The sequence below is a fragment of the Lactobacillus sp. OTU4228 genome (assembly GCF_001006945.1).
GTDB lineage: Bacteria > Bacillota > Bacilli > Lactobacillales > Lactobacillaceae > Lactobacillus > Lactobacillus amylovorus.
Genome location: NZ_CDLD01000033.1, coordinates 1 through 57,671 on the forward strand (window position 1 = coordinate 1; position 57,671 = coordinate 57,671).

Sequence of the window (57,671 nt, forward strand, 5' to 3'; positions counted from 1 at the left end):
AAGTTTAAAATTATCCAACATTAAATCAGCTTCTTTAAGCCAATTACCTGTCTTATTACTTCTTAATTGAAGCTCCAATCTTTCCCAATTTTTTATATATTCTGGTATCTGTTTTCTCGCCCTTTTTTGTTCAACATATTTATCATAATATCTAATCAAAGCTTGGCTTCTTCTCTTACCAGCATAAATAGTTTCAACGCTACCACCACGACCATAATAGTTTGTAGTGAAATTGGTTTTAGTTACATTCTTTTTAGTGATTACATGCTTCATACCGGGATATTTGCAATTAATGAAATCAAAAGCCACATCAATTCTAGTCGTATGCCTATCTTTCATCATCAAAACAACTCGCTGAATAGACTTCTTTTCATTTCCATTATTCAGGTGATTTGAAGTGTCTAATCGCCATGAATTTTGAAATTCATTTTTCATTAAAACAGCAACTGTTTCATAAACATCTCCGCCAATATTTCTGGTTAATCGAAACCATGGAGCAGAAGCTCTTAAATCTGGTTCCAATTCCCAACGTAACTCACCCATTATTTTTTCTAATGTTTGATTACTTTCTTCGATTACACCAGTAATCGTAATTCGATCAAGTTTTACATCAACTTGTCCAATTTCTGTTTGCATGAAAAAACGCTCCTTTGATTTATTAGCAATACATCAAATAAGCGTTAAATCCTTGAAATTATTTTAGGTAATACGTAAAATAATACATGAATAACGTTATTTGAATTTTAATTTTGCTCCTTGTATCTCCAGTACAAGGTTTTTTTATTGCTAAAAATCATTGTAGCATAATTTAAAATCAATTTAGTTACTATAAAAAATCGCAAAAATGTAAATAGGCGGAGAAAGCCAAACAGTAAACCTGTTGGTTTCTCCGCCTTTTATTAGCGTCTTACTATAAAGTTACGTGTCAATTCCTTAAATCCTCCAAGAGGCTCAAAATGACCCTCTAAGTCGGTTTACCATTGACACTTCATACAGCATCTATTTTAAAAAATATTGTTAACCAATTTTAGCAAAAACCTTGATATGCAAATATGCTACTGTCTCTTTCTTCAAAAAATCAAATTCCCAATGAGCTGCAAAAGCAGCTCAAAGGTCAAATGATTTTTTTAATTAAAGAGACAGTATTTGGGCTACAATTTTTAGGCAGTTTTTTCCAAAAGGTCTCCTTAGGAGACCCCTAGTGTGCTATTAGATAGCACACACCTATTTTCTATTCAACAAAAGCAAAAATTCATCTATCTCTTTTTGAACTTTTTCAGCATCATTTTTTAATACTTTTTTAGCCGTTTCTGCATACTCAACATTGAAACCAGAATTCGCTTCAATTAACTTATTAGTTTTGGACTTACGATTCTTTGAAAATCTCTTCAAAATTTCCGGATGTTCAATAGCAATTACAACATTAACAAGTTCATCGATTTTCTCGATTTTTTCATATTCTGGAAGTTTAAAATTATCCAACATTAAATCAGCTTCTTTAAGCCAATTACCTGTCTTATTACTTCTTAATTGAAGCTCCAATCTTTCCCAATTTTTTATATATTCTGGTATCTGTTTTCTCGCCCTTTTTAACATCTTCTAGTGGTGAAAATAGAATACCCTTCGCGGTCATATAGTGACCAGCAAGAGGATAATTACCTTTACCCATCACTTGGTCGGCACGCATTGTTCCACCACCAGTAGACATCGCATCATCGGACATCCCTAACATAATAGGCAAATGCATATTAACTTCAGGGATTGCTATAGCACCAATCGCACCTGAGGTCTTCTTTATCTGCGACCTTGTGGCCTGGCCTATGCCAATTGACTTCACCTTCTTAAAGTCGTACATCCCCTTTTTCTTTTGGTTTTGTTCAACTTTCTTTCTAGTTAAGCTAGTCAAAGTTGACTGTTGGTTATGACTGATCATCTGATTACCAATCTGTTTATTGAAAATCAGGACCAAACCAACAATCAATAAAATGACGGCAAAAATTCTGATTAGAATTGTGCTAACAGAACTTTTTTGTTTATTTTTAGCCATAATTACTTGCCTTTGATATCATCATCATTCATCTTAAGAACGGCCATGAAGGCATCTTGAGGCACTTCTACCTTACCTACAGCCTTCATTCTCTTTTTACCACGCTTCTGCTTTTCAAGCAATTTAGCACGACGGTCAGGGTCACCGGTGTGAATCTTCCAAGTAACATCCTTACGGTATGGCTTGATCGTAGCACGAGAAATAATCTTGGCGCCGATCGCACCTTGAATATCAACTTCGAAGTTTTGACGTGGAATTAACTTCTTAAGCATTGAAGTCATTTGACGAGCACGATCTTGTGCTTCACTTCTGTGAGCGATAAAGCTAAGAGCATCGATTGGTTCCTTGTTAAGCAAGATATCGATCTTAACCAAGTCGGTTGCACGATAGCCAGTAATCTCGTAGTCAAGTGAAGCATAACCCTTAGTTGATGACTTCAAATCATCGAAGAAGTCAAAGATGATTTCAGCCAACGGCATATTGTAGATAACGTTAACGCGGTACTTATCAAGATAGTCCATCGTAACAAATTCGCCACGTTTTCTTTGACAAAGTTCCATTACAGGGCCAACAAAGTCATTTGGCACCATAATTTCTGCCTTAACATAAGGCTCTTGCACTTCCTTGTATTCACCAGCATCTGGCAAATCTGATGGGTTATCAATTACCTTAGTTGAGCCATCATTCATAATTGCATGATAGTCAACGGATGGTGCAGTCATAATTAAATCAAGATCAAATTCTTGTTCTAGTCGTTCTTGCACAACATCCATATGCAAAAGTCCTAAGAAACCACAACGGAACCCGAAGCCTAAAGCAGTAGAAGTTTCAGGTTCAAATTCTAAAGCTGCATCGTTTAATTGCAACTTTTGCAAAGCTTCCTTTAAGTCTTCATAATCACGGTTATCAACTGGATACATACCAGAGTAAACCATTGGTGGAATTTGACGGTAACCTGGAAGTGGTTCGGCAGTAGGATTATCTGCTTGGGTGATAGTATCACCAACACGAGTTTCACGTACGGACTTAATGTTGGCAGTAATATAACCTACATCCCCAGCAATCAAGATATCCTTCTTAATTGGATGTGGACTTGAAACACCTACTTCTGTAACTTCATATTCCTTACCAGTATTCATAATTTGAACTCGGTCACCAGGCTTAACTGTACCGTCTTCGATTTTGACTGACATTACGACACCACGATAGTCATCATATTTTGAGTCAAAAATCAAAGCCTTGAGTGGCGCAGTAATATCACCAGATGGAGCTGGAATGTCTTTTACTACTTTTTCCAGCATGTCCTTGATGCCTTGACCGGTTTTACCAGAAACTTCCGCAGCTTCAGAAGCATCAAGACCAAGCATCTCTTCAATTTCTTCCTTAGTCTTAGGAATATCAGCAGATGGCAAGTCGATCTTATTAATTACAGGTAAAATTGCCAAATCATCATCGATCGCTAAGTAAGTGTTAGCCAAAGTCTGAGCTTGCACACCTTGTGAAGCATCAACTACCATCAATGCACCTTCACAGGCAGCCAAAGAACGTGATACTTCATAAGAAAAGTCCACGTGCCCTGGTGTGTCGATCAAGTGGAAGATGTAGTCTTCGCCATCTTCGGCATGATACTTAACTTCAACTGAGTTCATTTTAATAGTAATACCACGTTGACGTTCAAGTGGCATATCATCTAACATCTGATTCTTAAGTTGACGTTGACTTACAGTATCAGTCAATTCAAGAATTCTGTCGGCAATAGTAGACTTACCATGGTCAATATGCGCTACGATTGCAAAGTTTCGAATATGTTTTTGATAGTCTTTTAATTTGTTTAAATCCATAAATAAATGCACCCTTTTATTTCTGTCTTATTAATTATAGCAAAGGTTACGGCGCATACAAAAGAAATAGCGAGCTGCATTTTACAGCTCGCTATTTTTTTATTCTCCGTTCAATTTATCTTTAAGCCTTTCGAAAAAGCCTTTTTCTTTTGGAGTAATATGTCCACCACCATCTTGAACAAAGTTAGTCAAATCTTGTTTTTGCTTTTCATTAATATGCTTTGGAATAACGATATCAACAGTAATAATTTGATCACCGTTGCCATCACCACGAAGATAAGGCACACCTTTACCTCGCAAGGTAAATTTCTTATTAGGTTGCGTACCTGCTGGAATGGTCAACTTTTCATCACCATGAACAGTCTTAACGTCAATTTCATCACCTAATGTAGCTTGCGCAAATGAAATTGGCACGTGAGTATAAATGTTTTGACCACGACGCTCAAAAATCTTGGATGGCTTTACTCGGTAAATGATGTACAAGTCACCATATGGTCCACCATTAATACCGGCATCACCTTGGCCTTGGTAACGCAATTGTTGACCATTATCAATACCTGCTGGAATATCAACCTCAATAGTATTCTTACGTTCAACAATACCTCTACCGTGACAAGTCTTACATGGGTGTTCAATGACCACACCACGACCATTACATTTATCACAAGTAGTTTGTTGACGAACCATACCAAAGACTGAACGTTGGGTAACTGTCATATAACCTGTACCATGACATTTATCACAGGTAATTGGGTGCGTACCTTTTTCGCAACCATTACCACCACAAGTCTCACAAGTTTCATCACGAGTATAGCTAACTTGAGACTTTTTACCATTAATGGCATCCATAAAGTCAATCGTTAAAGTATAGTCTAGGTCCTCACCACGTTGAGGTGCTGTAGGATCGACTCTTTGTTGACGGCCTTGACCAAAGATATCGCCAAAAATGTCGCCAAAATCGCCAAAGCCTGAAGCATCAAAACCTGCACCACCAAAGCCTTGACCGGCTCCGCCACCGAAGCCACCTTGGCCATTTACACCGGCAGAACCAAATTGATCATATTGTGCACGCTTTTGCTTATCATGCAAAACTTCATAAGCTTCGTTAACTTGCTTATACTTTTCTTCAGCTCCGGGTTCATGGTTCAAATCTGGGTGGTATTTCTTTGCTAGTTTACGATATGCCTTATTAATTTCCTGGTCACTGGCGTCACGATCTACGCCAAGCACTTTATAATAATCTTCTTGTGCCATCTATTTGAACTCCTTATTATTCTCAAAAGAAAAGAACTACTCAATGGGTAGTTCTCTTCTCCTTTTGTTTAATTATAAACCCATTACTTGTTTGGATCTACTTTGTGGAATTCACCATCTTGGGCACCACCGTTATTACCGTTGTTTGGGTTGCCACCTTGTGGGCCTTGAGGACCTGCTTGTGGGCCAGCTTGACCTGCTGCACCTTGAGCTCCACCATTTTGTTGGTAAAGTTTAACAGCTAAGTCTTGAGCAGCCTTGGATAAAGCATCTTTCTTTTCTTTCATTTCGTCCAAGTTGTTGTCCTTTTGAGCCTTCTTCAAGTCATTAAGGGCATCTTCAACTGGCTTACGATCTGCATCAGAAAGCTTATCCTTAGTTTCCTTCAAAGTCTTTTCAGTAGTAAAGACTAATTGATCAACTTCGTTACGTAAGTCTGCTTCTTCCTTACGCTTCTTGTCTTCTTCGGCGTGTTCTTCGGCGTCTTTTTGCATACGCTTGATTTCTTCGTCTGACAAACCAGATGAACTCTTGATAGTAATCTTTTGTTCCTTACCAGTACCCATATCCTTAGCAGATACGTTTACGATACCGTTCTTGTCGATATCGAAGGTAACTTGAATTTGAGGAACACCACGTGGTGCAGGTGGAATATCAGTTAATTCGAAGCGGCCAAGAGTCTTGTCGTCTGCGGCCATTGGACGTTCACCTTGTAATACATGAACATCTACTGCTGGTTGGTTATCTGCAGCAGTTGAGAAGATTTGGCTCTTTGAAGTAGGAATAGTAGTGTTTCTGTCGATTAACTTAGTGAAGACACCACCCATGGTTTCAATACCAAGTGACAATGGAGTAACATCAAGCAATACGATGTCCTTAACGTCACCTGAAATAACACCACCTTGGATAGCTGCACCTAAGGCAACAGCTTCGTCAGGGTTAATTGAGTGGTCAGGTTCCTTGCCAGCCCATTCCTTAACTGCCTTTTGAACAGCTGGAATACGAGTTGAACCACCGTTTAAGATAACCTTGTCGATGTCGTTAACAGTAAGACCTGCATCCTTTAATGCATTGTCAAATGGGATCTTAGTCTTTTCAACTAAGTCGCTAGTCAATTCATCGAACTTAGCACGAGTTAAGTCAGCTTCAAGGTGAAGTGGACCAGATTCGCCGGCAGAAATGAATGGAAGTGAGATGTGAGTGCTTGATACACCTGATAAGTCTTTCTTAGCCTTTTCTGCGGCGTCCTTTAATCTTTGCATTGCCATCTTGTCCTTGGACAAGTCAACGCCATTTTCATCCTTAAAGTTCTTGATGAGCCAATCCATAATACGGTGGTCAAAGTCATCACCACCAAGGTGAGTATCACCGTTAGTTGACAATACTTGGAAGACACCGTCACCTAATTGAAGAACGGAAACATCGAAAGTACCACCACCAAGGTCGTAAACCAAAACTTTTTCATCTTGGTCTTTATTCAAACCAAAGGCTAAAGCTGAAGCAGTTGGTTCGTTGATGATTCTTTGAACGTTCAAGCCAGCGATTTTACCAGCATCCTTAGTAGCTTGACGTTGTGCGTCATTGAAGTAAGCAGGAACAGTAATAACTGCATCCTTAACTTCTTCACCTAAGTAGTCTTCTGAGAACTTCTTGATGTATTGCAAAATGAATGCTGAAATTTCTTGTGGAGTGTAGCTCTTGTCGCCAACCTTAACCTTGTAATCAGCTTCACCCATGTGACGCTTGATTGAAACAATGGTGTTAGGGTTAGTAATAGCTTGACGCTTAGCAACTTCACCTACTTGAATTTCACCGTCTTTGAAAGCAACTACAGACGGAGTAGTACGATTGCCTTCTGGGTTAGTAATGATCTTTGGTTCTTTACCTTCAAGAACTGCAACTGCTGAGTTAGTAGTTCCGAGGTCAATACCAATAACTTTTGACATGTATAAACTTCCTCTCTTATTGAGCAACTACAACCATAGCTGGTCTTAGTGTCCGATCTTTATATTGATATCCTTTTTGTAAAACCTGAACAACGTGATCTTTTTGATCATCATTCTCAGCTGCTACTGTTTGAACAGCTTGATGCAATGTCGGATCAAATTTAACGCCTTCAGCCTCAATCTCAACAATACCGTGATCTTTCATGGCCTTTGCAAGTGAATCAAGGGTCATTTGAACACCTTTCTTCAATTGCTTAGACACATCATCATCGGCCTTAACGCTTAAAGCTCTTTCCAAGTTGTCCATTGCAGGCAAAACGTCTTTAGCTAAGCTTTGAGATTCATACTTGATAAGTTGTGCTCTTTCTTTTGAATAACGAGCTTGCATATTTTGAATTTCGGCTTCGCTACGCAAGTACTTATCTTCAAGATCTTTATTCTTTTCTTTTAAGTCAGCGATTTCTTTAGCTAACTTTTGATCTTCTTTATCTTTTTTAGGCTCTTCGTCTTTAGCCTTTTCTTTTTTCACAGCCTTTTTTGGCTCAGAAGCCTTTTCTTTTTTATCTAAATCTTTTTCACTTGGAAACTCTTCTCTACTCACGGCTAACCTCCTCTATTGAAATTTACCGTAATAATCAAGCAACTTCTTGGCCAACTCATTTCTAAAGTATTCAAGAAGGCCGATCATTTGTGAATACGGCATATTTGTTGGCCCAAGTAAAGCAATTGTTCCTTTACCATGGGTGCCGACGCTATATTCAGCAGTCAGCAAACTATAATTCTTTAATAAGTCGTTAGGCATTTCTGAACCTAACTTTACTTTTACTGGATATTTCTCAGTCTTTGGATCAGCCTCACCATCTAGCAAGTTAGAAAATAGATTATCATGATCAATCATTTCATAAAGCGATCTGATATCATTGACATTATGCTCAGATGTGTTGTTCAACAAATTAATTTGTCCATCAACATACATCTGCTCGCTTGCAGCATCTTTTAAAACATCTTCGACCAAATCTAGAAGCTCACTAACATGATCGCTACCGATTTCGTTTTTAGCAAGCTCACTTAAGAATGAAATATTAACTTCATTTAAGCTCTTGCCTACTAATTGATCGTTGATCATGCGTACTGCTTTTTCAATTTCTTCCCCATGAATATTGTGTGGTAAAGCATAAACCTGATTTTGAACGTTACCATCACTCGTAACCAGAATGGCCATCACTTGTCTAGCTGACAAAGGCACAATTCTGAAACCGGTGATCTTAACATCCCCACTCTCAGGTCCTTCGGCAAAAGCAGTATAATCAGTTAAATCTGATAAGATACGAGCTGCTTCTTGCACAATCTCATTTACTTGATGGAAAGGCCGATCTAATTGACTTCCGATTGTATTATAAACGGACTCTGGCAACTGCAGTGGTTCAACCAAATTATCCAAATAGTATCGATAACCTTCGCTTGAAGGAATTCTACCACTAGAAGAGTGAGTCTTTTCAATCAAGTCCTGATCTTCAAGCACTGCCATTTCATTACGAATGGTTGCACTTGATACCTTAATTGGTAATTGTTTCATCACTGTCTTTGAACCTACAGGCTCATGTGTCTGCGTGAAGTCCGTGATTATTGTTTTTAAAATAAGTTCTTGACGCTCGGTCAACATAAATATCGCCCTCACTTTTAGCACTCACATCTCTCAGGTGCTAACAGATTCTATTATACTAAAATTTAGCAATAATTCAACCCGAGTGCTAATTTATTTTGAATTTTTTTAATTTTATTCTTTGCGTTGCTACATGCTCAATAAAGTATTGATCGTGCTCAACTAAAACCATAGCTGGTTGAACATTTTTCAGTAGCTTAATCAACTGATCTTGATTAAAGACATCCAAATAATTCGCAGGCTCATCCCACAAGTATAAATCAGCTGGTTCTACTAAAGATTTAGCCAAAGCTACTCGTTTTTGCTGACCCATGCTCATTTCTTCGATCTTTGTAGTAAAACTTTCTCGTGAAAAGCCCATTTTCTTCAAATTATTGAGCAGCTCTTCATATGAAATCTTTTGTTTTTCCGCAAACTCTTTTAATGTACCGGTATATTCAGTAAAGTCTTGAGGTAAATATGATATTTTCAAGCCATTGGTTAACGCAAACTGGCCTTGATATGACACATCATTTGCTTTACCTAATAACAATTTCAAAAAGGTCGATTTACCAGTACCGTTTTTGCCTTCTAGAGAAATGACGCCCTTATTTTCAACAATCATGTTTAGATCTTCAAAAAGCTGTTTATCTTGAACCCTCAAAGACAAGTGCTGGGTTTCAAGTAAAGTTTGATGATAGTTTGGCTGGAAGTTAATAGTTAAATCAGGTACATCTTCGATGTTGGTCATCAAACCTTTTTTAGCTTCAATATCTTTATTAATTCTATTAGATAAATTTGTCGACCTCTTCATAATTTTAGCGGCTTTATGACTATAGAATCCTTTGTTGATATAAGCGTGAATTTCATTATCGTGTGCTTTAGCATTCTTTTGATTTTCAGACTTATTAGAATACTTCTTTAACCGTAATTGACTTTCATTAAGTCGTCTAACTTCACCTTTTAGCTTCTCATTTTTATCGCGATTAAATTGATCCCTTTTCTCTTTTGTATCTTCATAGCTAGCATAATTTCCTTGATACAAATGAATTTCAGTATTTTCAATTGCCAAAATATGATCAGTAATTTGATTCAAAAAATCACGGTCGTGGCTAACAACAATGTAGCCTTTATCATGTTTTTTCAAATACTTTGCTACTTGCAAACGACTAGCCTCATCCAAATGATTGGTAGGTTCATCAATTAACGGAAATGCATCCCTATTAGTAAAAGACAGCGCAAGCAAAACCTTAGTTTGTTCACCACCACTCAAAGTATTGAATGGCTGCCAGAGTAAATCCGGATCAGCACCTAATAAATTCATTTCTCGCTCAAGCTCCCACTGTTCAAAAGAAGCTTTGTCTTGCAACTCATATAAAGTAATATTGTCAGGATTATTAATTTTAATTGGAAAGTAAGAAAAAGCTAGTTTACTTTCAATTTTACAGGTTCCCTGTAGTTTTCCTCTTAGTAAATTTAGAAATGTAGTCTTACCTCTACCATTTCTCCCTACTAAGCCTAATTTCCAACTACTATCCAAGTTCAAATTTAAGTCATTAAAAATATTGTCACTGGCATCTTCGTATCTAAAAGAAAGGTTTGAAATCTTAATATTGCTCATGAAATCACCTCACGCAAAAGAGAGTCTACACTTTTGCCAAGCATAGACTCTCCCTATTTTTGCGTACAAAAAAGAGGCATCCCGTCTACGTCAATCTTGCCAAAAGTGCATAATCTCACTATCTACCTAAAAGTACATTGTTCAACTATGCTTCATTTTGCAAGATTAAAGACGCAACGGCGATCCCTCTTTCTAAATTTGAATTTCAATTGATACAAAAAGAGTATCATGAATAATATTACATTTCAACTATTATTCCGCAAAATATTCCTTGATTTCTTTTTGATCCTTCTCAAGTTGCTTTTTCAACTCATCCAAACCAGCGAATTTTATTTCTCCACGTGTGTACTTATACCACTTTATTTTTATCGGTTCACCATAAATATCTTGATCAAAATCAAAAATATTAGATTCAATATAAATACGCTTTTCTTGACCAATGGTAACGTTATAACCAACGCTAGTCATTGATTCATACCATTTACCATTAACTTCAGTTTTAGTGGCATAAACGCCAATTTTAGGGATCACCTTGTGATCGGCCCAGATTAAATTAGCAGTTGGAAAGCCAAGCTTATGTCCATTACGTTTGCCATGTCCTATGATTCCACTCATCACATAATGATGACCCATCAGTTCATATGCAAGTTCCATATCGCCATCTTTAATGGCTTGGCGAATTTCAGTAGAACCAATCTTTTTACCAGCAAAAATCTGCTTAGGCATCACTACAATATCAAAGCGCCCCTTAGCATAATCTGGTAAACGATCCATATTGGCAATTTCCTTTGGACCATATGTATAGTCAAAGCCTGCTACAATAGTGTCCGCATTCAATTTAACGATTACATTATCGACAAAATCTTGTGCCCCGATTTGACTAAATTCTTTGGTAAATGGCATCACAGCCAGATAATCAACCCCTAATTCAGACATCTTGTCTGCCTTTTCTTCGAGCGTTTCAAGATATTTAAAATTCTTTTTGTCCTCATAAACTTCTTTAGGATGTCGGTCAAAAGTCATCACTACTAAAGGCAGATTCTTTTGATCAGCAATTTCTTTTGCTCGCTTGATTAATTTTTGATGTCCCAAATGAACCCCATCAAAAAAGCCGAGAGCAAGCACTACTTTTGAAGATAGAATATTTTCTTTAACTGGATAAGTTAAATGAACGATTTTCACAACTAATTCCTTCGTTTCAATTATTCATTTTGAAGCAACATTAGACTTGGGCAATAGAGTCTCCCCTTATTCTCATAAATTGCCTTAACTTTTTTATTGTACCTTAAAGCTACCTTTTTGGCATCTGTTTCTAACTTAATCCAAGCACCATTTTGTACTTTCTTCCATTGATCATCTGATAAATCAATAGTTTCATAATTGGTGAAAAAGGCATCAATTGGTTGAATCAACTCATCAGCTTTCTCCGGATTTGCCTCAATCTCACTTAATTTTACTGCTTGTGAGATATCAAAGCCAGAACTAGCAGTTCTTCTTAATTCGGTCATAACGGCTGGCTTACCTAGTTTTTCTCCTAAATCATTAACTAATGATCTAACGTAGGTTCCTTTACTGCATTCAATTTCGAAGCCAAAACTTTCTTGACCTTTTTCTTCGTCAAAAACAGGTTTATCTATTAAAAGATAGTCATAGATATCAACTGTTCGCTTAGGACGCTCAACAGCAATACCTTCACGGGCATATTCATATAAGTGCTTACCATTTACTTTAACCGCTGAATAAATCGGTGGAACCTGCTCAATTTCGCCCTTAAAAGAATCCATTCCAGCCTGAATCTCTTCAGTAGTAAAAGGATGATCAAGCTTTTCTTCCTTTAAAACCGTACCCGTTGCATCATATGAATCAGTAGCGTAACCCAACAAGCCTTGGCCTTCATACTTCTTAGGACGTGTGTGCATCAATTCGATTAATTTGGTAGCTTGACCAATTGCAATAGGCAAAACTCCCGTTACTTCAGGATCCAATGTACCAGCATGACCAATTTTTCTAATATGCAACGCACGACGCAAATGGTAAACAACATCTGCGCTTGTCATATCCTTGTCTTTATCAATCACTAAAATTCCATTTAACATATTTATATCCTATCTAGCTAACAAAAAAAGCGCCTTAACGGCGCCTTTTTACTTACTTGCCCGTTCAGCATCTTGCTTTTTAACTTCTGCAATTAAACGGTCAATTTTACTACCATATTTTACTGAATTATCACGTTTGAAAATAAGTTCAGGAACTTTATATACAGTCAAAGTTTGACCAAGCAAATGACGCATCATGCCCTTTGCCTTTTCTAAGCCTTCTTCGACTTCCTTTTCTTTTTCAGCATCTTCAGTTAATAAACTGTAGTAAACAGTTGCATATGAAAGATCATTCGTACATTCAACCGCAGTGATTGTAACTTCGCTTAAACGAGGATCACGAATTTTCTTTTGTAAAATTTTGGTTAATTCGCGAAGGATTTCTCCTTCAACACGACCAATTCTATGCTTCATGCTTGCCTCCTAAAATAATTACTTAGGTTCAACTTGTTGCATTTCGTATACTTCGAATTCGTCGCCAACCTTGATATCGTTGTAGTCCTTAATAGTCAAACCACAATCGTTACCTTGCTTAACTTCCTTAACATCGTCCTTGAATCTCTTAAGTGATGCAATTTCGCCATCGTATTTAACAATACCGTCACGAATAACTCTAATCTTAGAATCGTTCTTAACTACACCCTTATCAACGAAGGAACCAGCAATTGTACCAACCTTAGAAACCTTCCAAGTTTCACGAACTGTTAAGTTACCGATAACCTTTTCTTCGTAAGTTGGTTCAAGCATACCCTTCATGGCAGCAGTAACATCATCAATAGCCTTGTAGATGACACTGTACAAGCGAATATCAACAGAGTCAGTTTCTGCTTGACTCTTAGCAGTTGCAGTTGGACGAACGTTGAAACCAATAATAAATGCATTAGATGCACCAGCTAAAGTAACATCTGATTCATTAATTGCACCAACGCCTGAGTGAATAATGTTGACACGTACGCCTTCAACTTCGATCTTTTCAAGTGATTGTTGCAAAGCTTCTACTGAGCCTTGAACATCAGCCTTCAAGACAATGTCAACCTCTTTCATGTTTTCCTTCTTCATAGTATCGAAGAGGTTATCAAGAGTAACGTGTTGTACCTTTTCACGAGACTTTTGCAATGATTGTTGTGCTCTAGCTTCACCAACGCTTCTTGCAGTCTTTTCATCCTTAAACTCAACCAACTTATCAGCTGATTCAGGAACATCGTTCAAACCAGTAATTTCAACAGGTTCTGATGGGGTTGCCTTCTTAACTTGACGTCCACGATCGTTGGTCATTGTACGTACACGACCGAAAGTATCACCAACAACGATTGGATCACCAATATTAAGTGTACCTTGTTGGATCAAAACGTCGGCTACAGGGCCACGACCACGTGACAAACGGGCTTCAATTACAGTACCGATAGCCATTTCAGTAGGATTTGCCTTAAGTTCCATCACATCAGCTTGAAGCAAAATCATTTGAAGCAAGTCATCAACGTTTTGACCAGTCTTAGCTGAAATGTTAACGAAGATTGTGTCACCACCGTAATCTTCAGGAATTAAGTTATACTTCATTAATTCTTCGGTTACGTGTTGTGGGTTGGCACCTGGTTTATCCATCTTGTTGATTGCAACAATAATTGGAACATTAGCACTCTTAGCGTGGTCAATAGCTTCAACAGTCTGTGGCATTACACCGTCATCTGCAGCTACAACTAAGACAACAATATCAGTGATTTCAGCACCACGTGCACGCATGTTTGAGAATGCGGCGTGTCCTGGAGTATCCAAGAAAGTAATCAAACGGTTGTCTAATCTAACTTGGTAAGCACCGATCTTCTGAGTGATACCACCAGCTTCGTGAGCTGAAACGTGAGTATGACGTAAGCGGTCAAGCAAGGTAGTCTTACCGTGGTCAACGTGACCCATGATAGTAACTACTGGTGGACGCTTAACTTGGTTCTTAGACTTCTTTGATTCTTCCATTCTCTTGTTGTAAAGAGTGTCAATATCAGAGATATCTTCATGAACCTTTTGCTTAGCATCAATACCGTATTCAGCAGCCAATAATTCAATAGTATCCTTATCTAATGATTGGTTTTGGTTAGTCAAAACACCAAGCATGAATAGCTTCTTAACGATTTCTGCTGGTTCACGGTGAAGTAATTTACCAAGGTCTTGTGCGTTCATACCCTCTTCGTAAACCAATACTTCTGGTAATGGACGTTCCTTACGCTTAGTAGGTTGCTTCTTTGGCTTTTGTTCTTGTTGCTTCTTCCTGTTCTTACGACGTTTTCTTTCTGAACGATCTGAATGTTCACTGTGTCCGTTGAAGAATTGGCTCTTACCCTTACGGCCTGGCTTACCTGTATTTCTACCATGACCATTGCCACGTCTATCATCCTTAGGAGCTTCTGGCATAGTAACCTTAGCAGCTACTCTTTCATTAGCTGATGGTTGATTTTGCTTTAAACGAGCTGGGGATGGCTTTAAAATCTTAGGACCAATTACTTTCTTTTCAACTGGTGCTGACTTCTTTTTGTTGTTATCGTTATTAGTTTTCTTATTATTTTTCACTGGTTGTTCTTGTTTTGGATGTTTCAACTGTTCGTGATATTCTTTCTTAGCTTTTTGAGCTTCCTTGTTAAGTTGGCCTTCTTCGGCACGTTGCTTTTGCTTAAATTGTTGAAGCAAAGCTGCGGCCTTGGGCTTACCTGAATTAGCTCTATTATTGCCGCGTTCGTTTCGATTATCACGATTACGATCATTATTTTGACGACGTTTATTATTACGTCTTCTTGGCTTCTTAGAAGAATTATTATTTTCTTGTTTCTTTTCATTCTTGCGAATAGAAGAAACAGAGATCTTAATCTTATTATTCTTCTTGGCGGGAGCGGAGTTTTGGAAACTACTCTTTAATTTTGCAGCCTGTACATCATCAATTGATGACATGTGATTTTTCACATCAAAGCCTAAATCCTTTGCTTTTTGGACTACAACTTTATTATCAACGCCTACTTCTTTTGCGACTTCATAAATTCTTTTCTTTGCCATCCAATCACACTCCTTCATTTATTCTTTTAACTAATGCCTTAGCAAAACCAGCATCAGTTAATCCTAAAACTTTTCGTTTCTTGCCAATTGCTTTTGACATTTCACTAGCCGAAAATGAGTTTATCATAGGAATATTATTTTTTCTGGCAACGCGATCCACTTTCTCTGCAGTGTTTGCTTGAACATCACTAGCAAGCAGGATCAGCTTTATTTTTCCTTTATTTGTTTCGGTAATTACAGTTTCAGTGCCTGTTGTTAATTTTCCAGCACGCTCTGCTAAACCTAACAAATTAATTGCTTTTTGTCTATTTTGCAATCTTATTTATCACCAAATAATTCTTTCCTTGCTTTCTGATGATCAACATAAGAATAAAGCTCATCGTAGAAACTGTCTGGGATCTTAGCTCCTAAGCTGCGATCTAAAACATGTTTTTCTTTTGCAGCTTCGATCTTAGTTGGATCAAGTGAAACATATGCTCCTCTTCCTGCCTTTTTACCAGTAGGATCGACAGAAACATTCTTTTCTTTATCAATCACGATACGAACCAATTCTTTTTTAGGTTGCATTGTATCGGTTAATAAATCCTTCCGCATTGGGATTTTTCTTTTTTTCAAAAAATCACCTATTCTTCAGTATTATCTTCTGTAGTATCAGTGTTATCTGTATCTGCAGCTTCAGCATCATTTGAAGCAGTTTCTTCATTAGTTGCTGATTCTTGACTTTCATCAGCTGCATCTTCACTATCAGAATCTGATGAATTTTCGTCAACAAATTCTACTTCGGATTCTGGACGGATATCAATCTTGTAGCCAGTCAAACGAGCTGCAAGACGTACGTTTTGCCCCTTCTTACCAATGGCAAGTGATAATTGGTAATCTGGCACAATTACCAAAGCACTCTTTTCATCTTCATCATCGCCAAATTGAACAGCAATTACTTCTGCTGGGTTCAATGCATTAGCTATAAAGTCTGATGGGTCTTCTTCGTACTTAACGATATCGATGTTTTCACCGCCAAGCTCATTAACAACGTTTTGAACACGAGCACCCTTTTGACCTACACAAGTTCCGACTGGATCAATGTTAGGATCATTTGACTTAACAGCCATCTTGGTACGATCGCCAGCTTCACGAGCGATTGAAACAATTTCAACGGTTCCATCATAAATTTCTGGAACTTCTTGTTCAAACAAACGCTTAACCATATCGGGAGCAGTTCTAGATACAGTAATTTGGGCACCCTTTGAATCTGAACCTACGTGAGTTACCAATACACGAATTTGATCTTGTGGATTGTAAACTTCATTAGGCATTTGATCGTGATGTGGCATTACAGCTTCAACATTGCCAATTTTAACATAAACAAAGCGATTATCACGACGTTCTACAGTACCTGTAACAAGTTCATCTTCATATTGAGAATATTCATCAATAATATGATTTCTTTCTGCTTCACGCAAACGTTGCATAATAACTTGCTTAGCAGTTTGAGCCGCGATACGACCAAAGTTCTTAGGAGTCACTTCAAAGCGAATTTCATCGCCAACTTCATAAGCACGGTTGATGGCTAAAGCATCCTTTAAGCTGACTTCCAAACGATCGTCTTGAACTTCGTCAACAACGGTCTTAACAGCCATAACCTTAAAGTCGCCCTTTCTTTCGTCAAAATCAACTTCAACGTTTTGTGCTTGGTTATAATTCTTCTTGTATGCGGCTACCAAAGCGGCTTTAATTGCATCAACAATAACATCTTGCTTAATGCCCTTAGTCTTTTCTAAGGTGGCAAACGCTTCTAGCATTTCTTTAGACATAAGTTTTTAATCAGCCTTTCTAAAATTCAATTGCAAAACGAATATTTGCAATTAACTTACGGGGAACAGTTAATGTTTTTCGTCTTGTCTTATCTCTTACTTCCAATACAATCTCTTCATCATTATATGACTTAAGCGTACCTTCATACACTTTTTTGTCCTTAATTTTTTGATAGAGACCTATATGAATATAATCATTCAAAGCCTTTTTCCAATCTGCTTCAGTCTTAATTGGACGTTCAGCACCTGGAGATGATAATTCCAAAACATATGGTTCAGGGAATGGATCTGGATTAATAGTATCGAGCTTTTCAGAAACGAGTTCACTCAAAGCTGCGATTTCATCAATATCGATTCCATTTGGTTCACGATCTACATAGATGCGTAAATAATTTTGTCCCTTTTCCTTAACGTATTCCATATCAACCAACATGTCGCCATGTTCATCAATAATTGGTTCAACAACTGGACGAACAAGATCTATAACTTTAGACAAAAATTTTCCTCCGTAATAAAAAGAGTGAGCAGTACTGCTCACTCGAATTTACCTATTCGAACTTCTCTAGTAGTATACCATGTTTTACTAAACAATGTAAAATCAGATATTTAGAAAAGAGACAATTGATTTTCGTCAGGCATCCCTTCCAAGACGCCATTATCTTCAAAATAGTTCATGATAGTTTGTGAAACTTTACCACGCTTAGCCAAATCCTCTTTAGATAAGAATTTCTTTTCGGCACGGGCGGCAACAATCTGCTTAGCAGCGTTATCACCTAAACCAGGTACGGCATTAAATGGAGCTAAAATAGTATGCTTATCCAAGATCTTAAAGTCGGTGGCTTCAGATTGATCGATATCAACCATCTTGATCTTAATGCCACGTTCAAGACATTCATTAGCAATTTCCAAAACCGTTAACAAACTCTTATCCTTAGCTGAGGCATCCATTCCTTTATCTTGAATTTCTTTCATCGCTGCTTTAACAGTATTTTTACCATGACTCATTGCAACTAAATCAAACAAGTCGGCACGAACTGAGAAATAAGCAGTGTAGTAAATTTCAGGATAGTACACTTTAAACCAAGCAATTCTCAAAGCCATCAAAATATAGGCAGTGGCGTGAGCCTTAGGGAACATGTACTTGATCTTCAAACAAGATGGAATGTACCAATCTGGAATCTTCTTGTTCTTTTTAAGAACAGCCATGTTTTCATCACTAATCCCGCGACCATGACGAACTGATTCCATGGTTGAGAAGGCTACTTCTGGTTTTACGCCCCAGTGAATCAAGTCCATCATGATGTTATCACGACAACCAATAACGTCCTTCAACTTGCAAGTACCGTTGTTAACCAAATCTTCGGCATTGCCTAGCCATACGTCAGTACCATGTGATAAACCAGAAATCTGCAATAATTCGGCAAAAGTAGTTGGCTTAGTTTCTTCAAGCATCCCTCTAACGAAACGCGTACCAAATTCTGGTACTCCCAAAGTACCTGTTTGTGAACCAATTTGTTCAGGAGTAACTCCTAAAGCCTTAGTACTTGAGAATAATGACATAACACCTGGATCATCTGGTGGAATAGTCAGTGGATCAATTCCTGACAGGTCCTGCAAGTGACGAATCATCGTTGGGTCATCGTGTCCCAGAATATCGAACTTCAAGATGTTATCGTGAATGGAGTGGAAGTCGTAGTGCGTAATTAACCAAGCAGCATTCACATCATCGGCTGGGTATGACACAGGAGTAAAGTCGTAAATATCCATATCATCTGGAACTACAACAATTCCGGCTGGGTGCTGACCCGTTGTTCTCTTAACCCCACGAATTCCGCTGGCTAAACGATCTAGTTCTGCATTACGCAACTTCAAGTTTCGCTCTTCGTCAAAGTGCTTAGCATAACCATAGGCTGTCTTATCAGCAACAGTGGCAATAGTTCCGGCACGATATGAATTATCGGGTCCAAACATTACTCGAATAAAGTTATGAGCTACTGGTTGGTAGTCACCTGAGAAGTTCAAATCGATATCAGGAACCTTATCACCGTGGAAGCCCAAGAAAGTGGCAAACGGAATATCCTGACCATCTTTTACCAATGGAGTACCACATTTTGGACAATTCTTATCAGGTAAGTCAAAACCTGAACCATATTCCCCATTTTCAAAGAATTGCGAATACTTACACTTAGGACAGCGGTAGTGCGGTGCAAGTGGGTTAACTTCAGTAATACCAGACATTGTGGCTACCAAACTAGAACCTACGGAACCACGGGAACCTACCAGATAACCATCCTTATTGGATTTGGCTACCAGACGTTGTGAAATCAAGTAAATAACCGCATAACCATTAGAAATAATGGAATTAAGCTCCAAATCAATACGGTCCTTAACGATTTTTGGCAAAGGATTACCGTACAATTCGTAAGCTTTATCATAGGTCAATTTCTTCATTTCTTCATCAGCATGGGCAATGTGAGGTGGATACAAGCCATCTTTAATAGGCTGAATTTCAGAAATTTCATCCGCAATCTTATTAGTATTTTCAATTACGATTTCTTTAGCTATATCCTCACCTAAGAAACTAAAGGCATCCAGCATTTCCTGTGTTGAATAGAAATGTAGATCTGGTTGTGGCTTGTTTCGATTTGGATTAGAACGTTGCGCAGAAATCAGAATCGTCCGATAAATCGCATCATGTGGTTCAACATAGTGCGAATCACCAGTCGCTACAACAGGTTTATTTAATTCTTTACCTAGTTTATAGATATTGCTGATAATTTCTTCAAGCTGATCTTCATCTTTGATCAACCCATCAGCAATTAATTGTGAGTATGTTGCTGGTGGTTGAACTTCCAAGAAGTCATAGAACTTGGCCTTTTCACGTGCTTCATCGTAACCTTTTTGCATCATAGCAACAAAGACGTCACCTTGCCAGCAGCCTGAACCGTACAAAAGTCCTTCGTGCAAATCTGCCAAATCAGACTTAGGCGTTCTAGGAATACGGTAAAAGTCTTTCGTACTTGCGATTGAAACTAATTTATACAGATTCTTTAAACCTTTTTGGTCTTTAGCTAGCACCGTCATATGAGAAGGACGAGCACGCTTATATACTTCGCCATGTGCTGCATAACCGTTTAAGTTGTTCAAATTGTCTTCATTGTATTTTTTCTTAAAGGCATCTAACAACTTATACATCAAATAACCAGTAGCTTCGGCATCTTGGTTAGCTCTATGGTGGTGTTCCAATGAAACATTGTACTTCTTAGCTAATGAATCCAAGGTGTGACGGTTCTGTTCTGGGTGAAGCAAACGAGATACTTCAAGCGTATCAACAACAGGTTGAGTAATTTCGCTGAGACCTGCTCTTCTTAAAGCAGCGTTGACAAAACCAACGTCAAATTGAACGTTGTGTCCACAAAGAGGACGATCACCGTAGAAGTCTTGGAACTGTTTAATTACGACGTCTTCATCATCAGCTGCACTAACCATTTCATCTGTAATAGAAGTCAAATTAATGGTTTGTTCATTCAATGGATGGTGCGGATTGATAAATTTATCAAATCTTTCAAGCACTTCACCATTTTTCATCTTTACGGCACCAATTTCAATAATCGTGTCGTAAACAGATGAAAGTCCTGTAGTTTCAACGTCGAAGATTACAAATTCACGATCTTCATAGGTCATTGGAGCCGGATTTAAAACCAGTAATGCATGATCATCAATCATATTGGCTTCAACACCATAAAGAATCTTCATACCAGTAGCTTTACCTGTGCTGTAGGCTTCTGGGAAGGATTGAACATCCCCATGGTCCGTAATCGCAATTGCTTTTTGGCCAAACTTTTTAGCTGTTTTAATAAAATCAGTTGGCGTATTAGTAGCGTCAAGTTGACTCATATTAGTATGCAAGTGCAACTCAACACGCTTTTGGTCGCCTTCATACTTTTCAGTTCTACCAACATGTTCTACTGTTTCAAAGCTACTAATATTGAAAACAATATCATGTTGATATTGGTCATCGGTTGCAGTACCCTGCATTTTTGCCCAGGTGCCTGGTTTGATCGCTGACATCTGCTCAATTTGTTCCTTATCAGAAACAAACTTCTTAAAAGCAATTGAATCACTATAATCGGTGATTTCACCGGTAAAAATTACCGCACCTGACTTTAATTCACGGCTCTCAATATTGAAGATATTACCTTCAATAACGACATTGCGCGTACCGTCTTCTACATCTTGAATTTGAGTAATCGGAGCATTTTCATCTAACTTGCGTTTACCATAACTAGTTCGTTTAGTTGGGTATTGACGCGGTTGGGGCTTGGCCTTTTCAGGAGTCTGCTCAAATTGCTTTTGCATATCCTTTTCATGTTCCTCATGCCGCTCTTCCAAACTTTGCAAGTTATTTTCCATGCTCGATTGATCAACCTGAGTGATAAACTTCAGATTAAAGAAGCCATATTTGCGCATTTCTAGAGCAAGATCATCTAAAGCTTTTTGTTCGATGATTCCGTCAATAATATTGTTATCTACTGGTATTACCCAACGACCATCGACTTTTTCTGGTTTTTGACCCGCCAAAAATTCACGCGCCATTGGTTGCAAAACATTAGAATTTTGCACTGCATAATGCCAATACTTTGGTAAATATTGATCCGAGCCATCACCAGTATTAACAAAAAATCTTACATTTACAAAAGAAGCAAAACTTTCTTCTATAGCTTTTCTTAATGCCACATAGGTATCGTACTGTAATGGAGTATCAAAAAAAACGTGGATATCCCACCTATGTTCTTTAGCGTAAACATCCACGTTTTCAATCTTCCCTTTTTGAAGAAGTTCATTATCTTCAAAACTGTCTGGGAAATGAACCTGTTTGAGCAATTTTAAGAAAAGATCGTTTTTATTGGTCACAAAAATTATCCTAACTCTTGATTTACAAACTTATCTAATTCATCAATTGACATTTCAGTTGCCTTAGCATCAGTTGGTCTCTTAACTTCAACAATACCATCAGCAGCCTTCTTACCAATCGTAATTCTAATTGGTGCACCAACTAAGTCAGCATCAGCAAACTTAACACCGGCACGTTCCTTACGATCGTCATATAAAACATCATACTTTTCACTGAATTTCTTTTCAAGTTTTTCAGCTAATTCAGTTTGATCATCCTTGTTCATCTTCATTTGAACAATATGAATTTCAAATGGTGCAATTTCCTTTGGCCATGCTACACCGCGTTCAGTTAAGTGTTGTTCAACTGCTGCAGAAAGCATTCTAGTTACACCAATACCGTATGAACCCATAATAACTGGTTGTGCTTTACCATTTTGGTCCAAGAAGTCAGCACCCATGGTCTTAGTGTAGTAAGTACCCAACTTAAAGATGTGACCTACTTCGATTGAAGTAGTGAACTTAAGTGGTAAATGATCAACTGGGTCTGGTTCACCTTCGTTAGCAACTCTAAGGTCAGCAAATTCATCAACCTTGAAGTCACGATCTAAGTTAGCGTTCTTGTATTGGTAGTCAGTTTCGCCTGCACCAACAACAACGTTGTAAAGATCCTTAACAGTTTCATCAGCAATGATCTTATCAGCCCAGTCTGCATTTACAGGACCTACGCCGCCCTTTTCACTACCAGTGATTTCTTTCAAATCCTTGGTATCAGCTTCATGAATTTCATCAGCATCAAGGACGTGGCCTAATTTTACTTCGTTGATTTGCTTATCACCACGAATTAAAACTAAGATCTTTTGACCATCGGCGATGTAAAGAATACTCTTAACAATTCTAGTTGCAGGAACATCTAAGAATTTAGCCAATTTTTCAATAGTATCGCAATCAGGGGTTGATACCTTAGTTAATTCCTTAGGATCTTCAGGATCTTGTTTAAATGTGTCAATACTCTTGGCCATTTCAAGGTTAGCAGCATAAGTACCATTTTCGTTAGTAGCAATGGTATCCTCACCAATAGCTGCAGGAGCTTGGAATTCAGTAGAATTCTTACCACCCATTGTACCTGAGTCAGCGATTACGGGGTGAACAGTTACACCGGCACGCTTGAAAATACGCTTGTAGGCATTTTCTTGATCGTTAAATTGTTCATCCAATTGATCACGAGTAGCAGCAAAACTGTAACCGTCAAGCATTACAAATTCACGACCACGAAGAAGACCGAAACGAGGACGGTTTTCATCACGGAATTTGGTTTGAATTTGGTAAAGAGCCATTGGCATTTGCTTGTAACTCTTTAAGTTCTTAGCAATGATTTCCGTGAATGTTTCTTCATGAGTAGGTCCTAATAAACTTTCACGGCCATGACGGTCCTTAAGTTTAAACATTTCTGGACCATACTTCTTGTAACGACCAGATTCTTGCCATAAAGTTGCTGGAAGCAAGTGGGGCATAATCATTTCTGGAACATTGATTCTATCCATTTCTTGTTCAATGATTGCTTCAGCCTTGCGTAAAACACGGTAACCTAATGGAAGGTAAGCATAAACACCAGCAGTAACTTGGCGAATGTAGCCACCTCTAATCATCAATTTATGACTTTCAGCCACAGCATCGGATGGTGCTTCCTTTAATGTTGGCATAAAAAATTTTGATTGACGCATTATTTTTTTATAATCTCCTAAAGTAAAAACAAAACTAACTAACAAATATTTATTTAATAAAGTAGCGATAAATATCGTTACCTGTAACTGCAATGATCAAAACTAACAATAGACCAAAGCCAATTAATTCGACGATAGCCTCATGTTCCTCTGAAATCGGCTTTCCACGAACTAATTCAATTAAGTTCAATAAAAGTTTACCACCGTCTAACCCTGGAATTGGAATTAAGTTAACGATTCCCAAGTTAATTGAAATCATCCCCAAAAAGGCTAATACATAAGTAAAGCCCATTTGAGAAACTTGAGAAGTTTGAGAATAAATTCCAACTGGGCCAGACAATTTATTCAAACTAAAGTGTCTAAACAAATTACCAACTGCATTAAAAATTAAACCTGTAGTTGAAACGGCTGTATCCCAGCCTCTCTTTAGTTTAACACCAGCATTTTCATCGCTTTTGGCAACAATACCGATTTGGTAAATTTTTTGTCCTTGAATCTTATGAACCTTTGGCTTTACTGCCACAGTTCTACTTGAGCCATTCTTCTCTAATTTAAAGCGTAATTCTTTACCATTGCTCTGATTAATTTTAGCGGATACTTGATCAAAATTATCGATCTTTTGACCATTAATCGCAACGATTTTATCGCCAGGCTCAATTTTAGCACTTCTGGCTGGAGAATTTGCTTCAGTAGAGCCAATGGTTGTTGTAGCCGGACCTGGAACAGTAAATGTCCAAATCAAGAACACTACAAAACCAAGCAAAATATTCATAAAAGGACCGGCAAAATTGGTTGCCAGTTTTTGCCAAACATTAGCTTGATTGAATTGAGTATCACGTGGAGCGATGATTAATTCGGTACCATTCTTTTCAATGATAGTAGCATCATGGTTTACATGATAAGTAACCGGATCATTTTCATCCCCGTTTTCATAACCTTCAATAATCAAGCTGTCTACCAAATCGGCCTTTGTTACTTGTACAGGAATTCCTTCAATGGGCATGTCAGATTCAGAAGCATCAATTCTAACAACTTCGTTTTGATCATTTAACTGCAAGATTACAGTCATACCCGGATCTAATTTGCTCTCATCATCAGAACCTGCTAAACGAACATAACCACCTAATGGCAACCAACGAATAGTATACGTCGTAGGGTTCCGTCTAATCTGAAAGAGCTTTGGACCCATACCAATAGAAAATTCACGGACAAGAATACCTGACTTTTTAGCTACAATGAAGTGCCCAAATTCATGGACAAAGACAAGTAAGCCAAAGACGACTAAAAAGATTAGTATACCTCTCAATAAAATTCTCCTAATGTACAATACCTAAAATAGCTGCAACAACAGGCAATACAAATAGCATACTATCAAAACGGTCTAAGATACCACCGTGACCTGGTAAGATCTTACCTGAGTCTTTAACACCATAAAAACGTTTGTATGCTGATTCAACCAAGTCACCCATTTGGCCAACGATTGAAAGGATAAATGCCAACCCAACCATTGATAATTCCGAAACGCCAAATGTAATGTTGAAGTGACTCAAAATTGCTAAATAGATTGCACTAAAAATCAATGCACAAATTACGGCACCAATAGAACCTTCCCATGTCTTGTTAGGACTAATTACCGGCCATAACTTATGCTTACCGATCTTACGACCGATCATGTATGCACCAATATCAGTTGACCAAACAACTACAAATACATAACCCAATAAAGCTAAACCGTTTTGTGGGTATGCTCTGATTGCGGCCATGTAGTGGAAGCCGAGTCCAATATAAAGAGCTGCTAAAACATAAACACCAACATCATCAAAAGTTGTCTTGTTCTTGGAAAGAACAGTCCAAGTCAAGAAAATCATGACAATGCCATAAAATACACCCAACTTAGTTATATTTGATGGGAATACTTTGAAAAATGAGTCTGGAACAGTCCAGGTCAAAGTTGCAAGCAGAGCTAATACGAAATCAAATGATACTAAAAGTTGTTTCTTCATTAAAAAGATTTCGCTAATACCAACTGCTGCAAAAAGTACAGTCAGCCAGTCCATCCAAAGACCGCCTGCTAATACAATTGGAATAAATAAGATTAAGGCAATAACTGCCGTAATTACACGTTGTTTCATACTAACTATCCGATTCGTCTACCTTACCAAAGCGCCGGTTACGGTGCTTAAATTCATTAACAAATTGTTTTAAATCATCTGCATCAAAGTCAGGCCAGTTTTTATCACTGAAAGCCAATTCTGAATAAGCCAATTGCCAGAGCAAGAAATTAGAAATTCGTTGTTCACCTGAAGTTCTGATCAATAAATCAGGATCTTGGTATTTACCAAAATGACCGGTCATTAAATGATCGGAAATCATTTTTTCAGTAATATCTTCGCTCTTTAGTTCACCAGCTTCAATTAAGCCACCGATTTCTTGCATTGCAGAGGTAATTTCTCTTCTTGAGCCATAATTAAAGGCAAAATTAAGTACTAAACCAGTATTATTGGCTGTTTCTGCCATTGCTCGTTGAACAATTTGATAAGTTTTTTCGGGAAGTTCATCCAAATATCCCATAATGTTGACCTTAACATTATTCTCCATTAAAGTCGGCATATATTTATCAAAAAAGCGAACAGGCAAGTTCATCAAGTAGGCCACCTCTTCTTTAGGTCTAGCCCAGTTTTCAGTAGAAAAGGCATACAAAGTAAGCACCTTAATCCCCAACTTATCAGCAGCTAAGGTAATGCGTTCAACATTGTCCATACCTTCGCGGTGTCCAACAAATCGCGGCTTATGGCGTTTTTTAGCCCATCTACCATTACCATCCATAATGATGGCAAGATGATTTAATTCATTATCCTTCTTACTCATGTTTAACCCTGAGTAATTTCCTTACGCTTTTCATCAGCAAGTTGATCAATCTTCTTGGCTGCGCCATCAGTAACCTTTTGAACTTGCTTTTCTAAGTTGCGTTGTTCATCTTCGGTAATGTCGCCATCTTTTTCTTCTCTCTTCAAAGAGTTCATGGCATCACGACGAACGTTTCTAACGGCAATCTTTGCTTCTTCAGCGTACTTACCAACTTCCTTGGCAATTTCTTCTCTTCTTTCACCAGTAAGTTGTGGAATTACCAATCTGATAACCTTACCATCGTTTGCTGGAGTTAAACCAAGGTTTGAAGCCAAAAGTGCGTGTTCAATATCATCCAAACTGTTTTGGTCGTATGGAGTAATCAATAAAACACGTGGTTCTGGAATAGTAATACTTGACATTTGAGTCAATGGTGTAGGTGCACCGTAGTATTGAACTTGAACATTATCAAGCAAAGCTGCGTTGGCAACACCTGCACGAATTGAAGCTAACTTCTTTTGATAAACCTTAATAGATTTATCCATATTTTCTTGTGCTTTTTTAATAGTTTCGTTGTTCATTATTTATTACCTCTAATTACAGTACCAATATTTTCACCCAAAACAACCTTCTTAATGTTGCCTGGTGTGTTAACGTTAAATACAATTAATGGGATTTCGGTATCCATTGACAATGAACTTGCAGTTCTGTCCATTACCTTTAAGTTCTTTGAAATCAAATCAAGTTGAGTTAATTCACTAAACTTAGTTGCTGAAGGATCTACCTTAGGATCGGCTGAGTAAACACCATCCACACCATTTTTAGCCATCAAAATTACATCAGCACCAATTTCGGCAGCACGTAAAGCAGCGGTAGTATCTGTTGAGAAGTATGGATTACCAGTACCACCACCGAAGATTACAACACGGCCTTTTTCAAGGTGACGCAATGCTCTTCTTCTAATGTAAGGTTCAGCAATTTGTCTCATTTCAATTGAAGTTTGCATTCTAGTAGGAACACCAACTTTTTCAAGACCATCTTGTAAAGCTAAACCATTCATAATAGTAGCAAGCATACCCATGTAGTCGGCTTGAGCACGTTCCATGCCTAACTTAGCGCCAGTTTCACCACGCCACATGTTACCGCCACCGCAGACGATACCAATTTCTACGCCTAAGTCATGAACAGACTTAATTTCTTTAGCTAAGTGACCAATAACAGTTGGATTAATTCCAGTACCTTTGCCACCGGCTAAGGCTTCACCTGATATTTTTAAAATAATGCGATTATATTTAACTTGACTCATAATGCCCTCCTCTAATAGCTTTAATTATTCTAACATATATAACTATCTAATGTCTTTCAACTAATTAAAGTCAATAAAAATTTATAAAAAAAGAAGGAGCACTTACGTACTCCTCCTTTCATTAATAGTAGTAAAAACTACTTCATTTGTTCACGAACTTCAGCAGCAAAGTCTTCTTGCTTCTTTTCAATACCTTCGCCAACTTCGTAGCGAGTGAATGAAACTAACTTAGCGCCCTTGTCCTTCAAGAATTCGCCAACAGTCTTGCTGTCGTCCATGATGTAATCTTGTGACAAAACTGCAAATTGCTTGTCAACTTGAGTGTTGTCATCGATGAAGCGTTGCATCTTACCAGGAATAATTCTATCCCAGATCTTTTCTGGCTTACCTTCTTCTTTAAGTTCAGCCTTGATGTCTTCCTTAGCCTTAGCTAAAACTTCATCAGTCAATTGCTTTGCTGAACCGTAAACAAGGTGTGGTAATGGCTTCTTGTGTACCAATGCACGACTTTCGTTATCTTGGTCGATCTTGTGGTTCATCAATGCCAATTGTTCAGTGATGAAGTCATCATCTAATTCATCTGGTGAGATAACCTTAGGGTTCATAGCAGCAATGTGCATTGCTAAGTGCTTAGCAGTTGCAGCGTCAGCACCTTCTAAGACAGTGATAACACCGATTTGGCCACCGTTGTGTTGGTAAGCACCAAATTCTTGGTCATCGTTCTTCTTTTCCAATGCGAAACGACGTAAAACAATCTTTTCACCAATAGTAGCAGTTGCGTCAACAAATGCTTGTGATAAAGTCTTGCCGTCTTCCATCTTTAATTCGCTAGCTTCTTCAGCGTTAGCAGGCTTGCCTTCGGCAATAGTCTTAGTAACGCCCTTTACTAAGTTAACGAATTTTTCGTTTTGAGAAACGAAGTCAGTTTCTGAGTTGATTTCAGTAATAGCTGCTACGTTACCAGCAACGTAAACGCCAGTTAAACCTTCGGCTGCAACGCGGTCTGCCTTCTTAGCAGCCTTAGCCATACCTTTATCGTGAAGGTATTCAATGGCCTTGTCCATGTCACCGTCAACTTCTACCAATGCCTTCTTAGCGTCCATAACGCCAGCACCGGTACGTTCACGTAATTCCTTAACTTGCTTTGCAGTAATTGCCATTAATATGTCCTCCTACAGAACTAACAGTAAAAACTAGTCTTCTGGGTTTTCTTCAGCGCTAACGATTTCGTCTGAACCATCAGCATTTTCTTTGAAGTCTACTTCAACAGTTTCGTCATCTTGACCTTGCTTGCCTTCAACGATAGCGTCTGCCATTGCACCAGCGATTAAGCGGATAGCACGGATAGCGTCATCGTTTGAAGGAATAACAACGTCGATTGGGTCTGGATCAGTGTTGGTGTCAACCATAGCTACAACTGGGATACCCAAAATGTTAGCTTCGTGAACAGCGATCTTTTCCTTCTTAGGGTCTACTACGAACAATACATCTGGAATTCTTGGCATGTCTTCGATACCGCCTAAGAATTTTTCAAGCTTGTCCATTTCCTTAGTTAAAAGTGCAACTTCCTTCTTTGGTAATACATCGAAGGTACCGTCTTGTGACATTTCCTTTAATTGCTTTAATCTTCTAACACGACTTTGAATAGTAGTCCAGTTAGTCAAAGTACCACCTAACCAACGTTGGTTTACGTAGTATTGACCTGCACGAGTTGCTTCTTCAGCAATTGAGTCTTGAGCTTGCTTCTTAGTACCTACAAACAAGAATACGCCGCCGTCTTGTGCAACAGCCTTCATGAAGTTGTAAGCATCATCTAACATCTTGATAGTCTTTTGCAAGTCAATGATGTAGATACCATTTCTTTGAGTGAAAATGTAAGGAGCCATCTTTGGGTTCCATCTTCTAGTTTGGTGACCGAAGTGGACACCAGCTTCAAGCAATTGCTTCATAGTAACAACGTCTGCCATATTTAATTCCTCCTATGGTTTTAAATCCTCTCAAGCGTTCGTTTCATCATCTAACCACTACCTAGGGCACCACGATGATGATCGCTCTTGATGTGTTTTTTACTTATGCTTACACAGCATACTTGACTATTCTACAAGATTTTAGTCAATCTGACAAGACTAAAATTTAATATTATGATCCCGTAAAAATTTCTCTTTCCAGCTGCGAGAATGATGCTTAAACCAATACTCTCTCTTGAGTGCCAATCTTTTATCATCAAATTGTTCATGGTAAATCATCCGCACTGGTCGTCTAGCTTTAGTATACTTAGCACCCTTACCTTCATTATGCATTTTTAAACGGTGCTCAAGATCGTTCGTAAAGCCGCCATAAAAACTACCATCATTGCAAAGCAATACATAAAAGTAATATTTACCTTTTGCATCGTGCTTTGCTCGATCTTCATCGGTCTCACGCACAATCCGTTGAATAATTGGTTGAAATTCACCATTTTGATCATGAACTTCAATTGCATCCCTCAACTCTGTGCCATCTGTTCCCGTATGCTTAACAGCTTCCACAATAATTAAATTAGTGTTTTCACCGCGATGAGAAACAAAAGGTTGAACTAGCTTGACGCTTAAATCGTACTTCATACAGTAGTAGCATATTTCTCCTAATCTTTCGGGTCGATGCACCATAAACATTTTTCCCTTCATCTTAAGAAGGCCGCTTGCCACTGCAATAATGTGTTCCAAATCGATTAGTAATTCATGACGCGCAATTGCCTTTTTTCGATCTGGATTAACTTCGTGCCCTTTTGGTGCTTTAAAATAAGGAGGATTTACAGTTACGACATCATAGCTATCCTTACGTAAAAATTTAGGAGCATTTAAGACATTGTCCTTATAAACTGAAATTCGATTTTCCATATCATTTAATTCAATTGAACGAACAGCTTGAGAATATATTTCGTCCTGAATTTCAATTGCATCATAGTGTGCCCGATTAAAATATGCCATATAGATAGTAGCCGCACAATTACCTGCACAAAGATCTGCCACTTTATCTCGGTCTCGAATTAATCCTTTAGCCCAATATGCTAAAAGCAAGGTATCCATTGAAAAACTAAAGGCAGTTTTATCTTGGATAATCCGCAAACTATCGCTGTACATGTAATCGATTCGTTCATTATCTTTAAGCTCAACCATAAAAATATTTGCCTTTCTTATCTATATATTTTTATAATAACTTAGAACAAATTGGAGGACAAAATGTTTTATAAAATTATTCGCCCCATTGTCCGCTTCATCGTTTGGGTGCTAAACGGACACTTGCACGTTCATCATAAGGATCGCCTGCCTAAAGGCAATTATATTTTAGTTGCACCGCACCGTACTTGGTGGGAACCACTTTTGTTTGCTCTTGGCGCTAGTCCAATGGAATTTATGTTCATGGCCAAAATTGAATTATTCAAAAATCCAGTTTTGCGCTTCATTTTAAATCATGCGCATGCTTTCCCAGTAGACCGTAAAAATCCAGGTCCATCTGCTTTAAAAATTCCAGTTAAAGGATTAAGAAAAGGCAATCTTTCATTAATTATCTTTCCTTCGGGAACTAGACACTCTGCCGAATTAAAAGGCGGTGCATTGGTAATTTCTAAGATGTCAAAAAAGCCAATGGTTCCAGTAGTCTACCAAGGCCCATTATCTTTTAAAGGATTACTCAAAAGAAAGCCAATGGAAGTTAACTTCGGTAATCCAATTACGATTGATAAAAAGACCAAGTTAACTCACGAAAATGAACAAATTATTTATAAACAGTTGGAAGATGCCTGGGATCAACTTGATAAGGAATTAAATCCTAACTTCCACTATGTTGCAAAATAATATAATACTCAGTTAATGGACATTTCTTTAAACTATGATCATTAGCTGAGTATTTTTTATTGCATAAATTTTTTTAGTGTTAAAATAAGTAGTTAGGTTTGATAATTATTGGAGGAAAGATAATTGTTAGAAAAAACATTTTACAAAATGATGCTTAGCAAGTCCTTCCCTTTTCCCGTTAAAGTAACCTACTGGGACGGTAAAAGCGAAGTCTACGGTAATGGTACTCCTGAAATCGAAATTGTCTTTAACGAAAAGATCCCTATGGGCGACATTACTAGAAATGCTTCACTCGCACTTGGTGAAGGATACATGGATAAGAAAATTGAAATCCATGGGGATATTCAAAAATTAATTTTTGGTGCTTACGAAAGTGCCGACAGTTTCATGCGTTCTTCAAAGTTCCGCAAATTTTTACCAAAGCAAAAGCACACTGAAAAGCAAAGTGAAGAAGACGTACAAAGCCACTACGATATCGGTAACGACTTCTACAAGTTATGGCTTGATCCAACTTTGACTTACTCTTGTGCTTACTTTGAAGATGGTAATGAAAATGACCTTGAACAAGCTCAAATTGCTAAAGTTCACCACATTTTAAACAAATTAAACCCACAAAAAGGCAAGACTTTACTCGACATCGGTTGTGGTTGGGGTACATTAATGCTCACCGCTGCTAAGGAATACGGCCTTAAGGTTACCGGTGTTACTTTGAGTGAAGAACAATACAAATTAGTACAAAAGCGTATCTACGATGAAAACTTGCAAGATGTAGCTGAAGTTAGACTTGAAGACTACCGTGAACTTGGTGATCAAACCTGGGATTACGTAACTTCAGTTGGTATGTTTGAACACGTTGGTTCAGAAAACTTACCTAAGTACTTCGCAGATGTTTACAAGTACTTAAACAAAGATGGTGTCGCTTTAATCCACGGTATTACTCGTCAACAAGGCGGTGCTACTAACGCTTGGATTAACAAATACATCTTCCCAGGTGGTTACATTCCAGGTTTACAAGAAATCGTCGGCGATATCGTTGATAGTGGCTTGCAAATTACTGATATGGAAACTCTTCGTCGTCACTACCAAAGAACTCTTGAAATTTGGGACAAGAACTTCAACGCTGTTCGCGATCAAGTTGAAGATAAAATGGGTGAACGTTTCACTCGCATGTGGGACATGTACTTAAATGCTTGTGCTGCTTCATTTGAATCAGGCAATATCGATGTCATCCAATACTTGCTTACCAAGGGCCCTTCTGGTAAGAACTTGCCAATGACTAGAGATTACATGCTTAAATAATGCATTAAATAGATCGTAAGCGTCAAATAACAGAGTGTATTAACCTCCATTAATTTATCAAATTAATGGAGGTTAATAATATGTCCGAAAAACAACATCCGATTGTAGCACTCAAATAGCCGCAAAGACCCCAAAGGTCTCGTTCACCGCGGAATAATCTGTTGCTTAGTTTAAAGAAGAATGATCTAGAGTTAGACTTCTACAGCAGTATAGATCCCGAATTGATGGATAAACTCTTGGAAAAGGTCTTATCATGATTAATCTTTGTGACTTGGGCCAAGTCTATCTTGTTTGCGGCAAAACCGACCTGCGCAAAGACCTTGATGGGCTGGCTTGCCTAATAAAGGAACAGTTTCAACTTGATCCTTTTCAGGTCCAGGCTCTCTCTTCTGAGCAGGTCGACTGGTTAATGAACGGTTTTGCAATCAACCCTAAAATAAAGAATACAAAAGCACGCAGTTTCTACTAAGAGTTGATATTGCGTGCTTTTTTGGTATTCTTTTAACTAATAAATTTGGAGGGAAGTTATCAATCATGTCAGAAGAAAACTTAGAAAAGATCATCGCTCAACAAGCAACTACTATTCAAAATCTAACTGATGAGATCAAGCTTCTCCGTGAACAAGTAGCTTACTTAACGCAAAAGCGTTATGGCAAGTCATCGGAACAAATGCCGCTAAGCGGCCAGCTAAACCTGTTTGATGAGGAAAAACAAGACTCGGATGACGGAGAGCGTCCCCGATGCCGCCGTTCAGACTATTACTTATAAAAGACGGGCTCATCAAAAGAAACAGGCAGATCTACTAGCGGCTTACCCGGTAAGAAAATAATTATTGTTTATCCCGGCTCAGATCACATATCCAACATGCTTATAAGTGCCTATACTGCAGCAGTAAAAAACTGAACGACAAAATCATTAAAGCTGTAGTGCCTAAAGCACCGCTAAACCATAGCCTGAGTTCGGCTTCAATTATTGCCCATACCCTATATCAAAAGTATGAAATGAAAGTCCCGGACTATCGCCAGGAAAGCTATTGGCGGAAAATGGGACTGAATATTTCACGCCAACACTTAAACAACTGGGGGTTAAAGAGTACAGAGTACTACTTTAAGCCAATGTATGACCGGCTTAAAACAAAGCTGTTAACCCAACCTGTTTTGCATGCCGATGAAACTTACTATAAGGTCTTAGAAAGCAAAACAGCTAAAACCTATTATTGGGTTTTCCTTTCCGGCAGGCATGATAAACATGGCATTACGCTTTATCATCATAATCCGCATCGCAGCGGTCAAGTAGCGCTTGACTTCTTAGGCGCTTACGCCGGCTTCTTGCATTGCGACATGTGGCAGGCTTACCAGCGATTACCTGAAGCTACCCTAGTTGGCTGTTGGGCCCATGTGAGAAGAAAGTTCTTTGAAGCGGTACCGCAAAATGCCTCTGATAAATCAATTGCCAAACAGGGTTGGAAATACTGCACGCAAATGTTCCGTCTAGAAAAAGAATGGGAACATTTAAGCAACGAAGAACGATATCAAACCCGACAGGAACAGTTAAAGCAGCTAATGGAAGACTTCTTTGACTGGTGCAGGCGGCAGGAGATTTCTGTATTGCCCGGCTCCAAACTCGGCCGTGCAATCAATTATGCCTTAAAACATCAGGAAAGCTTTGAACATGTATTGCTCGATGGCCGCTTGGAACTATGGCCAAACGTGCTGTCAAGTCGCTGGTGATGGGACGCAAGAACTGGCTGTTCTCGCAAAGTTTTGCCGGTGCACAGACGAGCGGCATCATTTTGAGCTTGATTGAAACAGCCAAAAGACATGGACTAGATCCAGAAAAATATTTAAATTGCCTGCTTCAAAAGCTGCCTAACGAGGAGAGCTTAAACTCGGAGGCACTAGAAGCTTATTTGCCATGGCAAAAAGAGATTCAAAAGATGTGTAAATAGAGAATATGAGAAGAAAGCCGTTCTAGAAAATCAAACTAGAACGGTTTTTTCAATACACTCTGTTATTTGACGCTTACCTTACATTTGTCATAGTCAAAATATAAAAAGGCCTCCATTTATTTAAAAATGGAGGCCTTAAAAAGCTTGAAGGTCAAATCCAATGTCTTAACTTAATGACATTGGGGAAATTCCTTAGTCTTTTTTTGTGAACCTATTTAGTTCTTTTTACGTCTCTTACTTGCACCAAGCAAGCCTAGACTTGCAATCATACTTACAAGACCTGTCCAAATACCGGTATTAGTAGTTGCGCCAGTTTGCGGTAATTCTCGCTTAGCAGTTGATTTAGCTGATACGTGATTATCGACTGTGCGACTATCAATAGACTTTTCTGGGGCCTTAGAAACTTCCTTACTTGACTTATTAGACTTTTCTGGGGCCTTAGAAACTTCCTTACTTGACTTATTAGGCTTTTCTGGGATCTTAGAAACTTCCTTACTTGGCTTATCAGGCTTTTCTGGGGTCTTAGAAGTTGAATTGTCTGGCGTGTAGACAACGCTTTCGGTAATATCACTATCACCATACTGAATATCACGACCCGGAATAAGCTTCTTGTCAGGTGTCATGTTTGGCACTTCAGGACTAATTACCTCGTCAAAATGACCGGTGCTTGGCGTATTCCAAATAATTGAATCTGTTACCTTATCACGAGTTCCAGTCACTTTAATTACAACCTTTGCCACATGATCTGGTGCAACAGGCTTACCGTTAGCATCAATATAGTGAACAGTTTCAGTAATTGTTTGGCTGGTTTCGACTGGTTCATAAGTATGAACTAAATGAACTTCAAATACTTGATCGTGATTATTGTCATTGTCATAAGTAAAGCCGTTATCTGGATAATCAGATGATACTAATACATAGTGCTTATTAACAAATTGATTAATTTCATCAGATGGACTGTAACTTTCATGACCATTGGTTACACCAGTTAAATCATGAGTATCCAATGTCTTCTTAGCAGTATCGTCAATAAACAATACCTTAGCCTTTTGTTGACCAGGATTGTAGGTGACAGTTACGGTGATATCGTTATCTCCTGCTGTTACGGTTTTAGCCTCTACAGATTTAATATCTGGAGTATAACCTGTTACTTCTGGAGTCGGTACCTCACTAAAGCTTTGCTTATTAGGTTGCCATGCATTCCACGTATCAGTATTAGTTACATCATCGTGCTTTCCTACACGGCTGAATTCAACTTGTTTTTCAACCTTGTCAGGAGCCTTAGAATCGTCACTCATCTTATAAGTAATGGTTTCAGTAATTGCTTTCTTATCTGAAATATCATGAATGCCATGTTTCAAATGAATTTCAAATACTTGATCGTGATTATTGTCATTGTCATAAGTAAAGCCGTTATCTGGATAATCAGATGATACTAATACATAGTGCTTATTAACAAATTGATTAATTTCATCAGATGGACTGTAACTTTCATGACCATTGGTTACACCAGTTAAATCATGAGTATCCAATGTCTTCTTAGCAGTATCGTCAATAAACAATACCTTAGCCTTTTGTTGATCATGACTGTAAACAACTTCAATATTTTCACCTGGATCAGTTGGATTTGGATATACCTTCTCGCCTACGTGTTTGTATAATGGAGTATAGCCTGAAATTGATGGGACTATCCCCGGTAATGCCTTAGTTGGATCAGTTAGATCATTCTCAAATTGAATTGGATCTCCAATACGTGTTCCATTTTCGTCAACTGGGATAATGGATCCTAGTTTTTTATAAATAAATTGAACTTCGTGCGGAGCTGCAGTCACATACGGATTACGAACTGTCAGAAAATGAGTTTGATCTTGAATTTGAAATTCAAATGTAATGTGATGACCTGCTTTAATTTCTACTAATTTTGGTCTCTTATGACCATTTTCATCAGAAACTATAATTTGATTACCGTTCTTATCAAATACACCCACTTCCATTGTTCCATCTGGAGAAATTTGATGATACACAGAATAATACTCCACATTATCAGTGTCGTAATTGTAATAGGCCTTTTTATAATACTTACCCTCCTCAAATTGAGAAAGTGTTCCCGTAAAATTTGTAGGAATGTCTTTAGACGTTAAATAAAAGCCTGGAATAACTTGTTTATATTGATCTACATTCGGGATTTTGAATTCTTGCCCAGTAAGTCCTGTTACAACAACATTAGGGTGAAGACTTAGATCAGAATCTTTGAATTCTTGTAAATCGCCGTTGTCATCGTAATAATAATACTTAATTACTGAACTTTCAGTATATATTGGAATAATTTCACCAATGGCTGAAAAGTCATTGCTAGTGGTACTTCCTAAACCATAACTCTGCTTAATAGGATTTACATTACTATATGGATGATAAATATTATTCGGATGATAATCACCCCACCAGTCATAATATCCCCCATCTGAAGTATAATATCCAGGGGCAGAAGTTACGGTAGAGGAATTTTGAGTTGATTCTTTGTTGTCGCCAATAATGATATTGCTACTACCATCATTATTAATTTGATATCCTCGCTTATTAATCTTAATAATTTCTTTCTGATTTACTCCAACCGTAGCAGTCTTTATTTTTTTATTATTAGCAATTACATAAGCATAAATATTTGTGTCAGTAGAATCATTTCTATTAACGGACAAAATTAATTTAGTATCCGGATCATTATTAAGTGACAAAACTTGATAAATATATCTATCTTTATCAATTAAGTTGTTCCACTCACTGGGATAATTAGAAGGATCCTCTGCTTTAACTACAACTTTTCCGTCTGAATTCCTATCCGTTGGATTTATCTGTTTTTCTAAAGTTGGATTTTTTGAAGTTTGGTATTTTGCTTGAATTTGTTTTATTTGAGGACTTACTACCGAACTAGCTTTTCCATTAATCTTAGTAGCAGCTAAATCAGCTTGAACTTTTGTAACTTGCAAATCATTTGAGTCTACAGTAGTTCCTTTAGCAACATTTTCTTCATGCTTCTGAATAGTATTAGCCGTTTTCTCTTTTGGTGCTACTGCATCACCAGACTGTTGATCTTTCTTTGAATCATCAATATTTTTAATTTCTACATTTCTAGCATTGCTATTATCAGTAACACCATCTCCACCAACTTTTGCATTGCTATTGTTAGTAACTTCAGAATCTGCGGTACCAGCCTCATCAGCCTTACTCTTCAAATCAGTCGATAAATTGAGAGTATTTCCATCTGAATTATCATGTACTTGAGAATTACTATTTTCGTTGGTTGTTCTCACATCAGCATAGACTTTATTGTTGTTCATTTCAGTCATTAATGATACACCAATCAACACACTAGCTGCCCCTACTGTTAATTTTCTAATTGAAAATCTTTGTAATTGTTCCTTATTAAACATTATCATCCCTTCAATCTAATAATCTAATTACTTAAATTTTCTTTAAATTTTCCTATACGACCTAAATATATCATCATTGTTGATGTTTTTATAGTACTTTTTTGTATTTTTCTGAAGTTTTTTTATTAAGAATAAGAAAAGATTACTTTTTTTGAAAAAGTAATCTTTACTATTTATTCACTTAGGCTAATATAGATTCTTGTTATTTTTACCAAATCACAATTCTATCCTCTGGGTCAAGCCACATGCCGTCATCCTTCTTAACGCCAAAGGCATCATAGAATTCATCTTGGCATTGAACCGGAATATTTACTCTAGTTGGTTGTGGTGCATGGACATCAGTTTGAACTTCAGTCTTAATTGCTTCAGGACGTTGCTTTTCCATCCAGCTTCTAGCATAGTTTTCAAACAAGTCCTTCAAGTCTGCACCATCATTTTTACCTGCTTGGACAGCACAAGCTAAACCGGCCAGGTCAGCAATATTTTCAGAAACAACTTGCTTACCGTTAATCTTAGCAGGGCCATATTGCAAACCATCAAAGATATCGATCATTTGACCAACACGCTTATTAAATTCAGTGAAGTCTTGCTTAGTCCACCAGTTGTTCATATTACCGTTCTCGTCAAACTTGGCACCATTATTGTCAAAGGCGTGAGAAACTTCGTGACCAATAGTAGCACCGATACCACCGTAGTTAGCACCTCTTGATTGGTTAATATCGTAGAATGGCTTTTGCAAAATACCAGCTGGGAAAGTTAAATCGTTTCTTTGTGGGTCGTAACAAGCGTTGTTCAAGTTACCTGGCATCAGCCATACAGAACGATCAACCGGCTTAGTCAATTTCTCTAGTTCATATTCGGTACGAACTTTATCCATAGCAGCTTCATTTTCATATAAGCTCTTTTCAGGATCTACTTGTAACAAATCAAAAATCTTTTCAATTTTTTCTGGATAACCAATCTTAAGAACCAAAGCATTTAACTTAACAATTGCCTTTTTCTTAGTTTCATCAGATAGCCAAGTATTATGGTTGATTCTTTCTTCATAAACCTTAAGCATGTTGTGAATCATATCTTCAACATCGCGCTTGGCTTTTTCACCAAAGTACTTCTTGCCGTAGAAAATACCAACCACTTCATCAAAGGCACTGTTAGCAATACGATAAGCTTGCTTAATTTGTGATGGCATTTCTGGTGCGCCTGTAATTGCTTGATTAAATGGAAACGCAGCTTCTCTAAACTTTTGTGACAAGTATTTAGCTACACTATTAATGTATTTAACCAGCATCCAACCCTTGATTTCGTCAAAGTTTTCAGCATTGATTAATTTTTCTGCATGGTCAAGGAAGCGTGGTTCCATCACAATTACACGCTTTTGCTTTTCAGGCAAAATATCATCTAAGAATTGAGCCATATCAAATGACTTAAACTTAGCGATAAATTCATCATATGATACTGGGTTGTAAATTGCAGCATCGTCAGCCCATTCTTCAGTAGACTTAACAACCTTAGCCACCTTAGCGTCAAATGCCAAAGCATTTTCAACATATTCTCTGGCTTCAGTTTTACCAATACCGGCCATCATCAACAAATTAATGCTTTGATCTTGCAAAATGTCCAACAACTTTTTAGCATCGTCTGTCTTGTAAGTTGTTGTATCTGGCAAGAAGGTACTTGGACCACCAAAGTATAAGACATTAACGTCGGTATTCTTCATATCGGCATCGACGCCATAGACGAATGGCAAGATATATGGACCCATGTATAAGTCCTTAGCTTTTTTACCAAAGTCAGCAAAATCAGTTAATGATAATAACTTTTGCAAGTCATTTTGAATAGGATGTGCTTCTTCGGCATCCCTTTTCTCAAAATTCTTAGCAATCTTATATAAAGCAATTGCCTTATCAAAATCCTTAATCTCTGGCATCTTTTCTTTGCCTGCAGCAATATCGGCAAAGTCTTTCATCACTCTATTTTCAATCTTAATGTCTAGTTCTGAGTTGACACCAGTTGAAGTACGATCAGCAGGGATTTCAGCTTTAGAAAGCCACTCTGAATTAACAGCTAAATATAAATTATCTTGTGGCTTAGCATTAACGTCAGGTTCCGCAACATCGCCTGCACCACCACGAACAGCGTAAAATCTTCTCATTTTTCCTCCTTATTAATATTCATAATTATTTCATTCCTTTTAATCATTATAACAAAAAGACGTCTGCATTCGTGCGAAACGTCTTTTATTAACTATTCTTTATTTTCATTATTTTGCAAGGTGTACAAGTTGTAGTAGTAACCCTTCTTAGCGAGCAATTCTTCATGCGTACCACGTTCAATAATTCTACCCTTGTCGAGCACAATAATCTGATCAGCATCAGCAATCGTTGACAAACGGTGCGCAATGGCCAAAGTAGTTCTACCCTTACGCAGTTGTTTCAAGCCTTGTTGAATCAAAGTTTCGGTTTCGGTATCCACGTTAGCCGTAGCTTCATCCAAAACTAAAACTTTAGGATTGGTTACCAAAGTTCTAGCAAATGAGATCAATTGGCGCTGTCCTTGACTCAGTTCTTCGCCACCTTCGATTACCTTGGCATGATATTTACCTGGCATCTTTTCAATAAATTGATCGGCTTGAACAGCCTTAGCCGCATCCCTAATCTGTTCATCTGTAATGTTCTTATTATACAAGCGAATATTTGAAGAAATATCGCCATAAAACATGAATGGTTCCTGCAAAACGAGGCCCAATTTTTTACGCAATTCTTCTTTAGGATATTTTCTGATATCTACATCATCAATTAAGATCTCGCCTTTACCCAATTCGTAAAAACGCATCATTACATTGATGATCGAGCTCTTACCAGATCCAGTATGACCAACAATACCTAAAGTTTCACCTGGATTTACTACGAATGAAATATCATGCAAGATTTCATTTTTACCATCATATGAGAAACTAACGTGCTTGAATTCAATCTTGCCGCGACTGATAGTCAATCCTTCTTGAGCATTTTGCTTTGGCTCATATTGTTCATCATCTAAAATCGCAAAAATTCTCTTACCGGCTACGATACCATCTTGGAAGAAGGTCATCTGGTCCATCATAGTTGAAATTGGATTAAACAATTGTGACAAGTATTGTGAGAAAGCATATACCACACCAGCTGGCACAAATGTTGCCTGCAATGGAAAACCGAAGTACATCAATGTCACAGCTAAAGCCAATGAATAAAGCAAACTAGTCAAAGGTGAAAGAAGCAATGAGTTAATACGAATCATGTTAAAACGCGTATTCATCAACCCACCATTTTCACCCTCAAATTGGTTGGTCATTCTCTTTTCTTGATTAAACTGCTGAATAATTGAGACACCTTCAATTGACTCATTCAAGTTAGCGTTAATTCTACTCAAACGTTCACGATAGTTACGATAAAGCCGTGAACTCTTTTGCGAATAGAGCCAAATCACAAAGAGCAAAATTGGCACAAAGGCTAAAACGATCCAGCCGGCAATCACGTTGGTAGTAAACATTGCCACCAATGCCGTAACTACAGAAAATGCACCAATTACTACTGTTGAAAGCACAGTTAAGAAGTTGCTCAAAGTCATCGTATCGTTAGTAACTCTTGACACAATTGAACCGGCAGGAGTTTGGTCAAAATAGCGCATCCCTAACTTATGCAATTTCCGGTAAAGGGCCCTTCTGATACTCTCCAAGGTTTTTTCAGATCCAAGGGCAAAGAAATATTGGTAGGTAAACTGAATGACCGCTTTTAGAATCGAACCTATTGCATAAAGTAAGCCTGCAAACAAAATAATCTGAACAGTTGCGCTTTGTTTAAGCAGAAAGTTGTCTAAGAAATACTGCAATCCACGCGGCAGCAAAATATTAATGATGCTGACTAAAAATGCCCCAATCAATGCAATGGTCATTTCAAATTTAAAGTGCTTAACAAAGCCCATTAAACGTTTAAAAATCGCAACCTGTTCTTTAAATGGGATTGCTTTAGACCACACCGATTCTTGCTTTTCTTCATTATTCATCTACATCTTCACCCACCTTTGCTTGCAATTCTTGTCTACGCCACATTTCGGCATACCAGCCATTTTCTTTGAGCAGATCTTGGTGATTGCCTCGTTCAATAATTTGACCGTCTTTTAAGACTAAGATCAAATCGGCATCCATGACCGATGTCAATCTATGTGCCGCAATCATCGTGGTCTTATCTTTTCTTTCATTTCTCAAAGAAGTTAGAATTTCGGTTTCAGTCTTTGCATCAACCGCTGATAAAGCATCATCCAAAATCAAAATTTGGCTATCTTTAAGCAAAGCACGGGCAATGGACATTCTTTGACGTTGACCACCAGAAAGTGAAAGTCCATTTTCACCGACTAAAGTCTCATAGCCATGTGGCATTTGTAAAACATCATCGTGCAAATCACTCTTCTTAGCAGCTGCCGCAATCTCATTTTTGCCTGCATCTGCCTCTGAGAAAGCAATATTTCTACCAATACTCGTTGAAAAGAGGAAGTTGTTCTGGGGAACATAAGATATTTGGCTAAGTAAAACTTTAAGCGGAATTTTCTTGATATTGATGCCATTTAAGGTGATTTCACCGTCATATTGGTCGAATTCTCTCAATAGCAGCTGAATGATTGTCGTTTTACCAGCACCTACACGACCTACTAAACCTAAAGTTTGACCAGGTTTTAAGGTGAAATCGATGTTCTTTAACACTGGAATATCCTTTTCATCAGGATAAGCAAACGATTTAATATCAAAATGCAAATCACCTTGTAAGTCTTGAGCCTTAATACTTTGATCAGCGTGGGCATCAGTAATTAACGGTTTTTCATAAAGTAGCTTTTCTACACGGTCGTAGCTCGCACTACCTCTTTCCAAAATATTGAACAAATAACCAATCGCAAACATCGGCCAAACCATGTTGGCAATATAGGCAATAAAGGAAACGAGCTGACCAATCGATAGCACTTTATTTGTAACTAAAAGTCCACCATAAATAATGGTAATTACATAGGTTGCACCAATAACTGCCGTACCCAATGGATCAAACAAGGAGTCCCAAACAAACACTTTTTTATTGATGTTAATAGTATCATCAACCATCTTGTCAAAAGCTTGGGTATCTTCTTTTCCTTGACCAAAAGTTTTAAGTACCTTAATGCCTGAAACTGATTCTTGAGTCTTATTATTCAAGCGAGAAAAGGCCGCCTGTGACTTATCAAAAGCATCGTGTAAATGATCCCCAAGTTTCCAAGCACCTAATGCTAAAAATGGCAGTGGCAATAAGGCAACGATGGTTAGTCGCCAATCAACGAAAATGATCATGGCAATCATTGTTGATAAGCCCATTACAAGTGAGTCAACCAAGGTTAAAACACCATCACCGGCTACGTTTTGAATTGCAGTCACATCGTTAGTTGCATGGGCCATCAAGTCACCGGTTCGGTGGCGCTGATAAAATGTTCTGTCCATGATCATAAAGTGGTCGAACAGTTTAGAACGCATTTGTCGTTCCAGTTCTGCGGCCCCGCCCCAAATTTGCTTACGCCAAAAGTAGCGCAAAATATATAAAACGAAGGCGGCAGCCAACACAGCTAGAATCAACATCCCATATTGCCCCCATGAGATGTGACCTTGATCCAGCTGATCCGCCATCAGTCCTAATACTCTTGGCGGAATTAAGTTGGCTAAAGAGGTTAAAGCAAGAAAAGTAATTCCGATAATATAACGTTTCCTTTCTTGTTTAAAAAACCAACCCAGTTTTTTAAATATGTTCATTTACTCACTCCATTCTTTAAAAAGAGCACCAAAAAAGACGAAGGAATAATCCTTCGCCTTAACACCACAAAATAATCTAATAATTACTTTTGTTGATGCTTCATCATGTTCATTACTTGATGAACCTTCTTGTTAGAAGGCTTTTGTCCCATTTGAGACATCATAGCAACGATCATATCTTCACTAATAGGAGGATTTTCCTTAAAGTATTTCTTCATGTATGCTCTTGCACCATAAAAACCTGCTGTTGCACCAACTAAAAGTGCAATAATAATCAAAAATATTGCTAAACCTAAATTCATATTATATCCTCCATCTAACTAACAATAATATCTTACATAATTTTTCACTTTTTTAAAAGGCTTAATTAATCTTTTCTAAGTCCTTTTCTTCTTTGAGCGCGTTTAGCTCTTTCAGAAGTAACTTCTTTACCATTCTTATCGATGATTACCATATCCTCGACATCTTGCTTAAAAGCAGCTCTGAAGTTTGCGATAAATTTCTTATGAAGTTCCTTACGCTCTTGTTCCTCTGCAGGTGTTAAGCCTTCTCTTTCCTTCTTGTGGTAAAGTTCATTAATGCGATCAGTTACCTTTTTTTCTTCTTCTTTACTCATAATATCTTTATTCATAATATCCACCTCACATTGACAATCATTAGTCTACCTTATTTTTAAACTAAAAAAAAGGTATAATTCTTAGAACGCTTGTTTGAGATTATTTGATTTTTCTGTTAAAATTACTTATAAGAATAAATAACTAAAATTAACGGAGAAAATGAAAATGCCTAAGAAAAACAGTGAAACTAAACAATTAGAAATTTTACGCTATATTTATGACACTGTCGAACATCGCGGCTTCCCACCTACAGTGCGTGAGATTTGTACCGCAGTTAATCTATCTTCAACTTCAACTGTCCACGGACATTTAGCTCGTCTTGAGCGCAAGGGCTTATTAATTAAGGACGCTACTAAGCCACGTGCCTTGGAAATTACCCCTGAAGGTAAAGATGCCCTTGGTATTAAGCCAAAGGAAATTCCAGTTGTCGGCGTGGTTACCGCAGGTCAACCAATCCTTGCAGTACAGGACATTGATGAATACTTCCCACTTCCACCAGATTTGGAAAATGATGCTGGTGAACTCTTCATGCTTAAGGTTCACGGTGAAAGTATGATCAACGCTGGTATTCTTAATGGCGATAGCGTCATTGTCAGAAAACAAAATTCAGCTAACAACGGTGAAATTGTTGTTGCTATGACCGAAGAAAATGAAGCCACAGTTAAGCGTTTCTACAAGGAAAACGGTCATTACCGCCTCCAACCTGAAAATGATACTATGGATCCAATCATTTTGCCAAAGGTAAGCATTTTGGGTAAGGTTGTTAGCCTTTACCGTAACAATATTGATTAATAATATTCACGAAATAAGCTAAATTGAATTTAGCTTATTTTTTTAGCAAAAGATTGTTTAGTTGCTCTTCAAATAAAGGCATCCATTTCTCTAAATAGCCAGCACGCGTTGGATGGATTTCATCAGCCATATAAAGTGAATCTTGCTTTTTAAATTCGGAATTATGATAAAGATCCAGTACTTGAACTCCCCATTTTTTAGCAAGTTCAAGCGTACTATCTACCATTTGTTCATACAAATTACTTTCAAAGTATGGATTGGTATAAATCAAAATAGGACAATCCCACTTTTTGTGTGCTTCATTGATGATATACTCAATAGAACCAATAATGGTTTGCGTATCAAAAGTATCATCTGAACTGATTTTACCCAGTTTTTGATTGGTATTGGCATCATTAGTTGACAGTTGCAAGACAAGCATGTCTGGCTTATCTTCTTTAAGCTCTTCCTTAAAACGGGCAACGTATGAGTCACCATGATAGCTTGTATCTTGATCTACCAAAGTCGTGCCATTTTCAGCATCTTTAATAGCGTCGATTCCGTCTTTCTTCCATAAATAATCTACAAATGATTCACCTAAGGCACCAAAGCCAAAAGTAACTGATGAGCCTAAGAACAAAATCTTCTTATGACGCAATGGACTTTCAATCGTTTTAACACTATTCAAACTATACTTGCGGCTGTTGCCAGGCAAATATGCAAGTTCAGTATATTTACGTTGATTTAGGGGATGCTCATCCAAATCCATTCTCAACTCATTTAAGGCAACATCAGACAAATCATTATTTTGTCTAATAGGTATTAAAAAAGTTTCGTTACTCATTATTTTTCCTTTTCTAGATAAGGCTTAATTACCTTCCAATCTTTAATAATATCATCACTTAGTTTGCGATTGTAAAAAATAGCAGCTGGATGATATTCAGGAAAGATCGTGTATTTTTGTTTTGACCAAACATAACCATCTTTTTGTGGATTGAGCCGTAAAATTGGCGTATTTTCAATTACTTTGCCATGTTCTTCCGATATTTTATGTCCTGGACCAAGTAAACGTTCCAATCCGGTATTGCCTAAAGCGACTATTAATTTAGGTTGCGCATAATCTATTTCATAGTCTAAAAAAGGTGCATGCGCTAAAACTTCCTTTTTGGTTGGCTTGCGATTGGGATACTTAGTAACTTCCTTATTCTGACGTTTACTAAAGACCTTTTTAATTGCATATGGTCTGCTTCTGACTGCACTAGTAATGTAGACATCATCTCTAGTTAAGCCGATCTGTGCTAAAGATTTATTTAATTCTTTGCCTGCATCCCCACTAAAAGGAATGTTATTAACTATTTCATTTCTGCCGGGTGCTTCACCAATAATCATCAACTTAGGATGCTTAGGTCCACTACCTGAATTAATTCCTTCAAGTCGCATACCTGCAGAACGTTTTTTAACTTCATCTATCAACTCTTGAGGATAGTTCAACCACTTTTCCTCCCTTTATTTTTTCTAACATTTACATTATAAGTAATGCCGACCACTATTTCACTTTTTTGCTTTTTAGAGTATAATAAACACAATTTAATATTAAACAAAAGCCGCCGGTGTGGATAACTGGTGGCTTTTGTTTTAATTCCACATAGAATGTTGATTTTTCAAAATTAACTTTCACAAGCCGTAAATCTCTTTATATCAGCAATTATAAGTATTATTTTACCGCTTTGTGATAGAATGTTCATGTTACACAGCTGTTTCACACCTAATTATTTTCACAAACTAATGTAAAAAAATAGTCGATTCTCACGAATCGACCATTTTTCATTTTATTAACGACGTGCTTCAGCAATTCTTGCTGACTTGCCGTGACGTTCACGTAAGTAGTAAAGCTTAGCGCGACGTACACGACCATGACGCTTAACTTCTACCTTAGCAACACGTGGGTCGTTAACTGGGAAAGTTCTTTCAACACCAACACCTGAAGCAATCTTACGAACAGTGTAAGTAGCACCGATGCCAGTACCCTTCTTCTTAATTACAACACCTTCGAATAACTGAATACGTTCGTGAGTACCTTCAACAACACGTACGTGAACAGTAACAGTATCACCTGCACGGAAAGCAGGAATATCGTCACGAATTTGTTCTTTAGTTAATTCTTGAATTAATGGATCCATAATATATTTTTCTCCTTCTTCGGTCTTCATCAACGCACCAGCGTCAGCGGAACACCCATAACTTATAAATTCCGTGGAAAATCCACGCTTACTAGTATAACAAGGTTAGACTAACTGTTCAAGTTAAAAATCAATTACTAACCTAGCTTTTTTTATCTTTGTAGTAAAATATTTTTTATAAATCAAGGAAGAGTAATGAATAAAATAGTAAATTTTTTGGGCAAGCCACGTACTATCAAAAATGTGATTAAAAACCGTAAAACTTCTTGGTTAGAATTATTCTATGATTTAATTTTTGCTGTAGTCTTTTCACGACTAACGGAAAGCTTACTAGAACATCGAACACTAACCGGATTTATTAATGCAATCCTGACATTTTTCTGGCTAATTTGGGGTTAGGGCGGGTTCAGTGGTTATTTTGATAACCATGGTAACGATTCAATTATCAACATTTTAATTATTAATATTGATATGATCTTAATTGGCTTAGCTAGTATTTTCATCCCTGAAGCAGTAAACGGTAATTTCCATCATATAACTTGGCTATATATCATCTTAGAACTGTTTATGGGTGCTGTCTGGATCGGTTTAAGAATCTTTGATAAAACACACGGACCAGCTGCCAGAGTTTGGGGTATAACTTGTTACAGCTGCAATCATTGCCTGCGGCCTCTTTTTTAGTAATCAGCTTTTATTCTGGTTCTTAGTAGTCGATCAATATCTTTGTAGTTATGTTAGCTAGTTCTCGTCTTGAGCGAGAATATGAAAGAACCAACATGGTTCATATAATCAAAGATTCATTGATTGAACGCTACGGTCTAATGACAATGATCGCTTTAGGAGAAATCATTTCAATTCTTTACGACTTTAGCAAGACGCCGATCAATTGGAACCGATTCATTCAATTCACTCTTTGTATAATTTTGGTTGCGCTATTGGCAGCTGTATATTATCAAGTTTTAGGTGAACTTCATATTCAACTAAATTCTTCGATTGCTACATCTCTTACAGGCTGGTTATTTTTATTAGTAATTCTTTTTGCCTTCTTAATTGGCGTTAGTCTTCACCTAGTAATCATTGATGGAAATCTTGAAAGCAAAATTTTATTTAGTTTTTCTTTGATCCTCATGCTGCTAATGATCCGAGTTTTGTTTTTAATCAGTATTCATTTCAAATTGTCAAAACTTGAGGTCAAACTTAGCTGGATTCTCCTGATTGAAATGATCATCAATCTATCAGCTGCCTTTTTACCAGCCATGGGAATGATCCTTTTAGATATTCTTGTTTTAATTTGCTTCAGCTTTAATGTCAGCCAGCATCTTCTTTTCTTCATCTGAAAGCTCACGCTTTTCAAGCATATCAGGTCGATGAAGATAAGTTGCCTTTAAAGCTTGATAATGGCGCCATTCGTCAATCTTTTGGTGGTTGCCACTAGTTAAAACCTCCGGCACCTTTTGGCCTTCAAAGTCTGCTGGGCGAGTATATTGTGGGTATTCAAGCAAGCCATGAGAGAAGCTCTCTTCAACTGGACTGGCCGCATTACCCAAGATACCAGGAATTAAGCGCACAGTAGCATCAATCATGCTCATTGTTGGCAATTCACCGCCAGTTAAGACGTAATCGCCAATTGAAACTGTTTCATCAGCTAAGTCATACACGCGTTGGTCAAAGCCTTCATAGTGACCACAAATAAAGGTTAATTCATCTTCCTTAGCCCAATCCTGTGCCATTTTTTCATTAAAGGTTTTGCCTTGTGGCGCAGTAATAATTATCTTACCAGTTGAAGGAAGTGAATCAAGTGCCTTCTTGATTGGCATGATTTGTAAAACCATGCCGGCTCCACCACCATATGGGGTATCGTCAACATGATGATGAACATCGGTAGTGAAATCACGGAAATTAACTAAATTGAGATCCCACTTTTTGTCTTCAAGACCACGCCCTAACATTGAAACTTGTAATGGAGTAAACATATCTGGAAAAAGGGTTAAAACATTAATCTTCATCGCGCAAGCCCTCCATTAATTCTACATAAACCTTCTTGTTAGGAACATCAACCTTTTTTACTACGTCTGCAATATTAGGAATCCAATATTCTTTACCGTCATCTTCATGAACTAACCAAATATCATTAGCACCGGGCGATTGAATATCGGTAATTTTACCTAATCTTTTTCCAGATTCTTCATCAATCACATCGCAGTCAAAAATATCTTTGTAGTAATAAACACCTTCTGGCAATTCACCACGATTATCTTCACTAACTACCAAAATTTGACCACGAAGTTTTTCTGCCTCATCAATATCATTTACTTCATCAAATTGAAGCAGCCAAAATTGTTTGAAAGGACGGCTCTTTTTAATAGTCAAAATTCGATCAGTATCAGCCTTTAAAGCTAGCTGCATCCCTTCCGCAAAACGATCTTCCGGGAAATCTGTAATCACGTTAACTTTAACTTCACCATTTAGGCCATGCGTGGTTAAAATCTTTGCAACATCAAAATATTGCATTTTTTCTCCTTTATAGTAACAAAAAAAGCTTGAAGCACTCGGCATCAAGCTTTCTCTAATAGCAAATTACTTGTTGTATTTTGCATCGTGCAACTTAGCCATCAAGCCAGCACCTGAAAGAAGTGATCTAACAGTGTCTGAAGGTTGTGCACCCTTTTGTAACCATTCAAAGATCTTGTCTTCGTCAAGCTTCAATTCCTTTGGTTGTGAAACTGGGTTGTAGTAACCAACTTGTTCGATGAAACGACCGTCACGTGGCATACGTGAGTCTGCAACAACGATTCTGTAGAATGGCTTTCTCTTGGCACCAGCGCGGTGCATACGAATTTTAACTGACATAAATTAATTTCCTCCTAAAACTTAACGATTAATAATATACCACCAAAACAAATGGGTGTAAAGTATTTTTCCTTAACAGCTTCATTTTTTATGAATGATATCTCTTAACCTTACGCAGACGCTTCTTCTTGTTCTTCTTGAAGTTCTTATTCATGCGGCGCATAGCCATCTTGGCCATTGGTGAATCCATACCAGGCAAGTTGCTTAAGCCCTTCATGTTACCCTTAGTAACCTTGCTCATCATTTCGCGCATTTGCTTAAATTGCTTGATCATTCGGTTTACTTCAACAACGGGACGGCCAGAACCGGCGGCAATTCTTCTACGACGGCTAGGATTCAAAATATCTGGATTTTCACGTTCTTCTTCAGTCATTGAGTAAACAATCGCTTCAGTATGATCGATTTGCTTTTGATCAACGCTCAAATTCTTAAGTTGAGGATTATTAGCAAGACCAGGAATCATCTTCATAATTTGATCCAAAGGTCCCATCTTTTGTACTTGTTCAAGTTGATCGACAAAGTCATTGAAGTCGAAGGTGTTTTCACGCATCTTTTCAGCAACTTTTTGTGCTTCCTTGGCATCGTAATCTTGTTGAGCCTTTTCAATTAAGGAAAGCATATCACCCATACCAAGGATTCTTGAGGCCATTCTGTCTGGGTGGAAGACATCCAAGTCACTTAATTTTTCACCTTGACCAGTGAAGAGGATTGGCTTACCAGTAACGGCACGAATAGAAAGTGCAGCACCACCACGGGTATCACCATCCAATTTAGTCAAGATAACGCCAGTAACGTCAAGACGTTCATCAAAGCCCTTAGCCACATCGGTAGCAGCTTGACCAGTCATGGCATCAACTACAAGCAAGATGTTGTCAGGGTTGGCAACCTTCTTTACTCGTTCAAGTTCTTCCATTAATGGTTCATCGATTTCAAGACGACCAGCCGTATCGATTAAAACATAATCGTTTTTGTTCTTTTCAGCTTCAGCTAAACCATCTTGAACAATCTTGGCAACGTCCTTTTCACCATCTTCGCTATAAACCGGCACCTTCAATTGTTCACCAATTTGCTTAAGCTGATCTACAGCGGCAGGACGATAAATATCGCCAGCAATCAAAAGTGGACGAGCCTTCTCGGTCTTTTGCAAATGGTAGGCTAACTTACCAACAGTAGTAGTCTTACCAGTACCTTGCAAACCAACCATCATAATAATGGTAGGAATGTGCTTAGACTTGTTAAGAGGAACTGCTTCCTCACCCATCATCTTAGTTAATTGCTCATTAACAATCTTGATGACTTGTTGGCCTGGGTTAAGACTTTCTTGAACTTCCTTACCCAATGCTTCTTTTTTGATTGTCTTGATAAAGTCCTTAACAACCTTGAAGTTAACGTCGGCCTCAAGCAAAGCTAATCTAATTTCACGACTAGCTTTATTAATATCTTCTTCTGAAACTTTACCTTTACCGGTTAAATTTTTTAATGCTTTTTGAATTCGTTCACTTAAATTTTCAAAAGCCATGGGTTACTCTCCCCTCAATTGATTTAATAAATTCGTTATTTCATTTTTAGCAGTTTGACTATCATCATTATCAATCGACAATAATACGTCCGCCAATACATTTTCAATATGGTCGTTATCTCTACGCATATGAAGCTTATCTTCATAGTTCTGCAAAATTTTGCTCGACCGTTTCAAATTATCATAAACGGCTTGTCTTGATACATGATGATTTACAGCAATTTCACCTAGGGACAAATCATTATAGTAATAATCTTCAAAATATGATTGTTGGCCCCGAGTCAGCAATGTGCCGTAATAGGCATATAAATCGCCAAGCTCTTCATTTTTAGTTAATTCATCCATTAAGTTTCACCAGCCTTTAGTATATCAAAAAAGGCCCCTGATCAAAACGATCAAGACCCTTCTTTTCTAATTTTACTTGGCAAACCGGTTAAAATACTACCACCGACGATAAAAATCAACCCAATAACAATGTAGGTCATTTCACGTTTAGATTTTTCTTCATGTAAGAACCAGATACCACCCGACACCGGCAATACTGTTTCGCCAAATCATCTTATTGCGATAAACTGCTGTTGAATGTGATGCAATGACATAAACTACAGTACCAACTAAAACACCGAGCATTTCTGGAAAAATATAATCTAATCCGTTCACGCCAGGATTAATATCCTTGGCAATCAGCTTTGGAAAACTTGAATAAATCCAGAAACCAATCGTTGTAATGAGCAAGAAGGCAATATTTTTAGCATTAGCATCGCCTGATCCCTTGTCATCACTGTTAGAACTTAATACGATACCGATTACTACCAGTGCTAAGGCAATGAAACCAATAACTTTTGCTTGTGCCGTTGGCCATTCGCCAAAGATTAAAATACCGATTCGGGTATATGAAATGAATTGTCCCATTTGTCCAATTGTCCATAGCATCCCTGCTACAAAGGCAACTGCCCAAGTTGCAGCATCAAATGCTGGTCTAGTGAACAAATAAATAATAAGAGCAGTAGCTGAAGCACCAATACCCATTCCTGCAATCTGGCTTTGAGGCGAATCTTTAACAGTTAATGGGATAAGGCCCCAGCCAATAATGTTAACTAAAGCGATTAATAAAGCCATAACTCTATTTTTTGTTTGTAACTAAAAGTAAACACTTTCAACGTACTCAAAGTGAAATATTTAAAATTATTCAGTTGATTTTTTAACGTATTTTTAATTATAATGAAGTGCATACCATATTATTTTTAAGGAGGAGTTGCGTTGTGAATCTTTGGCAAAGAATGAACAAAAAAGAAGATCCACGCGTCTATGAAAACAAAGATGGATACCTGGTTCGCTCATTGAAGGTAAAAGACTTTTTAGCATTAGGTGTCGGAACGATCGTCTCTGCTTCGATCTTTACCCTACCTGGAGAAGTTGCAGCGATGCATACCGGACCTGCCGTTGCTATCTCCTTTGTTTTAGCAGCTGTTGCAGCAGGACTTGTAGCTTTCGCTTACGCAGAAATGGCAGCAGCTATGCCTTTTGCCGGCTCAGCTTATTCATGGATCAACGTTGTTTTTGGTGAATTCTGGGGTTGGGTCGCAGGATGGGCGCTTCTTGCCGAATACTTCATTGCCCTAGCTTTCGTCGGATCCGGACTTTCAGCTAACTTCCGTGCACTGATTGCACCATTAGGTCTTAAACTACCAAATTCATTATCAAATGCGTTTGGTAATAACGGCGGAATCATTGATGTCATCTCTCTTGTTTCTATTCTTTTAGTTTCAATCTTGATCAGTCGTGGTGTTTCAAGAGCAGCTCGAGTAGAAAACGGTTTGGTAATCTTAAAAGTTTTAGCAATTTTGCTCTTTATTGTAGTTGGTTTAACCGCAATTAAAGCTTCAAACTTTACTCCATTTATTCCAGAATACCGCATGACTGCTAACGGACCATTTGGTGGCTGGCAAGGAATTTACGCAGGTGTTTCAATGATCTTCCTATCATACATCGGCTTTGACTCAATTGCGGCCAACTCAGCTGAAGCTATCAATCCACAAAAGACGATGCCACGTGGTATCTTGGGTTCATTAGCTATCGCTGTTGCTTTATTTGTTGGCGTAAGTCTTGTACTTGTCGGAATGATGCCTTACCAAAAATACGCTAACTCTGCTGAACCAGTTGGGCTTGCTCTTCGCTATGCTGGACATCCAATTGTGGCTGTCGTTGTACAAACCATCGCCGTTCTTGGGATGTTCACTGCTTTAATCGGAATGAGTATGGCTGGTTCGAGATTGATTTACTCTTTTGGTCGTGATGGGATGCTTCCTAAATGGTTAGGTAAGTTAAATGCGGATCGTCGACCCAATAATGCATTATGGACTTTAACTGTTGTAGCCATTTTACTGGGTGCCTTCTTCCCATTCTCAATGTTGTCACAACTTGTTTCAGCAGGTACGTTAATCGCATTTATGTTTGTATCTTTAGGTATTTATAAATTGCGTCCACGTGAAGGCAAAGATATTGATGATCCATCATTTAAGATGCCATTTTACCCAGTATTGCCTGCCTTAGGCTTCTTAGCTACATTAGTTGTCTTCTTAGGATTAGACTATCAAGCTAAGCTTTACGCTGGTATCTGGTTTATTTTGGGCTTAATCATTTACTTTGGTTATGGTATTCATCACTCAATTTTGGATAAAAAGAAATAAACTTTTATTAAACTTTTATAAAGCAAAAGGTGCCTAGGAAAAATATTCCTAGACACCTTTTTTGATTTTAATATAAATCTTTGTTTTCGCTTGATTTAAGCATCTTCTTTAATACATTAACCAAACCTAAGGTTTCATCTTTGCTCAGCATCCCTGTAATGGTTTGATCAGTTTCTTCACGGTGCTTTTCAACCTTCTTGCATAAATCTAAGCCTTTATCTGTTTCAACCGCTGTATTGTCAGAAACAGTAATTAAATTCTTTTGTTCAAGCTTAGAAGCTATTTGCTTAATCTTTTCATCTGTAACATGAAGCTCTTTAGCCAATTTGCTAAAGGTTTTACCATTCTTATGATGACGCAATTCAATTAAGAATTCGAGTTCATTAGCATCAATATCAAAACTCTTTAAGTCATCATTCATTTGCTTTTCAACTTCATTGCTGATCTTAGTCAGAAATGAACCAATTGTACCTTCTGCCATCTATATCTGCCTTTCAAATTCACAAAAAAGCAGCGAAACGCTGCTTTTTTTATCTATTATTAAAGATTTTCATCCATGTTGAAAGTCAACTTAGACATGTTGATTGAGTCAATCATCATTTGACCCCATAACTTTTCAGTTTCCTTACGAGTATGAGCAACAGTCTTTTGGTTTTCTTTAGTCAAGAATTCAGTCAATTCATCGCCTGACTTGCCTTCCGAGTCCTTGATAATTTCTTCAACACGACCTCTGAAGTAACGGTTAAGTTCAGTAAGGTAAGTAGTATCAAGTTGAACAAATTGTGGGTAGTGACTTTCTACAATGGCTGCAAATGACTTGTAGTACCACCATGCGTCATTCATGTTGTAATCCATTGAAGTATTGTTAAATGAAGGATCAGTATCGTTCATGTTAGCAAAGAATGGAATGAATGGAGTAAATGTTGGACCACCAATACATAACCACATAATTGCGGCACGGTCTTCTGGAACATCACTTCTGATTTGCAAGATATGAGCGTTTTGTGTACGGTTCAAACCAATTGGACGGTAGCGGTGCTTTTCTTCATCGGTACCCTTACCAAATGGATCATATGGAGTGTCTTGGTAGTGTGAACCTAATGCAAATTCAATATCTTCCTTGGTAATCTTCTTAGCAGCCTTACGGATGAATGGAATATCACCATCTTGTGGGTCTTGTTCAATTTCAGGGTTGAACAACTTTTGAATGTACCATTGACGGTTAGTGTTGTAGTGACGGTCTTGTTCAGTGTAAGTACCGAAAATGTGACGGAAGTTCCAGCCTTCGTGATCTGGGTTCAAGTGGTGCTTTTCAACGAATTCTTGAATGCCTTCACTCCACATGAAGTAATCAGGGTTGTCGAAGTCAACTTGTTCAATAGCTACACGGTTACCAGTTGCAGCGTAGCAATCATCTGGAATACGTTCTGCTACCCAGTGGTGACCAGTAACGATTTCCATGTACCAGATTTCATCTTTGTCACTGAATAAAACTGAGTTACCAGCAGGTGAACCGTACTTAGCAATCAATTTACCCAAGTACTTAACACCATCACGAGCTGAGTGAATGTATGGCAATACTGAAGTTTGCATACAGTCTTCATCCAAACCATCCTTAACAAGTGGATCGAATGCTAAGGTTCTTTCGTTACCGTAAGTTGATTCGGTACATGACATAGCAACGTTTTCTTGGTTAATACCACTTTCGTCGTAGTAACCACGGTGCTTGTAATCAACATTAGGTACGGCTGGAACACGTTGAGCATCTTCTGGAAGATCCATTTCAAACTTGTTAAGCCATGACTTAATGTGCTTCTTTTCACCATGACGAGCTGGTTCAATAATGAACTTTTGTGGGGTAATAGGACGGAAAGTATCATCGTTACGAGCAATCATGGTAGTGCCATCGATTGATGCTTTCTTACCTACTAAGATAGTAGTACAAGCGCTATATTCTTTCATAAAATTCTCCTTATAACTAATATAGTATATGCTTTTACTTTATCACTAGACTAGGCCGTGGAAAAGACCAATAGCATAATTTGCAGCATCAAAATCTGCTAAATCTTCTGCCTTTTCACCTAAACCAACCAATTTAACTGGCAACTTCATTTCGTTACGGATTGCCAAAACAACTCCACCCTTTGAAGAGCCATCAAGCTTAGTTAAAACTAAACCGGTTAACTTAGTGGTCTTGTCAAAGTCTTTGGCCTGCAAAAGGGCATTTTGTCCAGTTGAACCATCAAGAACCAATAAAGTTTCTGCTGGTTGTTCAGGCAATAATTTCTTGATCGTTCTTTGAATCTTTTCAAGCTCAGCCATCAAGTTCTTCTTATTTTGCAAACGACCTGCTGTATCAACTAACAGATAATCAGCTTGTTCTTTAATTGCCCGTTCAGTAGCATCGTAGACAACTGAAGCAGGATCTGCCTTCTCTTTACCAGTTACAACAGGGACACCAACACGCTTGCCCCATTCTTCCAATTGTTCAACCGCACCTGCTCTAAAAGTATCGGCTGCAGCCAAAATAACGGATTTACCTTCATCTTTAAAGCGTTTAGCCAATTTACCAATGGTAGTAGTCTTTCCGGCACCGTTAACTCCGACAAAAAGGTAAACATTAGGTTTAGCGTCAGGATCGTAAGCTAATTTTTCATCCTTACCTTGAC

53 protein-coding genes and 2 pseudogenes (1 of these 55 running past the window's edge) are annotated in these 57,671 nt (G+C 37.9%); 10 read left to right on the plus strand and 45 right to left on the minus strand.

Annotated features, from left to right (window positions below):
* The 27 genes and pseudogenes from BN1206_RS05850 to BN1206_RS05980 form a co-directional block, all read right to left on the minus strand.
* On the minus strand, positions 1 to 636 hold a 636-nt coding region (locus BN1206_RS05850; RefSeq protein WP_052543042.1), incomplete at its 3' end, for a replication initiation factor domain-containing protein.
* 588 nt (positions 637 to 1,224) lie between these two features.
* Positions 1,225 to 1,542, minus strand: a complete 318-nt coding sequence (locus BN1206_RS05855; protein WP_052543043.1) for a hypothetical protein — start codon at positions 1,540 to 1,542, stop codon at positions 1,225 to 1,227.
* 37 nt (positions 1,543 to 1,579) lie between these two features.
* Positions 1,580 to 2,047: pseudogene (locus BN1206_RS05860) on the minus strand (sortase domain-bontaining protein); the annotation flags it as partial.
* 2 nt (positions 2,048 to 2,049) lie between these two features.
* On the minus strand, positions 2,050 to 3,888 hold the full coding sequence (gene lepA, locus BN1206_RS05865; protein ID WP_013438127.1) for a translation elongation factor 4: 1,839 nt from the start codon (positions 3,886 to 3,888) through the stop codon (positions 2,050 to 2,052).
* Between the two features lie 99 nt (positions 3,889 to 3,987).
* Positions 3,988 to 5,142 carry a molecular chaperone DnaJ gene (gene dnaJ, locus BN1206_RS05870; protein ID WP_013642124.1) on the minus strand — a complete coding sequence of 385 codons (1,155 nt, stop codon included), beginning with the start codon at positions 5,140 to 5,142 and terminating at the stop codon, positions 3,988 to 3,990.
* Positions 5,143 to 5,225: 83 nt separating this feature from the next.
* Positions 5,226 to 7,088, minus strand: coding sequence for a molecular chaperone DnaK (dnaK, locus tag BN1206_RS05875; protein WP_013438129.1), 1,863 nt, complete (start codon positions 7,086 to 7,088; stop codon positions 5,226 to 5,228).
* 16 nt (positions 7,089 to 7,104) lie between these two features.
* The gene (gene grpE / locus BN1206_RS05880; protein ID WP_013438130.1) at positions 7,105 to 7,689 is read right to left on the minus strand and encodes a nucleotide exchange factor GrpE; all 585 of its coding nucleotides are present in this window, start codon (positions 7,687 to 7,689) and stop codon (positions 7,105 to 7,107) included.
* A 12-nt stretch (positions 7,690 to 7,701) separates the two neighbouring features.
* Positions 7,702 to 8,751, minus strand: coding sequence for a heat-inducible transcriptional repressor HrcA (gene hrcA / locus BN1206_RS05885; protein ID WP_013438131.1), 1,050 nt, complete (start codon positions 8,749 to 8,751; stop codon positions 7,702 to 7,704).
* An 88-nt stretch (positions 8,752 to 8,839) separates the two neighbouring features.
* Positions 8,840 to 10,351 carry a ribosomal protection-like ABC-F family protein gene (gene abc-f, locus BN1206_RS05890; RefSeq protein ID WP_022087272.1) on the minus strand — a complete coding sequence of 504 codons (1,512 nt, stop codon included), beginning with the start codon at positions 10,349 to 10,351 and terminating at the stop codon, positions 8,840 to 8,842.
* 252 nt (positions 10,352 to 10,603) lie between these two features.
* Positions 10,604 to 11,533, minus strand: coding sequence for a riboflavin biosynthesis protein RibF (ribF, locus tag BN1206_RS05895; RefSeq protein WP_022087271.1), 930 nt, complete (start codon positions 11,531 to 11,533; stop codon positions 10,604 to 10,606).
* Between the two features lie 20 nt (positions 11,534 to 11,553).
* Complete coding sequence (truB, locus tag BN1206_RS05900; RefSeq protein WP_013642127.1) at positions 11,554 to 12,447, minus strand: tRNA pseudouridine(55) synthase TruB; 894 nt, start codon at positions 12,445 to 12,447, stop codon at positions 11,554 to 11,556.
* Between the two features lie 48 nt (positions 12,448 to 12,495).
* Complete coding sequence (locus tag BN1206_RS05905; protein ID WP_013438134.1) at positions 12,496 to 12,861, minus strand: ribosome-binding factor A; 366 nt, start codon at positions 12,859 to 12,861, stop codon at positions 12,496 to 12,498.
* A gap of 18 nt (positions 12,862 to 12,879) precedes the next feature.
* Complete coding sequence (gene infB / locus BN1206_RS05910) at positions 12,880 to 15,483, minus strand: translation initiation factor IF-2 (protein WP_022087270.1); 2,604 nt, start codon at positions 15,481 to 15,483, stop codon at positions 12,880 to 12,882.
* A 4-nt stretch (positions 15,484 to 15,487) separates the two neighbouring features.
* Positions 15,488 to 15,799, minus strand: coding sequence for a L7Ae/L30e/S12e/Gadd45 family ribosomal protein (locus BN1206_RS05915; RefSeq protein WP_013438136.1), 312 nt, complete (start codon positions 15,797 to 15,799; stop codon positions 15,488 to 15,490).
* A gap of 2 nt (positions 15,800 to 15,801) precedes the next feature.
* Positions 15,802 to 16,098: an RNase P modulator RnpM gene (gene rnpM, locus BN1206_RS05920; RefSeq protein WP_013438137.1), complete on the minus strand. Its 297-nt coding sequence runs from the start codon at positions 16,096 to 16,098 to the stop codon at positions 15,802 to 15,804.
* Between the two features lie 8 nt (positions 16,099 to 16,106).
* The gene (nusA, locus tag BN1206_RS05925) at positions 16,107 to 17,294 is read right to left on the minus strand and encodes a transcription termination factor NusA (protein ID WP_014565937.1); all 1,188 of its coding nucleotides are present in this window, start codon (positions 17,292 to 17,294) and stop codon (positions 16,107 to 16,109) included.
* Between the two features lie 19 nt (positions 17,295 to 17,313).
* Positions 17,314 to 17,790, minus strand: a complete 477-nt coding sequence (rimP, locus tag BN1206_RS05930; protein WP_013642130.1) for a ribosome maturation factor RimP — start codon at positions 17,788 to 17,790, stop codon at positions 17,314 to 17,316.
* Positions 17,791 to 17,900: 110 nt separating this feature from the next.
* Positions 17,901 to 22,208, minus strand: a complete 4,308-nt coding sequence (locus tag BN1206_RS05935; protein WP_052543044.1) for a PolC-type DNA polymerase III — start codon at positions 22,206 to 22,208, stop codon at positions 17,901 to 17,903.
* A gap of 5 nt (positions 22,209 to 22,213) precedes the next feature.
* Complete coding sequence (locus BN1206_RS05940; RefSeq protein ID WP_013642132.1) at positions 22,214 to 23,911, minus strand: proline--tRNA ligase; 1,698 nt, start codon at positions 23,909 to 23,911, stop codon at positions 22,214 to 22,216.
* A gap of 49 nt (positions 23,912 to 23,960) precedes the next feature.
* Entirely contained in the window at positions 23,961 to 25,217 is a 1,257-nt protein-coding gene (rseP, locus tag BN1206_RS05945) for an RIP metalloprotease RseP (RefSeq protein WP_013642133.1), read from the minus strand.
* Between the two features lie 10 nt (positions 25,218 to 25,227).
* Positions 25,228 to 26,043 carry a phosphatidate cytidylyltransferase gene (locus BN1206_RS05950; protein WP_013438143.1) on the minus strand — a complete coding sequence of 272 codons (816 nt, stop codon included), beginning with the start codon at positions 26,041 to 26,043 and terminating at the stop codon, positions 25,228 to 25,230.
* Between the two features lies 1 nt (position 26,044).
* Complete coding sequence (locus BN1206_RS05955; RefSeq protein ID WP_013438144.1) at positions 26,045 to 26,779, minus strand: isoprenyl transferase; 735 nt, start codon at positions 26,777 to 26,779, stop codon at positions 26,045 to 26,047.
* A gap of 2 nt (positions 26,780 to 26,781) precedes the next feature.
* Positions 26,782 to 27,339, minus strand: a complete 558-nt coding sequence (gene frr / locus BN1206_RS05960) for a ribosome recycling factor (RefSeq protein ID WP_052543045.1) — start codon at positions 27,337 to 27,339, stop codon at positions 26,782 to 26,784.
* Positions 27,339 to 28,064: a UMP kinase gene (pyrH, locus tag BN1206_RS05965; protein ID WP_052543046.1), complete on the minus strand. Its 726-nt coding sequence runs from the start codon at positions 28,062 to 28,064 to the stop codon at positions 27,339 to 27,341. The genes frr and pyrH overlap by 1 nt, the downstream gene beginning before the upstream one ends.
* A gap of 137 nt (positions 28,065 to 28,201) precedes the next feature.
* Positions 28,202 to 29,224 (minus strand): translation elongation factor Ts, encoded by a 1,023-nt coding sequence (gene tsf / locus BN1206_RS05970; protein WP_052543047.1) that lies wholly within the window; start codon positions 29,222 to 29,224, stop codon positions 28,202 to 28,204.
* 33 nt (positions 29,225 to 29,257) lie between these two features.
* On the minus strand, positions 29,258 to 30,031 hold the full coding sequence (rpsB, locus tag BN1206_RS05975; protein WP_013438148.1) for a 30S ribosomal protein S2: 774 nt from the start codon (positions 30,029 to 30,031) through the stop codon (positions 29,258 to 29,260).
* Positions 30,032 to 30,190: 159 nt separating this feature from the next.
* Positions 30,191 to 31,222 carry a GIY-YIG nuclease family protein gene (locus tag BN1206_RS05980; RefSeq protein WP_052543048.1) on the minus strand — a complete coding sequence of 344 codons (1,032 nt, stop codon included), beginning with the start codon at positions 31,220 to 31,222 and terminating at the stop codon, positions 30,191 to 30,193.
* 63 nt (positions 31,223 to 31,285) lie between these two features.
* Between BN1206_RS05980 and BN1206_RS05985 the strand changes: the two genes are divergently transcribed.
* The 6 genes from BN1206_RS05985 to BN1206_RS10275 all read left to right on the plus strand — a co-directional run bounded on the left by BN1206_RS05985 (position 31,286) and on the right by BN1206_RS10275 (position 35,147).
* Complete coding sequence (locus BN1206_RS05985; RefSeq protein WP_013642138.1) at positions 31,286 to 31,900, plus strand: lysophospholipid acyltransferase family protein; 615 nt, start codon at positions 31,286 to 31,288, stop codon at positions 31,898 to 31,900.
* A gap of 123 nt (positions 31,901 to 32,023) precedes the next feature.
* Entirely contained in the window at positions 32,024 to 33,199 is a 1,176-nt protein-coding gene (locus tag BN1206_RS05990; protein WP_013438151.1) for an SAM-dependent methyltransferase, read from the plus strand.
* 253 nt (positions 33,200 to 33,452) lie between these two features.
* Positions 33,453 to 33,668 carry an IS66 family insertion sequence element accessory protein TnpB gene (gene tnpB, locus BN1206_RS05995; protein ID WP_052543049.1) on the plus strand — a complete coding sequence of 72 codons (216 nt, stop codon included), beginning with the start codon at positions 33,453 to 33,455 and terminating at the stop codon, positions 33,666 to 33,668.
* Positions 33,669 to 33,733: 65 nt separating this feature from the next.
* Positions 33,734 to 33,967, plus strand: coding sequence for an IS66 family transposase (locus tag BN1206_RS06000; protein WP_052543050.1), 234 nt, complete (start codon positions 33,734 to 33,736; stop codon positions 33,965 to 33,967).
* A 131-nt stretch (positions 33,968 to 34,098) separates the two neighbouring features.
* Positions 34,099 to 34,929 (plus strand): IS66 family transposase, encoded by an 831-nt coding sequence (locus tag BN1206_RS09525; protein WP_304413431.1) that lies wholly within the window; start codon positions 34,099 to 34,101, stop codon positions 34,927 to 34,929.
* Entirely contained in the window at positions 34,899 to 35,147 is a 249-nt protein-coding gene (locus tag BN1206_RS10275) for a transposase domain-containing protein (protein WP_304413430.1), read from the plus strand. Before BN1206_RS09525 ends, BN1206_RS10275 begins: the two co-directional genes overlap by 31 nt.
* A gap of 215 nt (positions 35,148 to 35,362) precedes the next feature.
* Here BN1206_RS10275 and BN1206_RS06015 read toward each other — a convergent pair whose 3' ends face one another.
* From BN1206_RS06015 to BN1206_RS06040, 6 genes are all read right to left on the minus strand, one after another.
* Positions 35,363 to 38,575, minus strand: a complete 3,213-nt coding sequence (locus tag BN1206_RS06015; RefSeq protein ID WP_052543053.1) for a mucin-binding protein — start codon at positions 38,573 to 38,575, stop codon at positions 35,363 to 35,365.
* Positions 38,576 to 38,783: 208 nt separating this feature from the next.
* Positions 38,784 to 40,727: a M13 family metallopeptidase gene (locus BN1206_RS06020; RefSeq protein WP_052543054.1), complete on the minus strand. Its 1,944-nt coding sequence runs from the start codon at positions 40,725 to 40,727 to the stop codon at positions 38,784 to 38,786.
* A gap of 92 nt (positions 40,728 to 40,819) precedes the next feature.
* Entirely contained in the window at positions 40,820 to 42,616 is a 1,797-nt protein-coding gene (locus BN1206_RS06025) for an ABC transporter ATP-binding protein (RefSeq protein ID WP_052543055.1), read from the minus strand.
* Positions 42,609 to 44,375, minus strand: a complete 1,767-nt coding sequence (locus tag BN1206_RS06030) for an ABC transporter ATP-binding protein (RefSeq protein WP_046432418.1) — start codon at positions 44,373 to 44,375, stop codon at positions 42,609 to 42,611. The genes BN1206_RS06025 and BN1206_RS06030 overlap by 8 nt, the downstream gene beginning before the upstream one ends.
* An 83-nt stretch (positions 44,376 to 44,458) precedes the next feature.
* Positions 44,459 to 44,677, minus strand: a complete 219-nt coding sequence (locus tag BN1206_RS06035; protein ID WP_013438154.1) for a YneF family protein — start codon at positions 44,675 to 44,677, stop codon at positions 44,459 to 44,461.
* A gap of 65 nt (positions 44,678 to 44,742) precedes the next feature.
* Positions 44,743 to 45,006 (minus strand): DUF896 domain-containing protein, encoded by a 264-nt coding sequence (locus BN1206_RS06040; protein WP_013438155.1) that lies wholly within the window; start codon positions 45,004 to 45,006, stop codon positions 44,743 to 44,745.
* A gap of 151 nt (positions 45,007 to 45,157) precedes the next feature.
* Here BN1206_RS06040 and lexA point away from each other — a divergent pair, with 151 nt between their 5' ends.
* Positions 45,158 to 45,784: a transcriptional repressor LexA gene (lexA, locus tag BN1206_RS06045; RefSeq protein ID WP_013438156.1), complete on the plus strand. Its 627-nt coding sequence runs from the start codon at positions 45,158 to 45,160 to the stop codon at positions 45,782 to 45,784.
* A 34-nt stretch (positions 45,785 to 45,818) separates the two neighbouring features.
* On the opposite strand, the gene BN1206_RS06050 is transcribed toward lexA, so the two are convergent.
* From BN1206_RS06050 to rplS, 3 genes are all read right to left on the minus strand, one after another.
* Positions 45,819 to 46,607, minus strand: a complete 789-nt coding sequence (locus BN1206_RS06050) for an SGNH/GDSL hydrolase family protein (RefSeq protein WP_022087336.1) — start codon at positions 46,605 to 46,607, stop codon at positions 45,819 to 45,821.
* Positions 46,607 to 47,254, minus strand: coding sequence for a uracil-DNA glycosylase (locus BN1206_RS06055; protein ID WP_052543056.1), 648 nt, complete (start codon positions 47,252 to 47,254; stop codon positions 46,607 to 46,609). Before BN1206_RS06055 ends, BN1206_RS06050 begins: the two co-directional genes overlap by 1 nt.
* Positions 47,255 to 47,595: 341 nt before the next feature.
* The gene (gene rplS, locus BN1206_RS06060) at positions 47,596 to 47,943 is read right to left on the minus strand and encodes a 50S ribosomal protein L19 (RefSeq protein ID WP_003629071.1); all 348 of its coding nucleotides are present in this window, start codon (positions 47,941 to 47,943) and stop codon (positions 47,596 to 47,598) included.
* Between the two features lie 195 nt (positions 47,944 to 48,138).
* On the opposite strand from rplS, the gene BN1206_RS10360 reads away from it, so the two are divergent.
* Both BN1206_RS10360 and BN1206_RS10245 read left to right on the plus strand, forming a co-directional pair.
* Entirely contained in the window at positions 48,139 to 48,342 is a 204-nt protein-coding gene (locus tag BN1206_RS10360) for a low temperature requirement protein A (RefSeq protein WP_052543057.1), read from the plus strand.
* 377 nt (positions 48,343 to 48,719) lie between these two features.
* Positions 48,720 to 49,280, plus strand: coding sequence for a low temperature requirement protein A (locus tag BN1206_RS10245; RefSeq protein ID WP_255349909.1), 561 nt, complete (start codon positions 48,720 to 48,722; stop codon positions 49,278 to 49,280).
* Here BN1206_RS10245 and trmD read toward each other — a convergent pair.
* The 6 genes and pseudogenes from trmD to BN1206_RS06100 form a co-directional block, all read right to left on the minus strand.
* Positions 49,230 to 49,949, minus strand: coding sequence for a tRNA (guanosine(37)-N1)-methyltransferase TrmD (gene trmD, locus BN1206_RS06075; RefSeq protein ID WP_052543058.1), 720 nt, complete (start codon positions 49,947 to 49,949; stop codon positions 49,230 to 49,232). The two genes, BN1206_RS10245 and trmD, sit on opposite strands and share 51 nt — an antisense overlap.
* Complete coding sequence (rimM, locus tag BN1206_RS06080; RefSeq protein WP_022087341.1) at positions 49,939 to 50,454, minus strand: ribosome maturation factor RimM; 516 nt, start codon at positions 50,452 to 50,454, stop codon at positions 49,939 to 49,941. Before rimM ends, trmD begins: the two co-directional genes overlap by 11 nt.
* A gap of 66 nt (positions 50,455 to 50,520) precedes the next feature.
* Positions 50,521 to 50,793 carry a 30S ribosomal protein S16 gene (rpsP, locus tag BN1206_RS06085; protein WP_003547870.1) on the minus strand — a complete coding sequence of 91 codons (273 nt, stop codon included), beginning with the start codon at positions 50,791 to 50,793 and terminating at the stop codon, positions 50,521 to 50,523.
* A gap of 88 nt (positions 50,794 to 50,881) precedes the next feature.
* Entirely contained in the window at positions 50,882 to 52,312 is a 1,431-nt protein-coding gene (gene ffh / locus BN1206_RS06090; RefSeq protein ID WP_013438167.1) for a signal recognition particle protein, read from the minus strand.
* Between the two features lie 3 nt (positions 52,313 to 52,315).
* Complete coding sequence (gene ylxM, locus BN1206_RS06095; protein WP_013438168.1) at positions 52,316 to 52,657, minus strand: YlxM family DNA-binding protein; 342 nt, start codon at positions 52,655 to 52,657, stop codon at positions 52,316 to 52,318.
* 50 nt (positions 52,658 to 52,707) lie between these two features.
* Positions 52,708 to 53,431: pseudogene (locus tag BN1206_RS06100) on the minus strand (GRP family sugar transporter).
* 143 nt (positions 53,432 to 53,574) lie between these two features.
* Between BN1206_RS06100 and BN1206_RS06105 the strand changes: the two are divergent.
* Positions 53,575 to 55,002 (plus strand): APC family permease, encoded by a 1,428-nt coding sequence (locus tag BN1206_RS06105; protein ID WP_052543060.1) that lies wholly within the window; start codon positions 53,575 to 53,577, stop codon positions 55,000 to 55,002.
* Between the two features lie 67 nt (positions 55,003 to 55,069).
* On the opposite strand, the gene BN1206_RS06110 is transcribed toward BN1206_RS06105, so the two are convergent.
* The 3 genes in view from BN1206_RS06110 to ftsY are tightly spaced (at most 59 nt apart) and all read right to left on the minus strand, a layout consistent with a single transcriptional unit that may run on beyond the window.
* Entirely contained in the window at positions 55,070 to 55,483 is a 414-nt protein-coding gene (locus BN1206_RS06110; RefSeq protein WP_014565961.1) for a MarR family winged helix-turn-helix transcriptional regulator, read from the minus strand.
* A 59-nt stretch (positions 55,484 to 55,542) separates the two neighbouring features.
* Positions 55,543 to 56,964, minus strand: a complete 1,422-nt coding sequence (locus BN1206_RS06115; RefSeq protein ID WP_013438172.1) for a C69 family dipeptidase — start codon at positions 56,962 to 56,964, stop codon at positions 55,543 to 55,545.
* Between the two features lie 45 nt (positions 56,965 to 57,009).
* Positions 57,010 to 57,671, minus strand: partial view of a signal recognition particle-docking protein FtsY gene (ftsY, locus tag BN1206_RS06120; protein ID WP_052543061.1) — the 3' portion only. The gene runs 658 nt beyond the window's last position; 662 of the gene's 1,320 nt are visible here — the last part of the coding sequence; its start codon lies beyond the right edge, outside the window; the stop codon is at positions 57,010 to 57,012.

Coding starts and splice junctions, on each gene's coding strand:
- lepA (WP_013438127.1), bottom strand. CDS start 3,888: ATGGATTTAAACAAATTAAAAGACTATCAAAAACATATTCGAAACTTT.
- dnaJ (WP_013642124.1), bottom strand. CDS start 5,142: ATGGCACAAGAAGATTATTATAAAGTGCTTGGCGTAGATCGTGACGCC.
- dnaK (WP_013438129.1), bottom strand. CDS start 7,088: ATGTCAAAAGTTATTGGTATTGACCTCGGAACTACTAACTCAGCAGTT.
- hrcA (WP_013438131.1), bottom strand. CDS start 8,751: ATGTTGACCGAGCGTCAAGAACTTATTTTAAAAACAATAATCACGGAC.
- abc-f (WP_022087272.1), bottom strand. CDS start 10,351: ATGAGCAATATTAAGATTTCAAACCTTTCTTTTAGATACGAAGATGCC.
- truB (WP_013642127.1), bottom strand. CDS start 12,447: ATGTTAAATGGAATTTTAGTGATTGATAAAGACAAGGATATGACAAGC.
- BN1206_RS05905 (WP_013438134.1), bottom strand. CDS start 12,861: ATGAAGCATAGAATTGGTCGTGTTGAAGGAGAAATCCTTCGCGAATTA.
- infB (WP_022087270.1), bottom strand. CDS start 15,483: ATGGCAAAGAAAAGAATTTATGAAGTCGCAAAAGAAGTAGGCGTTGAT.
- nusA (WP_014565937.1), bottom strand. CDS start 17,294: ATGTCTAAAGAAATGCTAGAAGCGTTTGCCACCTTAGAAAAGACTAAG.
- BN1206_RS05940 (WP_013642132.1), bottom strand. CDS start 23,911: ATGCGTCAATCAAAATTTTTTATGCCAACATTAAAGGAAGCACCATCC.
- BN1206_RS05950 (WP_013438143.1), bottom strand. CDS start 26,043: ATGAAACAACGTGTAATTACGGCAGTTATTGCCTTAATCTTATTTATT.
- BN1206_RS05955 (WP_013438144.1), bottom strand. CDS start 26,779: ATGAGTAAGAAGGATAATGAATTAAATCATCTTGCCATCATTATGGAT.
- frr (WP_052543045.1), bottom strand. CDS start 27,339: ATGAACAACGAAACTATTAAAAAAGCACAAGAAAATATGGATAAATCT.
- pyrH (WP_052543046.1), bottom strand. CDS start 28,064: ATGAGTCAAGTTAAATATAATCGCATTATTTTAAAAATATCAGGTGAA.
- tsf (WP_052543047.1), bottom strand. CDS start 29,224: ATGGCAATTACTGCAAAGCAAGTTAAGGAATTACGTGAACGTACCGGT.
- rpsB (WP_013438148.1), bottom strand. CDS start 30,031: ATGGCAGACGTTGTTACTATGAAGCAATTGCTTGAAGCTGGTGTCCAC.
- BN1206_RS05980 (WP_052543048.1), bottom strand. CDS start 31,222: ATGGTTGAGCTTAAAGATAATGAACGAATCGATTACATGTACAGCGAT.
- BN1206_RS05985 (WP_013642138.1), top strand. CDS start 31,286: ATGTTTTATAAAATTATTCGCCCCATTGTCCGCTTCATCGTTTGGGTG.
- tnpB (WP_052543049.1), top strand. CDS start 33,453: ATGATTAATCTTTGTGACTTGGGCCAAGTCTATCTTGTTTGCGGCAAA.
- BN1206_RS06000 (WP_052543050.1), top strand. CDS start 33,734: ATGTCAGAAGAAAACTTAGAAAAGATCATCGCTCAACAAGCAACTACT.
- BN1206_RS10275 (WP_304413430.1), top strand. CDS start 34,899: ATGGCCAAACGTGCTGTCAAGTCGCTGGTGATGGGACGCAAGAACTGG.
- BN1206_RS06015 (WP_052543053.1), bottom strand. CDS start 38,575: ATGTTTAATAAGGAACAATTACAAAGATTTTCAATTAGAAAATTAACA.
- BN1206_RS06020 (WP_052543054.1), bottom strand. CDS start 40,727: ATGAGAAGATTTTACGCTGTTCGTGGTGGTGCAGGCGATGTTGCGGAA.
- BN1206_RS06025 (WP_052543055.1), bottom strand. CDS start 42,616: ATGAATAATGAAGAAAAGCAAGAATCGGTGTGGTCTAAAGCAATCCCA.
- BN1206_RS06030 (WP_046432418.1), bottom strand. CDS start 44,375: ATGAACATATTTAAAAAACTGGGTTGGTTTTTTAAACAAGAAAGGAAA.
- BN1206_RS06035 (WP_013438154.1), bottom strand. CDS start 44,677: ATGAATTTAGGTTTAGCAATATTTTTGATTATTATTGCACTTTTAGTT.
- BN1206_RS06040 (WP_013438155.1), bottom strand. CDS start 45,006: ATGAATAAAGATATTATGAGTAAAGAAGAAGAAAAAAAGGTAACTGAT.
- lexA (WP_013438156.1), top strand. CDS start 45,158: ATGCCTAAGAAAAACAGTGAAACTAAACAATTAGAAATTTTACGCTAT.
- BN1206_RS06050 (WP_022087336.1), bottom strand. CDS start 46,607: ATGAGTAACGAAACTTTTTTAATACCTATTAGACAAAATAATGATTTG.
- rplS (WP_003629071.1), bottom strand. CDS start 47,943: ATGGATCCATTAATTCAAGAATTAACTAAAGAACAAATTCGTGACGAT.
- BN1206_RS10360 (WP_052543057.1), top strand. CDS start 48,139: ATGAATAAAATAGTAAATTTTTTGGGCAAGCCACGTACTATCAAAAAT.
- BN1206_RS10245 (WP_255349909.1), top strand. CDS start 48,720: ATGGTTCATATAATCAAAGATTCATTGATTGAACGCTACGGTCTAATG.
- trmD (WP_052543058.1), bottom strand. CDS start 49,949: ATGAAGATTAATGTTTTAACCCTTTTTCCAGATATGTTTACTCCATTA.
- rimM (WP_022087341.1), bottom strand. CDS start 50,454: ATGCAATATTTTGATGTTGCAAAGATTTTAACCACGCATGGCCTAAAT.
- rpsP (WP_003547870.1), bottom strand. CDS start 50,793: ATGTCAGTTAAAATTCGTATGCACCGCGCTGGTGCCAAGAGAAAGCCA.
- ffh (WP_013438167.1), bottom strand. CDS start 52,312: ATGGCTTTTGAAAATTTAAGTGAACGAATTCAAAAAGCATTAAAAAAT.
- ylxM (WP_013438168.1), bottom strand. CDS start 52,657: ATGGATGAATTAACTAAAAATGAAGAGCTTGGCGATTTATATGCCTAT.
- BN1206_RS06110 (WP_014565961.1), bottom strand. CDS start 55,483: ATGGCAGAAGGTACAATTGGTTCATTTCTGACTAAGATCAGCAATGAA.
- BN1206_RS06115 (WP_013438172.1), bottom strand. CDS start 56,964: ATGAAAGAATATAGCGCTTGTACTACTATCTTAGTAGGTAAGAAAGCA.